This is a genomic window from Streptomyces sp. NPDC029674, from assembly GCF_044903205.1.
GTDB lineage: Bacteria > Actinomycetota > Actinomycetes > Streptomycetales > Streptomycetaceae > Streptomyces.
The window spans coordinates 1-56,608 of sequence record NZ_JBJDPY010000002.1 but is presented as its reverse complement, the minus strand read 5'-3'; the positions used below and the strand labels follow the sequence as shown (position 1 = coordinate 56,608).

Annotated in this window: 49 protein-coding genes, 1 rRNA gene and 1 pseudogene (1 of these 51 cut by a window edge); 30 read left to right on the top strand and 21 right to left on the bottom strand. The window is 71.3% G+C overall.

Translation table 11 applies throughout. From position 1 onward, the window contains the following. The 10 genes from ACI2L3_RS04155 to ACI2L3_RS04110 form a co-directional block, all read left to right on the top strand. A protein-coding gene (locus ACI2L3_RS04155) for a Rossmann-like and DUF2520 domain-containing protein (protein WP_404750761.1) crosses the window boundary here: on the top strand, positions 1 to 691 show its 3' portion. Its footprint begins 248 nt before the window's first position; 691 of the gene's 939 nt are visible here — the last part of the coding sequence; its start codon lies beyond the left edge, outside the window; it ends in the stop codon at positions 689 to 691. Beyond that, positions 688 to 1,704 carry a pantoate--beta-alanine ligase gene (panC, locus tag ACI2L3_RS04150; protein ID WP_404750760.1) on the top strand — a complete coding sequence of 339 codons (1,017 nt, stop codon included), beginning with the start codon at positions 688 to 690 and terminating at the stop codon, positions 1,702 to 1,704. Before ACI2L3_RS04155 ends, panC begins: the two co-directional genes overlap by 4 nt. Continuing rightward, on the top strand, positions 1,701 to 3,416 hold the full coding sequence (locus ACI2L3_RS04145; protein ID WP_404750759.1) for an L-aspartate oxidase: 1,716 nt from the start codon (positions 1,701 to 1,703) through the stop codon (positions 3,414 to 3,416). Before panC ends, ACI2L3_RS04145 begins: the two co-directional genes overlap by 4 nt. Before the next feature lie 2 nt (positions 3,417 to 3,418). Continuing rightward, the gene (gene nadC / locus ACI2L3_RS04140) at positions 3,419 to 4,417 is read left to right on the top strand and encodes a carboxylating nicotinate-nucleotide diphosphorylase (RefSeq protein WP_404750758.1); all 999 of its coding nucleotides are present in this window, start codon (positions 3,419 to 3,421) and stop codon (positions 4,415 to 4,417) included. Further along, positions 4,417 to 5,223, top strand: a complete 807-nt coding sequence (locus tag ACI2L3_RS04135; RefSeq protein ID WP_404750757.1) for a type III pantothenate kinase — start codon at positions 4,417 to 4,419, stop codon at positions 5,221 to 5,223. Before nadC ends, ACI2L3_RS04135 begins: the two co-directional genes overlap by 1 nt. Before the next feature lie 773 nt (positions 5,224 to 5,996). Next, positions 5,997 to 6,659 (top strand): hypothetical protein, encoded by a 663-nt coding sequence (locus ACI2L3_RS04130; RefSeq protein ID WP_404750756.1) that lies wholly within the window; start codon positions 5,997 to 5,999, stop codon positions 6,657 to 6,659. Positions 6,660 to 6,673: 14 nt separating this feature from the next. Next, the gene (locus ACI2L3_RS04125) at positions 6,674 to 6,856 is read left to right on the top strand and encodes a hypothetical protein (protein ID WP_404750755.1); all 183 of its coding nucleotides are present in this window, start codon (positions 6,674 to 6,676) and stop codon (positions 6,854 to 6,856) included. Positions 6,857 to 6,992: 136 nt separating this feature from the next. Next, positions 6,993 to 7,391, top strand: a complete 399-nt coding sequence (locus ACI2L3_RS04120; protein ID WP_404750754.1) for a BlaI/MecI/CopY family transcriptional regulator — start codon at positions 6,993 to 6,995, stop codon at positions 7,389 to 7,391. Between the two features lie 9 nt (positions 7,392 to 7,400). Then, positions 7,401 to 7,970 (top strand): amino-acid N-acetyltransferase, encoded by a 570-nt coding sequence (locus ACI2L3_RS04115; protein WP_404750753.1) that lies wholly within the window; start codon positions 7,401 to 7,403, stop codon positions 7,968 to 7,970. A gap of 233 nt (positions 7,971 to 8,203) precedes the next feature. Next, positions 8,204 to 8,542, top strand: a complete 339-nt coding sequence (locus tag ACI2L3_RS04110; RefSeq protein ID WP_404750752.1) for an Lsr2 family protein — start codon at positions 8,204 to 8,206, stop codon at positions 8,540 to 8,542. On the opposite strand, the gene ACI2L3_RS04105 is transcribed toward ACI2L3_RS04110, so the two are convergent. After that, a complete protein-coding gene (locus ACI2L3_RS04105; RefSeq protein ID WP_404750751.1) occupies positions 8,521 to 9,111 on the bottom strand; it encodes an SCO3374 family protein in 591 nt (196 codons plus the stop codon). The genes ACI2L3_RS04110 and ACI2L3_RS04105 overlap by 22 nt on opposite strands. Before the next feature lie 441 nt (positions 9,112 to 9,552). On the opposite strand from ACI2L3_RS04105, the gene ACI2L3_RS04100 reads away from it, so the two are divergent. Continuing rightward, positions 9,553 to 12,081, top strand: coding sequence for an ATP-dependent Clp protease ATP-binding subunit (locus ACI2L3_RS04100; RefSeq protein WP_404750750.1), 2,529 nt, complete (start codon positions 9,553 to 9,555; stop codon positions 12,079 to 12,081). A gap of 78 nt (positions 12,082 to 12,159) precedes the next feature. Here ACI2L3_RS04100 and ACI2L3_RS04095 read toward each other — a convergent pair whose 3' ends face one another. The 7 genes and pseudogenes from ACI2L3_RS04095 to ACI2L3_RS04065 form a co-directional block, all read right to left on the bottom strand. Next, positions 12,160 to 14,019, bottom strand: a complete 1,860-nt coding sequence (locus ACI2L3_RS04095) for an NACHT domain-containing protein (protein ID WP_404750749.1) — start codon at positions 14,017 to 14,019, stop codon at positions 12,160 to 12,162. A gap of 251 nt (positions 14,020 to 14,270) precedes the next feature. Continuing rightward, positions 14,271 to 14,720, bottom strand: a pseudogene (locus ACI2L3_RS04090) (ATP-binding protein); the annotation flags it as partial. Positions 14,721 to 14,787: 67 nt separating this feature from the next. After that, the gene (locus tag ACI2L3_RS04085) at positions 14,788 to 17,361 is read right to left on the bottom strand and encodes an NACHT domain-containing protein (RefSeq protein WP_404750748.1); all 2,574 of its coding nucleotides are present in this window, start codon (positions 17,359 to 17,361) and stop codon (positions 14,788 to 14,790) included. Positions 17,362 to 17,400: 39 nt separating this feature from the next. Further along, complete coding sequence (locus ACI2L3_RS04080) at positions 17,401 to 18,489, bottom strand: YhcG family protein (RefSeq protein ID WP_404750747.1); 1,089 nt, start codon at positions 18,487 to 18,489, stop codon at positions 17,401 to 17,403. A gap of 46 nt (positions 18,490 to 18,535) precedes the next feature. After that, positions 18,536 to 18,733 carry a DUF397 domain-containing protein gene (locus tag ACI2L3_RS04075; RefSeq protein WP_404750746.1) on the bottom strand — a complete coding sequence of 66 codons (198 nt, stop codon included), beginning with the start codon at positions 18,731 to 18,733 and terminating at the stop codon, positions 18,536 to 18,538. A gap of 14 nt (positions 18,734 to 18,747) precedes the next feature. Then, the gene (locus ACI2L3_RS04070; RefSeq protein WP_404750745.1) at positions 18,748 to 18,951 is read right to left on the bottom strand and encodes a DUF397 domain-containing protein; all 204 of its coding nucleotides are present in this window, start codon (positions 18,949 to 18,951) and stop codon (positions 18,748 to 18,750) included. Beyond that, positions 18,944 to 19,849 carry a helix-turn-helix domain-containing protein gene (locus tag ACI2L3_RS04065; RefSeq protein WP_404750744.1) on the bottom strand — a complete coding sequence of 302 codons (906 nt, stop codon included), beginning with the start codon at positions 19,847 to 19,849 and terminating at the stop codon, positions 18,944 to 18,946. Before ACI2L3_RS04065 ends, ACI2L3_RS04070 begins: the two co-directional genes overlap by 8 nt. Before the next feature lie 323 nt (positions 19,850 to 20,172). Between ACI2L3_RS04065 and ACI2L3_RS04060 the strand changes: the two genes are divergently transcribed. Continuing rightward, a complete protein-coding gene (locus ACI2L3_RS04060) occupies positions 20,173 to 20,601 on the top strand; it encodes an ATP-binding protein (protein ID WP_404750743.1) in 429 nt (142 codons plus the stop codon). Here the strand turns inward: ACI2L3_RS04060 and ACI2L3_RS04055 are convergent. Then, positions 20,591 to 23,686 carry an NACHT domain-containing protein gene (locus ACI2L3_RS04055; protein ID WP_404750742.1) on the bottom strand — a complete coding sequence of 1,032 codons (3,096 nt, stop codon included), beginning with the start codon at positions 23,684 to 23,686 and terminating at the stop codon, positions 20,591 to 20,593. The genes ACI2L3_RS04060 and ACI2L3_RS04055 overlap by 11 nt on opposite strands. Positions 23,687 to 24,214: 528 nt before the next feature. Here ACI2L3_RS04055 and ACI2L3_RS04050 point away from each other — a divergent pair. After that, positions 24,215 to 24,901: a M23 family metallopeptidase gene (locus tag ACI2L3_RS04050; RefSeq protein WP_404750741.1), complete on the top strand. Its 687-nt coding sequence runs from the start codon at positions 24,215 to 24,217 to the stop codon at positions 24,899 to 24,901. 35 nt (positions 24,902 to 24,936) lie between these two features. Here ACI2L3_RS04050 and ACI2L3_RS04045 read toward each other — a convergent pair whose 3' ends face one another. Beyond that, positions 24,937 to 25,542, bottom strand: coding sequence for a TetR/AcrR family transcriptional regulator (locus ACI2L3_RS04045; protein ID WP_404750740.1), 606 nt, complete (start codon positions 25,540 to 25,542; stop codon positions 24,937 to 24,939). Positions 25,543 to 25,689: 147 nt separating this feature from the next. On the opposite strand from ACI2L3_RS04045, the gene ACI2L3_RS04040 reads away from it, so the two are divergent. The 3 genes from ACI2L3_RS04040 (at position 25,690) to ACI2L3_RS04030 (ending at position 29,230) form a co-directional block, all read left to right on the top strand. Next, positions 25,690 to 27,315, top strand: a complete 1,626-nt coding sequence (locus ACI2L3_RS04040; RefSeq protein ID WP_404750739.1) for an MDR family MFS transporter — start codon at positions 25,690 to 25,692, stop codon at positions 27,313 to 27,315. A gap of 117 nt (positions 27,316 to 27,432) precedes the next feature. Then, entirely contained in the window at positions 27,433 to 28,200 is a 768-nt protein-coding gene (locus ACI2L3_RS04035) for a class I SAM-dependent methyltransferase (RefSeq protein ID WP_404750738.1), read from the top strand. 79 nt (positions 28,201 to 28,279) lie between these two features. Next, on the top strand, positions 28,280 to 29,230 hold the full coding sequence (locus tag ACI2L3_RS04030) for an LLM class flavin-dependent oxidoreductase (protein WP_404750737.1): 951 nt from the start codon (positions 28,280 to 28,282) through the stop codon (positions 29,228 to 29,230). Positions 29,231 to 29,245: 15 nt separating this feature from the next. Here the strand turns inward: ACI2L3_RS04030 and cseC are convergent, their stop codons facing one another. From cseC to ACI2L3_RS04005, 5 genes are all read right to left on the bottom strand, one after another. Beyond that, a complete protein-coding gene (cseC, locus tag ACI2L3_RS04025) occupies positions 29,246 to 30,637 on the bottom strand; it encodes a two-component system sensor histidine kinase CseC (RefSeq protein WP_404750736.1) in 1,392 nt (463 codons plus the stop codon). 70 nt (positions 30,638 to 30,707) lie between these two features. Then, entirely contained in the window at positions 30,708 to 31,421 is a 714-nt protein-coding gene (gene cseB, locus ACI2L3_RS04020; RefSeq protein ID WP_404750735.1) for a two-component system response regulator CseB, read from the bottom strand. 64 nt (positions 31,422 to 31,485) lie between these two features. Beyond that, entirely contained in the window at positions 31,486 to 32,094 is a 609-nt protein-coding gene (locus tag ACI2L3_RS04015) for a hypothetical protein (RefSeq protein ID WP_404750734.1), read from the bottom strand. 20 nt (positions 32,095 to 32,114) lie between these two features. Further along, entirely contained in the window at positions 32,115 to 32,663 is a 549-nt protein-coding gene (locus ACI2L3_RS04010; protein ID WP_362997146.1) for a SigE family RNA polymerase sigma factor, read from the bottom strand. 216 nt (positions 32,664 to 32,879) lie between these two features. After that, positions 32,880 to 33,842 (bottom strand): A/G-specific adenine glycosylase, encoded by a 963-nt coding sequence (locus tag ACI2L3_RS04005; RefSeq protein ID WP_404750733.1) that lies wholly within the window; start codon positions 33,840 to 33,842, stop codon positions 32,880 to 32,882. Positions 33,843 to 33,979: 137 nt separating this feature from the next. On the opposite strand from ACI2L3_RS04005, the gene ACI2L3_RS04000 reads away from it, so the two are divergent. Together ACI2L3_RS04000 and ACI2L3_RS03995 are read left to right on the top strand one after the other, a co-directional pair. Then, positions 33,980 to 35,590, top strand: a complete 1,611-nt coding sequence (locus ACI2L3_RS04000) for a histidine kinase (protein WP_404750732.1) — start codon at positions 33,980 to 33,982, stop codon at positions 35,588 to 35,590. Between the two features lie 35 nt (positions 35,591 to 35,625). Beyond that, complete coding sequence (locus ACI2L3_RS03995; protein ID WP_404751317.1) at positions 35,626 to 36,327, top strand: response regulator; 702 nt, start codon at positions 35,626 to 35,628, stop codon at positions 36,325 to 36,327. A gap of 16 nt (positions 36,328 to 36,343) precedes the next feature. Here ACI2L3_RS03995 and ACI2L3_RS03990 read toward each other — a convergent pair whose 3' ends face one another. Then, positions 36,344 to 37,120 (bottom strand): phosphatase PAP2 family protein, encoded by a 777-nt coding sequence (locus tag ACI2L3_RS03990; RefSeq protein WP_404750731.1) that lies wholly within the window; start codon positions 37,118 to 37,120, stop codon positions 36,344 to 36,346. A gap of 172 nt (positions 37,121 to 37,292) precedes the next feature. Here ACI2L3_RS03990 and ACI2L3_RS03985 point away from each other — a divergent pair, with 172 nt between their 5' ends. Then, complete coding sequence (locus ACI2L3_RS03985) at positions 37,293 to 38,129, top strand: hypothetical protein (protein ID WP_404750730.1); 837 nt, start codon at positions 37,293 to 37,295, stop codon at positions 38,127 to 38,129. Positions 38,130 to 38,180: 51 nt separating this feature from the next. Here ACI2L3_RS03985 and disA read toward each other — a convergent pair whose 3' ends face one another. Beyond that, positions 38,181 to 39,305 (bottom strand): DNA integrity scanning diadenylate cyclase DisA, encoded by a 1,125-nt coding sequence (disA, locus tag ACI2L3_RS03980; protein WP_362997138.1) that lies wholly within the window; start codon positions 39,303 to 39,305, stop codon positions 38,181 to 38,183. 124 nt (positions 39,306 to 39,429) lie between these two features. Next, complete coding sequence (gene radA / locus ACI2L3_RS03975) at positions 39,430 to 40,839, bottom strand: DNA repair protein RadA (protein ID WP_404750729.1); 1,410 nt, start codon at positions 40,837 to 40,839, stop codon at positions 39,430 to 39,432. Positions 40,840 to 41,016: 177 nt separating this feature from the next. Here radA and ACI2L3_RS03970 point away from each other — a divergent pair, with 177 nt between their 5' ends. After that, on the top strand, positions 41,017 to 42,792 hold the full coding sequence (locus ACI2L3_RS03970; protein ID WP_404750728.1) for a hypothetical protein: 1,776 nt from the start codon (positions 41,017 to 41,019) through the stop codon (positions 42,790 to 42,792). 3 nt (positions 42,793 to 42,795) lie between these two features. On the opposite strand, the gene ACI2L3_RS03965 is transcribed toward ACI2L3_RS03970, so the two are convergent. Next, positions 42,796 to 43,680, bottom strand: coding sequence for a hypothetical protein (locus ACI2L3_RS03965; RefSeq protein WP_404750727.1), 885 nt, complete (start codon positions 43,678 to 43,680; stop codon positions 42,796 to 42,798). Positions 43,681 to 43,751: 71 nt separating this feature from the next. Between ACI2L3_RS03965 and ACI2L3_RS03960 the strand changes: the two genes are divergently transcribed. From ACI2L3_RS03960 to ACI2L3_RS03940, 5 genes are all read left to right on the top strand, one after another. After that, positions 43,752 to 44,684, top strand: a complete 933-nt coding sequence (locus ACI2L3_RS03960) for a Ppx/GppA family phosphatase (RefSeq protein WP_404750726.1) — start codon at positions 43,752 to 43,754, stop codon at positions 44,682 to 44,684. A 120-nt stretch (positions 44,685 to 44,804) separates the two neighbouring features. Then, the gene (locus ACI2L3_RS03955; protein WP_404750725.1) at positions 44,805 to 45,629 is read left to right on the top strand and encodes a sugar phosphate isomerase/epimerase family protein; all 825 of its coding nucleotides are present in this window, start codon (positions 44,805 to 44,807) and stop codon (positions 45,627 to 45,629) included. Beyond that, the gene (locus tag ACI2L3_RS03950) at positions 45,626 to 46,258 is read left to right on the top strand and encodes a TetR family transcriptional regulator (protein WP_404750724.1); all 633 of its coding nucleotides are present in this window, start codon (positions 45,626 to 45,628) and stop codon (positions 46,256 to 46,258) included. Before ACI2L3_RS03955 ends, ACI2L3_RS03950 begins: the two co-directional genes overlap by 4 nt. Positions 46,259 to 46,413: 155 nt before the next feature. After that, on the top strand, positions 46,414 to 48,267 hold the full coding sequence (gene ilvD / locus ACI2L3_RS03945) for a dihydroxy-acid dehydratase (protein ID WP_404750723.1): 1,854 nt from the start codon (positions 46,414 to 46,416) through the stop codon (positions 48,265 to 48,267). Positions 48,268 to 48,400: 133 nt separating this feature from the next. Further along, positions 48,401 to 48,712, top strand: a complete 312-nt coding sequence (locus tag ACI2L3_RS03940; protein WP_404751316.1) for an SH3 domain-containing protein — start codon at positions 48,401 to 48,403, stop codon at positions 48,710 to 48,712. A gap of 60 nt (positions 48,713 to 48,772) precedes the next feature. On the opposite strand, the gene ACI2L3_RS03935 is transcribed toward ACI2L3_RS03940, so the two are convergent. After that, on the bottom strand, positions 48,773 to 51,064 hold the full coding sequence (locus tag ACI2L3_RS03935) for a protein kinase (protein ID WP_404750722.1): 2,292 nt from the start codon (positions 51,062 to 51,064) through the stop codon (positions 48,773 to 48,775). Positions 51,065 to 51,250: 186 nt separating this feature from the next. Between ACI2L3_RS03935 and ACI2L3_RS03930 the strand changes: the two genes are divergently transcribed. The 4 genes from ACI2L3_RS03930 (at position 51,251) to proC (ending at position 54,540) form a co-directional block, all read left to right on the top strand. Beyond that, the gene (locus ACI2L3_RS03930; protein ID WP_404750721.1) at positions 51,251 to 51,763 is read left to right on the top strand and encodes an EamA/RhaT family transporter; all 513 of its coding nucleotides are present in this window, start codon (positions 51,251 to 51,253) and stop codon (positions 51,761 to 51,763) included. Positions 51,764 to 52,037: 274 nt separating this feature from the next. Further along, positions 52,038 to 52,889: an ABC transporter ATP-binding protein gene (locus ACI2L3_RS03925; protein ID WP_404750720.1), complete on the top strand. Its 852-nt coding sequence runs from the start codon at positions 52,038 to 52,040 to the stop codon at positions 52,887 to 52,889. Beyond that, positions 52,886 to 53,623 carry an ABC transporter permease gene (locus ACI2L3_RS03920; RefSeq protein ID WP_404750719.1) on the top strand — a complete coding sequence of 246 codons (738 nt, stop codon included), beginning with the start codon at positions 52,886 to 52,888 and terminating at the stop codon, positions 53,621 to 53,623. The genes ACI2L3_RS03925 and ACI2L3_RS03920 overlap by 4 nt, the downstream gene beginning before the upstream one ends. Before the next feature lie 92 nt (positions 53,624 to 53,715). Further along, positions 53,716 to 54,540: a pyrroline-5-carboxylate reductase gene (gene proC, locus ACI2L3_RS03915; protein ID WP_404750718.1), complete on the top strand. Its 825-nt coding sequence runs from the start codon at positions 53,716 to 53,718 to the stop codon at positions 54,538 to 54,540. A 93-nt stretch (positions 54,541 to 54,633) separates the two neighbouring features. Here proC and trpS read toward each other — a convergent pair whose 3' ends face one another. Further along, a complete protein-coding gene (trpS, locus tag ACI2L3_RS03910; RefSeq protein WP_404750717.1) occupies positions 54,634 to 55,644 on the bottom strand; it encodes a tryptophan--tRNA ligase in 1,011 nt (336 codons plus the stop codon). An 872-nt stretch (positions 55,645 to 56,516) separates the two neighbouring features. Here trpS and ACI2L3_RS03905 point away from each other — a divergent pair. Then, positions 56,517 to 56,608: ribosomal RNA gene (locus tag ACI2L3_RS03905) — 16S ribosomal RNA — on the top strand; the annotation flags it as partial.

The following is a 56,608-nucleotide window of genomic DNA, read 5'->3' as shown; positions in this document are numbered from 1 at the left end:
CGACGCCCTGCCCGGCCTCGTGGAGGGCCTCGCCGAGACCGGAGCCGTCCGTCCGGGACAGTTGCTCGTGCACACCTCCGGGCGGTACGGCACCAAGGTCCTGGAGCCCGCCCTGCGCGCCGGCGCCCTGCCGCTGGCGCTGCACCCCGCCATGACGTTCACCGGCACCGCCGTCGACGTGCAGCGCCTGGCCGGGTGCTCCTTCGGCGTGACCGCCCCCGACGAGCTGCGGCTCGCCGCGGAGGCCCTGGTCATCGAGATGGGCGGCGAGCCCGAGTGGATCGCCGAGGAGAACCGCCCGCTCTACCACGCGGCCCTCGCCCTGGGCGCGAACCACCTGGTCACGCTGGTCGCCGAGTCCATGGACCTGCTGCGGGACGCGGGCGTCGAGGCCCCCGACCGGATGCTCGGGCCGCTGCTCGGCGCCGCCCTGGACAACGCGTTGCGGTCGGGCGACGCGGCGCTCACCGGCCCCGTCGCGCGCGGGGACGCCGGCACCGTCGCCGCCCACGTCGCCGAGCTCCGCAAGCACGCCCCGCAGACCGTCGCCGGGTATCTCGCGATGGCCCGCGCCACCGCCGACCGCGCCCTCGCCCACGGCCTGCTCAAGCCGGAGCTCGCCGAGGACCTCCTCGGAGTCCTCGCCACCGGCGCGGGCGGCGACACCACGCCCGAAGGGGGGCCCCGATGACCGGCACGAACACCACACTGCTGCACACCGCCGAGTCCCTGCGCACGCGCACGCGTGCGGGCCGCCGCGCCGTCGTCATGACCATGGGCGCCCTGCACGACGGGCACGCCTCGCTGATCCGCGCCGCCCGCCGCGTCGCCGGACCCGAGGGCGAGGTCGTCGTCACGGTCTTCGTGAACCCGCTGCAGTTCGGCGCGGGCGAGGACCTGGACCGCTACCCCCGCACCCTCGACGCCGACGTCAAGATCGCCGCACAGGCCGGCGCCGACATCGTCTTCGCCCCCGACGTGGACGAGGTCTACCCGGGCGGTGAGCCGCAGGTCCGGGTCGGCGCGGGACCCATGGGCACCGTCCTCGAAGGCGCCACCCGCCCCGGCCACTTCGACGGCATGCTCACCGTCGTCGCCAAGCTGCTGCACCTCACCGCGCCCGACGTGGCGCTGTTCGGACAGAAGGACGCGCAGCAGCTCGCCCTGATCCGCCGCATGGTGCGCGACCTCAACTTCCCCGTGGAGATCGCCGGCGTCCCCACCGTCCGCGAGGACGACGGCCTGGCCCTCTCCAGCCGCAACCGCTACCTCGCCCCGGACGAGCGGCGCACCGCCCTCGCCCTCTCCCAGGCCCTCTTCGCCGGCCGCGACCGGCACGCCGCACAGGAGGCGCTCCGCGCACGGGCCGCCAGCGCGCCCGCCTCACGCGCGCGTGCCGACGCCCTGAACGCGATGGGCGAGTCCCGCGCGGCGGCCGACGCGCACGCCGTGGCGGAGTCCACGGATCCCTCCGCGGCAGGCGGCGGCCCCGCCGCCGTCGTCGCGGCGGCCCGCCTCGTCCTCGACGACGCGGCGCGCCTGCGCCCCCCGCTGGAGCTGGACTACGTGGCCCTGGTGGACCCCGCCGACTTCACCCCGGTCCGCCCCGGCCACACCGGCGAGGCCGTCCTCGCCGTCGCCGCCAAGGTCGGCTCGACGCGGCTGATCGACAACATCCCGCTGACTTTCGGAGCCGCCGTATGAGTGCCACCGGAATACGGCTGCACGCCCCCGCCCCCGGCTGGTCCCTCGACGCCGACATCGTGGTCGTCGGCTCCGGAGTGGCCGGACTGACCGCCGCCCTGCGCTGCGCGGCCGCCGGACTGAAGACCGTCGTGGTGACCAAGGCCCGCCTGGACGACGGCTCCACCCGCTGGGCCCAGGGCGGCGTCGCCGCGGCGCTAGGCGAGGGCGACACCCCCGAACAGCACCTGGACGACACGCTCGTGGCCGGCGCGGGACTCTGCGACGCAGAGGCCGTACGCATCCTCGTCACCGAGGGCCCCGACGCCGTACGCCGCCTCATCGAGACCGGCGCCCACTTCGACACCGGCCCCGAAGGCGCCATCGAGCTGACCCGCGAGGGCGGCCACCACCGCCGCCGCATCGCCCACGCCGGCGGCGACGCCACCGGCGCGGAGATCTCCCGCGCCCTCGTCGAAGCCGTCCGCGCGCGCGGCATACCGACGGTGGAGAACGCGCTGGTGCTCGACCTCCTGACGGACGACGACGGCCGCACCGCCGGTGTCTCCCTGCACGTCATGGGAGAGGGCCAGCACGACGGCGTGGGAGCCGTCCACGCCCCCGCGGTGGTCCTCGCGACCGGCGGCATGGGCCAGGTCTTCTCGGCCACCACCAACCCGTCCGTCTCCACGGGCGACGGCGTCGCGCTCGCCCTGCGCGCGGGCGCCGAGGTCTCCGACCTCGAGTTCGTGCAGTTCCACCCCACCGTGCTCTTCCTCGGGGCGGACGCCGAGGGCCAGCAGCCGCTGGTCTCCGAGGCCGTCCGGGGCGAGGGCGCGCACCTCGTGGACGCCGACGGCGTGCGCTTCATGGTCGGCCAGCACGAGCTCGCCGAGCTGGCCCCCCGCGACATCGTCGCCAAGGGCATCACGCGCCGCATGCTGGAGCAGGGCGCCCAGCACATGTACCTGGACGCCCGGCACTTCGGCGCCGACATGTGGGAGAACCGCTTCCCGACGATCCTCGCCGCCTGCCGCGCCCACGGCATCGACCCGGTCACCGAACCCATCCCGGTCGCCCCCGCCGCGCACTACGCCTCCGGAGGCGTCCGCACCGACCGGCACGGCCGCACCACCGTCCCGGGTCTGTACGCGTGCGGGGAGGTGGCCTGCACCGGTGTCCACGGCGCCAACCGCCTGGCCTCCAACTCCCTCCTGGAAGGCCTCGTCTACGCCGAGCGCATCGCCGCCGACATCACGGCCCGGCACGCGGAGAACGCCCTCCACGCGCGCGTGCCCGTACCCGTCGCCCCGACCGAGACGCCGACGCACCCCCTGCTGCCGGCCGAGGCCCGCTTCGCCATCCAGCGCGTCATGACCGAGGGCGCCGGAGTCATCCGTTCCGCCTCGTCCCTGACCGAGGCGGCGGCGCAGCTGGCCCGCATCCACGCCGAGGCCGCCGGGGCCCTCGCCGAGCACGGCAAGACGGCCGAGCCCGGCGTCGACACCTGGGAGACCACCAACCTCCTGTGCGTCGCCCGCGTCCTGGTGGCCGCCGCCCAGCGCCGCGAGGAGACCCGCGGCTGCCACTGGCGCGAGGACCACGCCGACCGCGACGACACGGCCTGGCGCCGCCACATCGTCGTACGCCTGAATCCCGACAGGACCCTGGCGGCGCACACGACACAGACCCCCGACTTCCCTCCGACCCGTCCCAGTCCCCAGGAGCAGTGACCGTGAGCACCCCCGACGACCTCCCCCTCGCCGCCCCCGCAGCCGCCGGCGGTGGCTGCGGCGACGCCTGCGGCTGCGGAGGGGACGACGCGTTCGACCCCCTGGAGTGCGGCCTCGACCCCGCTCTCGCACGGCTCCTCGCCGAGGCGGGCCTCGACCCGCTGCAGATCGAGGACATCGCGCACATGGCCATCGAGGAGGACCTGGCCGGCGGCGTGGACGTCACCACGGCCGCCACCATCCCCGAGGACGCCGTCGCCACCGCCGACTTCGCCGCGCGCGAGGCGGGCACCGTCGCGGGCCTGCGCGTCGCCGAAGCCGTCATGTCGGTGGTGTGCGAAGAGGAGTTCGAGGTCGAACGGCACGTCGAGGACGGCGACCGCGTCGAGGCGGGCGACGTCCTCCTCAGCGTCACCACCCGCACCCGCGACCTGCTCACCGCCGAGCGCAGCGCGCTGAACATCCTGTGCCGCCTCTCCGGCATCGCGACCGCCACGCGCGCGTGGGCGGACGCGCTCGACGGCACGAAGGCGAAGGTCCGCGACACCCGCAAGACGACGCCCGGGTACCGCGCCCTGGAGAAGTACGCGGTCCGCATGGGCGGCGGCGTCAACCACCGCATGTCGCTCTCCGACGCGGCGCTGGTCAAGGACAACCACGTGGTCGCGGCGGGCGGCGTCGCCGAGGCCTTCAAGGCCGTACGCGAACAGTTCCCCGACGTGCCGATCGAGGTCGAGGTCGACACGCTCCACCAGCTGCGCGAGGTCGTCGACGCGGGCGCCGACCTGATCCTCCTGGACAACTTCACGCCGGGCGAGACGGCGGAAGCCGTCGCGATCGTGGCCGGCCGCGCGTTCCTGGAGTCCTCGGGCCGCCTCACCCTGGAGAACGCCCGCGCGTACGCCGAGACGGGCGTCGACTACCTCGCCGTGGGCGCGCTCACGCACTCCTCGCCGATCCTCGACATCGGCCTCGACCTGCGGGAAGCGGTGCGGGACTGATGCTCCTCACCATCGACGTGGGCAATACCCACACCGTCCTCGGCCTCTTCGACGGCGAGGACATCGTCGAGCACTGGCGCATCTCCACCGACGCGCGGCGCACCGCCGACGAACTCGCCGTCCTCCTGCACGGCCTGATGGGCATGCACCCGCTGCTCGGCGACGAGCTCGGCGACGGCATCGACGGCATCGCGATCTGCTCCACGGTCCCCTCCGTCCTGCACGAACTGCGCGAGGTCACCCGCCGCTACTACGGAGACGTCCCCGCCGTCCTCGTCGAACCCGGCATCAAGACCGGCGTCCCGATCCTCATGGACAACCCCAAGGAGGTCGGCGCCGACCGCATCATCAACGCGGTGGCGGCGGTGGATCTCTACGGAGGCCCCGCCATCGTCGTCGACTTCGGCACCGCCACGACGTTCGACGCGGTCTCCGCGCGCGGGGAGTACGCCGGTGGCGTCATCGCCCCGGGCATCGAGATCTCCGTCGAGGCCCTCGGCGTACGCGGCGCGCAGCTCCGCAAGATCGAGCTCGCCCGGCCGCGCAGCGTCATCGGCAAGAACACGGTGGAGGCCATGCAGGCGGGCATCCTGTACGGCTTCGCGGGCCAGGTCGACGGCGTCGTGAACCGCATGGCGCGCGAACTGGCGGGCGCGGGCGGCGACCCCGACGACGTCACGGTCATCGCCACGGGTGGCCTGGCGCCCATGGTCCTCGGTGAGGCCTCGGTCATCGACGAGCACGAACCGTGGCTGACGCTGATCGGACTCCGGCTCGTCTACGAGCGGAACATTTCCCGGGCCTGACCGATAGCCGACGCTTCGTGTGCGGAAGGCGCCGCCTTCTGCGAGAGTCTGCGCTGGGACGGGGACTTGGTCGGGTGTGGGACGGGCTGGGGCGGATGAGGCGCAAGGGACGACTTCGAGCTGCGGTGGTTGCGGCGGCGCTTATGGTGGTGGCCGGTGGTCCGGCGACGACGGCCCGTGCGGACCAGGGTTCTTCCCCGCTGGCCGGGGCCGGGGCGGGGGTTCTTCCCTGGCTTGCCGTGGCGGCGGTCGCGGTGCTCGGCATAGGAGCGGTGGCCTACGCCTTGTCCCGCCGCCCCGACTGACCCCGCGCCGGGTCCCTACCCCCACTGTCCCGCCGCTCCGCGGCGGATACCTCCCACCCACCCGCCCGTGCGCCCTGCGACGCCCTGCGAGGGTAGGAGCACCGAGCCCGCCGCTTCGCGGCGGATGTATCCCACCCACCCGCCCGTTTGCCCCGCGACGCCTTGCGGGAGTAGGGGCGGGTGGGCCGGGGCTCTGCGACGTAGCTGCCAGGTAGGGGCGAGTCGCCCCGCCGGGGCGCAGTCGCACACGCGCCGGAGGGGGTGTGGGGGTATGTGCGAACGGAGCACCGAGCACACTCTGGCGCCTTTGGACTTGAGGCGCGACGCAGGGATAGCGAGTACGCACATACCCCCGCGCCCCCGCCCCACAGACGAAGCAAAGGCGCACACCCGCACCCGCCCAAGGCGCCCCGCCCGCAAAGAGTGGCGTTAAGCCGATTTTGTCCGGTTGGCGCGTATCGTCGGTTCATGCCCACGCCATACGGATCCCGGGGCGGCATGGCCTTCGGTGCGGAGGAGCTGCGTGTGCTCCGTCGCGCCCTGGCGCTCGCCCTGCACCCCAGCCCCGTCCGCGACCGTGACCGCGACAGTGGCCGCGACGAGGACGTCCAGGACCTGCTCCGGCTCGCGGAGTCGGTCGACGAAGCGATGCGCGAGGGCGCCAGGCTGCGCGCCTTCCTGGTGGCCGACCTCGCCCGCTACCGGACCGCCCTCCCCGGCACCGCCTCCGGCTACCTCGCCCTGCTCGACGACGTCCTCGCCACCGGTTACCAGCCGGGCCCCGACGACCTCGCCGCCCTGCGAGCCCTGCGCGGCAACCCCGCCGCGGCCGCCCTGCTCGACCGCTGCCGCGCCCTCGCGGAACAGTCCCTCCGCGCCCGCCTCGCGCGCCGCGCCGTCCCGATCCCGGCCCCCGCCGCGGCGCCGGGCTCCCGCTCCCGCACCCGCCTCCTCGCCCTCCCCGGCGGCCGGGACGGCAAGGCCAGGCCCCCGGAGCCGCCCCGCCCCGTGCCCACTCCGGCGGAGGTCTTCCCGCCGAAGCGCCGGCCCGGGACGCCCGAGACACCTGAGACGCCCGAGAGGCCCGGGCCGACACCCGCGGACCCGCCGCACCAGCTCGTCGCGGGCTAGCTACTCTGGAGGGCATGGACTACGTTTCCGCGCTCGTGCCCCCCGTAGTGATGGCCGTGTTCTTCACGGGCCTCATCGTGACGATCGTGAAGACCCAGGGCGGTGCCAACAAGGCCAAGGAGGACGCGGCCGTGGATGCCGCGATCTCCCGCGCCGAGGCGGTCGGCCAGACCCCGAAGGCCACCGGCGGCGCCTGAGCGGCACCCGCACCACCCCAGGGCGTACGACTCCCGCGTCATTCGAGTCGTACGCCCTTTTTGTTGCAGAAATTAGGGGTACGCCACGTCCCTCACGCATCACGCCAATAGTGACGTCTCCCACTATTGTTCTGCTGTGCCTCGTCCATTGGGAGAACTCGAAGACTCAGTCATGACGCGGGTGTGGAAGTGGAACCGCCCCGTGACCGTTCGAGAAGTCCTGGAAGACCTTCAGCAGGAACGGTCCATCGCCTACACGACCGTGATGACCGTTTTGGACAATCTCCATCAGAAGGGCTGGGTGCGCCGCGAAGCGGAAGGCCGCGCCTATCGATATGAGGCGGTCTCCACTCGCGCCGCCTACGCAGCCGCACTGATGAACGAAGCCTGGTCGCAGAGCGACAACCCGGCCGCCGCACTCGTCGCCTTCTTCGGCATGATGTCGGAGGAACAGCGGGAAGCGCTGAGCGACGCGATGCGTATCGTCCAAGGCCCGGAGAACCCCGGCGCCGCGGAGCGCGGCCCAGAGCGATAGCGTCCGCTCATGCCAGCAGAGGGTCCCGAACGCAGCGCGAGCAGCGCACGCAGTGAACTCAGCGAACTCAGCGCAAAAGCGGTCTCCGTCCGCAGGGCGCGAACCTCCGATGTGCCGACTGTGCGCCGCCTCCTCGACTCCTACGTCCGCGAGCGCATCCTCCTGGACAAAGCGACGGTCACGCTTTACGAGGACATCCAGGAGTTCTGGGTGGCGGAACGCGACGACAACGCCGAGTTGGTCGGCTGCGGCGCTCTGCACGTGATGTGGGAAGACCTCGCGGAAGTACGCACCCTCGCGGTGAACCCCGAGGTCAAGGGTGCCGGAGTGGGTCATCAGCTGTTGGGCAAGTTGCTGCAGACCGCCCGCTGGCTCGGCGTCCGCAAGGTTTTCTGTCTCACCTTCGAAGTCGACTTCTTCGCGAAGCACGGCTTCGTGGAGATCGGCGAGACTCCGGTCGACGGAGATGTCTACAGCGAGCTCCTGCGTTCCTATGACGAGGGCGTCGCGGAGTTCCTGGGCCTCGAACGAGTGAAACCGAACACCTTGGGCAACAGCCGGATGCTTCTGCATCTGTGATCAGCTGATCACTGCGACGGTATTCCGGGCCGCCCCTGCCCGGGTGGGCTATGTCCGAAACGCGCATGTTTCCAGGCTTCTAGGGGTCCCCGGTCTCTCCCAGGGGTTTGTGTTTTTCCAGCAAAAGCGGTTTGCTTTCCGACGTACTGCAGTACTGCATATAACAGGGGCCGGTGAATCGGCGGCGTGCGTCGTGCGGACCGGCCTCACAGTTATCGATGAAAGGAAATCCGGTGGCACAGAAGGTTCAGGTCCTTCTTGTCGATGACCTCGACGGTGGCGAGGCGGACGAGACCGTGACGTTCGCGTTGGACGGCAAGTCGTACGAGATCGACCTCACCACGGCCAACGCGGACAAGCTCCGTGGCGCCCTGGAGGACTTCGTCAAGGCCGGTCGGCGCACGGGTGGCCGTGGTTCCGGCGGCCGCGGCAAGGCGCGTGCCGCCTCGTCGAGCGGTAGCCAGGACACGGCCGCGATCCGCGCCTGGGCGAAGGAGAACGGTTTCGAGGTCAATGACCGCGGCCGCGTTCCCGCCTCCATTCGCGAGGCCTACGAGAAGGCCAACGGCTGACGGCTGCGACGCCTCAGCCGGACCCGGTGGCACTGAGTCGCCGCCGTGTCCACCAGTCGTACGAGACCGGAGCCCACGGCGGGATCGCTGTGGAGCGCAGTCCCGCCTCCCCCCACCCCGGGCAGGGACGGCAGCGCAGGCAGCGTCGGCTCCACCTCACAGCCGGGCTCCGGGGGTCGCAGCCAGACGGCGGCCCCCCGCGAGCCGGACCACCCCGGGGGAGTGGGCGCGTCGATCCGCCCGCCCGCACCGACCGCGGTGAGGCCGAGGGGGATGTGTCCCCACTCCAGCCAGTCGAGCAGCCCCGGCAGCTCCTCCGCGCTGCCCGCGCTCACCAGGAGCCGCATCGTTTCCCCGCGCAGCGCTACCGGAGCCTTCGGCCCGAGGTGACGCAGCACGGCGAAGCCCGCCTCCGCCGGCAGCTCAAGGACGTCGAAGCGCAGCCCCGTCAGGAGCCGCGCCGGGCCGGGCCCGGAGGCGGTCGCCCAGCCGAGCTCGTTCTCGTACCACTGCCGCACCGGGTCGCTCTGCTCGAAAGGCGCTCGGGGCTGAGGAACTGTGGGGGCCATGTCCGGGCAACAGCCGGAAGGGCGCCCGGGTTACGCAGTGTGGTGGCACGGATGCGGTGTGTGCCCGGTAAGGGGGCGTAAGGGCGTGTTCGGCGGCGCAAGAGTGTTCGCCCGTAGCGGAGGGAACCGGGGCGCGCCGCATGGAGTGTCAGTCCTTACGGGTAAGACATCCCTAGTGGGAGGGGGCGACACGCGGTCCAGGGCGTCTCACGTTCGCCATCGGCGTAGTGATGGTGGGGGTAACTGCCTGGCCTGCGGGAACATCGTCTCGCACCATCGGGTTGGAGCAGTTGTCGGCGTTCGGGGTCAGGAGATCCTCCGAGTTGGGGTCCGGGTGTCGGCAGTTGGAATGAGCGGTCCCCGCTTGCGGGACTAAGCTGCGGAAGGACAGGGAGGGGACCGACCCCTTTACTGCCTGACCGCTCTGAGGAGCGATTAACGATGTTCGAGAGGTTCACCGACCGCGCGCGGCGGGTTGTCGTCCTGGCTCAGGAAGAAGCCCGGATGCTCAACCACAACTACATCGGCACCGAGCACATCCTCCTGGGCTTGATCCACGAGGGCGAGGGTGTCGCCGCTAAGGCCCTGGAGAGCCTCGGGATTTCGCTCGAGGCGGTCCGCCAGCAGGTGGAGGAGATCATCGGGCAGGGCCAGCAGGCTCCGTCCGGGCACATTCCCTTCACCCCTCGTGCCAAGAAGGTCCTGGAGCTGTCGCTCCGCGAGGCCCTTCAGCTGGGCCACAACTACATCGGCACGGAGCACATCCTGCTCGGCCTGATCCGTGAGGGCGAGGGCGTCGCCGCCCAGGTCCTGGTCAAGCTGGGCGCCGATCTCAACCGGGTGCGGCAGCAGGTCATCCAGCTGCTCTCCGGCTACCAGGGCAAGGAGACCGCCACCGCCGGCGGTCCTGCCGAGGGCACGCCCTCCACGTCCCTGGTCCTCGACCAGTTCGGCCGGAACCTCACCCAGGCCGCTCGTGAGTCCAAGCTCGACCCGGTCATCGGGCGCGAGAAGGAGATCGAGCGGGTCATGCAGGTGCTGTCCCGCCGTACGAAGAACAACCCGGTCCTGATCGGTGAGCCCGGCGTCGGCAAGACCGCCGTCGTCGAGGGCCTCGCCCAGGCCATCGTCAAGGGCGAGGTGCCCGAGACCCTCAAGGACAAGCACCTCTACACCCTGGACCTCGGCGCGCTGGTCGCGGGATCGCGCTACCGCGGTGACTTCGAGGAGCGCCTGAAGAAGGTCCTCAAGGAGATCCGCACCCGCGGCGACATCATCCTGTTCATCGACGAGCTCCACACCCTGGTGGGTGCGGGCGCCGCCGAGGGCGCGATCGACGCCGCGAGCATCCTCAAGCCGATGCTGGCCCGTGGTGAGCTGCAGACCATCGGCGCGACCACGCTGGACGAGTACCGCAAGCACCTGGAGAAGGACGCCGCGCTTGAGCGCCGCTTCCAGCCCATCCAGGTCGCGGAGCCGTCGCTGCCGCACACCATCGAGATCCTCAAGGGCCTCCGCGACCGGTACGAGGCGCACCACCGCGTCTCCATCACGGACGAGGCCCTCGTGCAGGCGGCCACGCTGGCCGACCGGTACATCTCGGACCGCTTCCTGCCGGACAAGGCGATCGACCTGATCGACGAGGCCGGTTCCCGGATGCGCATCCGCCGGATGACCGCGCCGCCGGACCTCCGCGAGTTCGACGAGAAGATCGCGGGCGTCCGTCGCGACAAGGAGTCGGCGATCGACTCCCAGGACTTCGAGAAGGCGGCCTCTCTCCGCGACAAGGAGAAGCAGCTGCTCGCCGCGAAGGCCAAGCGCGAGAAGGAGTGGAAGGCCGGCGACATGGACGTCGTCGCCGAGGTCGACGGCGAGCTGATCGCCGAGGTCCTGGCCACGGCGACCGGCATCCCGGTCTTCAAGCTGACCGAGGAGGAGTCGAGCCGCCTGCTGCGCATGGAGGACGAGCTCCACAAGCGCGTCATCGGCCAGAAGGACGCCGTCAAGGCGCTCTCCAAGGCGATCCGGCGTACGCGAGCGGGTCTGAAGGACCCGAAGCGTCCCGGTGGCTCGTTCATCTTCGCGGGCCCGTCCGGTGTCGGTAAGACCGAGCTGTCCAAGGCGCTCGCCGAATTCCTCTTCGGCGACGAGGACGCGCTGATCTCCCTCGACATGTCGGAGTTCAGCGAGAAGCACACGGTCTCGCGTCTCTTCGGTTCTCCCCCCGGTTACGTGGGTTACGAAGAGGGCGGCCAGCTGACGGAGAAGGTCCGCCGCAAGCCGTTCTCGGTCGTCCTTTTCGACGAGGTCGAGAAGGCCCACCCGGACATCTTCAACTCGCTCCTGCAGATCCTGGAGGACGGTCGCCTGACCGACTCCCAGGGCCGGGTCGTCGACTTCAAGAACACGGTCATCATCATGACGACCAACCTCGGCACCCGTGACATCTCGAAGGGCTTCAACCTCGGCTTCGCGGCCCAGGGCGACACGAAGTCCAACTACGAGCGGATGAAGAACAAGGTCAGCGACGAGCTGAAGCAGCACTTCCGTCCGGAGTTCCTGAACCGCGTGGACGACGTCGTCGTCTTCCCGCAGCTCAGCCAGGGCGACATCCTGCAGATCGTCGACCTGATGATCACCAAGGTGGACGAGCGGCTGCGCGACCGGGACATGGGCATCGAGCTCTCCCAGTCCGCGAAGGAGCTGCTCGCGAAGAAGGGTTACGACCCGGTGCTCGGCGCGCGTCCGCTGCGGCGCACGATCCAGCGCGAGGTCGAGGACACCCTCTCCGAGAAGATCCTCTTCGGTGAGCTCCGTCCCGGCCACATCGTGGTCGTCGACACGGAGGGCGAGGGCGAGACCGCCACGTTCACCTTCCGTGGCGAGGAGAAGGCGGCGCTGCCCGACGTGCCGCCGATCGAGTCGGCCGCCGGTGGCGGCGCGGGCCCGAACCTGAGCAAGGAGGCGTAGCCCTCGCAGGGCGCGCTCACAGGGGCTGCCCCGGACCGTTTCGTACGGTTCCGGGGCAGCCCCTTCCGCATGTGGGGGTCACGCCGTGATCGTGACGCCCTCCGGTACGTTCCGCACGCGTGGCAGGCGCGGGTTGACGCGCAGGACGCGCAGGGCGGGGAAGCGGGTCAGCCACGACATGTCCGGGTCGGGCAGCTCCGCGTTGAGCCAGAGGTGGGTGAGCCGGTCGGGGACCAGGCCCGCGAGGAGTTCCTCGGTGCGCATGACGCCGGCCACCTGGATGCGGGGCCGCCCGCCGAGATGGCGCAGGGCCGCTAGTTCGGCGGCGTCGGAGACGGGGAAGTACAGGCCCTCGGGGGAGAGGTGGGCGATGATCTCGTGCGCGTACCGCTCGGTCTCGAAGTGGCGCCAGGGGCGGGCCAGCTCGGTGCGGATGGCGAGCGAGGAGCGGGTGCGCAGCCGGGCGAGGTAGTCGATGGCCGCGTCGTCCTGGACGCGGGTCGCGGTGATGGCGAGGAGCAGCGCCTGCTGGTCGCCGGGGACCTGCTCGGGGTCCGGCAGCTGCTCAAGGACGATGGGGCCGACCCAGCCGAGGCTGCGGGCACCCTGCTCGGTGGTGGGGCGCAGGAGGTTCTTCGTGCGCCGGTGGACGAGCTCCTGGATGGCCGGGTCCAGTTCGCTGACGTGTTCGAGGCAGGCGGCGGCCATCAGGCGCCGGTGGTTGACGTGCGGGCGGCGCAGGCCGGGGGCGGCGGCCAGCAGGCGCTCCAGGAAGCGGGCGCATTCGTCGGGGCGGGCGTGGGCGGCGGCCATGCGGATGACCTCCTCCCACTCCGGCTGGTGGGCGTGGTCGACGAGGGTGTCGAGGTCGCCGCGGGCCACGATCTCCTTGGCGGCCAGGTAGTCCTGGAAGGTGCGGTGGATGAAGTCGACGGAGACGCCCGCCTGTTCGCGCAGCAGCCCGGTGCGGTGCAGCAGGTGGCGGAAGATCTTCTCGCCGTCGCCCGCGGCACGGGCCGAGGGGATGGCGGGCAGCGCCTTGTTCAGGACGTCGACGACGCGGCGGCGCGGCAGCTCGGAGAGGCCCTCGTCGAGCATGGCGTGGGCGAGCTTGCGCAGGAGCAGTTCGCGGGCACCCTGCTGGAGCCGTACGTCGTCGGCGTACAGCACGTCCCGTTCGGGGTCGCGGCGCTGCAGGAGCATCTCCAGAGCGGCGTCGTAGAGCTCCTTGCGGCCTTTGGGAAGGGAGCCCGAGCGGTCCCGGTTGAGTGCGCATATCAGGCCGCACATCAGGGGGTTGGTGGCGAGCTGGCGCAGCTCGCGGTAGATCCGTACGGAGTGCAGCAGGCGCTGCTCGTACTCCTTGAGGGATTCGGTGTCCTGTCCCGCGTCGCTCATCGCCGCGGTGTGCCAGTCGCGGATGAAGCGGGTGACCTGGTCGCGGGACATCGGGGCCAGCGACAGCTCGGTGAAGCCCTCCTCGGCGAGGCGTTCCTGGGCGAGCCAGCCGTCCTCCACGGCGGAGGGCCGCGAGGTGACCAGGCAGGCGGTGCCGGAGAAGATGCGCAGGAGGCGGCGGAGCTGGTCGCGCAGGGCGCCGCGGGTCTCCTCCGGGGCCTCGTCGATCCCATCGACGAGGAGCAGGGCGCGGCCCGCGAGGAGGGTGCGGACGACCCAGCCCTCGGGCGCCCGGCCGGCGAGCGGGTGGCGTACGGCGCGCAGGAAGTCGTCCGGCGCGGGAAAGCCCTCGCGGGCGAAGCGGCGTACGGGAAGGACGAACGGCACGCGGGCGCCCTCGCGGGCGGCGGCGACGGCGAGCCACTGCACGAGGGTCGTCTTCCCGGAGCCCGCGACACCGCGCAGCAGCACCCGCTCGTGTCCCTCCAGGGCCCGGTCCGCGAGGAGCACGGTGCGCTGCTGCCCGCCCGCCCCCGCCACCGGCCGCCGCTGTTCTCCTCGGCCTGGAGGCTCAGATAGGTGTCCTCCAGGGGCCAGCGGTCGGGCGCGTGCGCGAAGTCGACGCCGACGATGGTCAGCCAGCCGTGCTGGCGCACGACCTCCTGGGCGTACGCGACCTCGAAGTCGGCGTCCTCGCGGGAGGGTTCGGGCCGGCGGGCGACGGCCGCCTCCGCGTCGTTGAGGTCGACGAGCTGGCGGATGCGGCTGGCCCGCTCGGGCATGTGCCGCTGGATGTACGGGGAGCGGCGCACGAGGTGGTGCAGGACGTGCAGGCAGACGGCGACGAGCAGCTCGTCGTGGAACCACGCGGCGTCCGGGGTGAGGCCGCGGTCGGCGCCCTGGACCGCGCCGCGCAGCCGCCGCGCGTAGTCCTGCGGGCCCAGCCGCACGGCGTCGGCGTCGGTGAGGTCGAGCTCGCCGATGGCGAGCAGGGTGCGCGTGAGTACGTCGGCGACCGCGGGGAGCTCGGCGGTGGGCGTGGAGTGCGTCTCCGCGGCGAGCTGGATGAAGTCGGCGGCGGTGCGGTGCACGTCGTCGGGGTCGGCGGGGGCGTCGGGGCCGCGCCAGGTGGTGAGGGCGGCGATCAGGTCGGGGGTGGTGGGCGGCCGGGCCGGGACGCGGAAGAAACGTTGCACGAGCGGCAGGGCGAGGGCCGAGGGGGTGCGTACTACGGGCTCCATGGGCATCGGGTCCCTGGGTCGGGTCTCGCCGTAAGGCCTCGGGTCCTGCCGTAGCCCCAAGGATAGGTCAAGTGGGCTGCGCCTCAGGCGTGTTGAGACGTACGCCGGAGGGAACCTGCTGGGCCGTGGTAGCGCTGACCGCCACGTCCAGCTCCACGTCGGTGAGGTGAGGGAAGGCAGAGAGCCAGGCGAGGCCCTCGACGGGGTGGGGTGCGTCGAGGGAGAGCCGGGTGAGCCGCTCGGGCACGATGAGTTCCGTCAGGTCCTCGACGCGGTAGGCGCCGACGACCTTGATGACCGGCCAGCCGCCGATGGCGCGGAGGGCCCTGAGGTCGTCGGGGCCGTGCACGGGGACCATGGGCCGCAGGGACAGGTGCGTGAGGACCTCCCGTACGTAGAGCTCACGGTCGAAGACCGGCCAGGACGCGGCCAGGACCAGCTGGACCCTGTGGTCGGTGTGCCGGCGGAAGCGGGTCAGGTAGTGCAGCGCCGACGGGCTGCCGACCTTGGCGGCCACCAGGGGCACCAGGTACGCGAGCTCGCCGAGGGCCTCGTCGGGGCCGGGCAGCAGGTGGAGCACGAGGTCGCCGCCCACCTCGGCCAGGGCGAAGGCCTCGTGCTCCGTCCGTGGCGGGATCAGTGACCGTATGCCCTCCTCGACCAGCTGCCGCACGGCCGGCGCCACCTCCGCCGCGTACGGCAGCGCGGCGGCCGCGAGCAGCTTGCCGCGCGCCGTGCCGTCCGTGCCGGCTGACGGGTCGCTTGTCACGAGCCGCCGCAGCATCTGCTCCGCCTCCTTCGGCCGCGCGTGGGCGACGGCCAGCAGGATGACGTCCTCCCACTCGGTCCGGCCCGCGTTGTTCACGAGCAGGTCGAAGTCCAGCTCCTGCACGGCGAGGCGGGCGCCGAGGTAGTCCTGGAAGGTGCGGTGCAGGAAGTGGACCCGCCCCTCGGCCGGCTCCCGCAGCAGCCCCGACCGCAGGAGCAGCCAGCGGTAGACGTCCTCGCCGCCGCCGTCGAGGTTCATCGCGGGGGCGGCCTCCCCGAGGATCCGCACGGTGTCCGAACGGTCCATCTCCGAACGGCTGTTGCGGATCAGCCACCAGGCGAGCTTCTGGAGGAGCTGGATCTGGATGGCGAACGGGAGCCGTACGGCCATGACGTCCCGCTCGACGTCCCGCCGCTCGAGCAGCATCGTCAGCGCCGCCTCGTACAAGGACTTCCTGTCCTGCGGCAGGAAGCCGCGCCGCTCGCGGTGGAGCGCGCAGAGCATGCCGCACATCAGCGGGTTGGTGGCGAGCCGGTTCAGCTCGGACGCGGCCCGCACGGACTGGAGGAGGGCGGCCCCGACGGATTCGTCGGCGCCCGCCGCGCGGTGCCACCGCCGTACGAACGTGGCGACGTCGTCGCGGGCCATCGGCGAGAGCGTGAGCTCGGCGAAGCCGGTGGGGTCCAGCCACTTGTCGGGGACGGCGGAGGGGCGGGTCGTGACGAGGCACAGGTTGCCAGGGAAGTAACGGGTCAGCTCGCGCAGCCACCGCTTCGCGGCCTCGCGCCGGTCCTCGGAGATCTCGTCCATCCCGTCGATGAGCAGCACGCCGCGCCCCGCCCGCAGGACGCGCTCCACCCAGCCGGGCGGCTGCTCCCCGGCGACGAGGCACCCGACCGCGGTCAGGAACTCGCCGGGCATGGGGAGTTCGGAGCCCGGCCGCACGATCCGCCGCATCGGCAGCACGAACGGCACCCGCCCGATGAGGTGGGTGAGCCCGTGCTCGTACGTCCGGTCGGCCGCGGTGACGGCGAGCCACTGCACGAGGGTCGTCTTGCCGGACCCGGCGACGCCGCGCAGCAGCACGTGGTCGTGCTGGGCGAGCACGCGCTCGGCGGCCACCTGCGTCCCGCCCTCGCCGGGCCGCTCCCGGGTCGCCTCCAGGCTCAGGTACGCCGTGTCGAGGGGCCACTCGCTGGTCCCGGCGTAGACGTCGAGGCCGTAGATGGTGAGCGTGCCGTGCCGCGCGGTGATGTACGAGGCGTAGCGCTCCTCGAAGGCGGCGTCCTCGCGGGTCTGCGACGGCAGCCGTTCCAGGAGTACGTCGACGGCCGCGACGAGCCGCGCGAGCTGCTGACTCTGCGAGGTCTGCTGACGGGCGATGTAAGTGGAGCGCTGCGTGAAGAAGTTCAGGATGTGGAGGGAGGCGGTGTGGAGGAGCTGGTCGTAGAACAGTTCGGCGTCGCGGCTGAGGGCGAAGGTCGTGACGGTCACGGCCGACTCCGAGCGGAGCCTCCGCGCGAACTCCTCGGGGCCGAGGGCGACCGCCTCGTAATCCTCGATGGTGAAGGTGCCGAGGGCGGCGAGGGAGTACGTGAGCGCGCGCCTGACCGCGACGGCTTCGGCGGCGTCCACTGGCCGCTCGCCGGGTCCCGCGGCCTTCAGCGCCCTCCGCACGAGCTCGTCCGCGATCTTCTCGACGTCCTTGGGCGTGATGTCCCGCTTCTCGCCCCGGAACGACACGAGCCCGGATATCCGCACGGGCTTGGTGACGAGTGCCGCGCCCGGCTGGTCCTTGACGAAGAGCTTCTTCACGAGGGGAGCGACTGCGCTGGAGGCGAGGCGGGCGCCTAGGGCTGCGGGGTCGGCCATGGGTTGAGGGTAGGTCAACGGGGCGCCCCATACGCGTAGTTAAGGGCCGCCGAGTCGGCCGACCTCCGCCTGCTCGATACCGTCGATGGCTTCCTGGACGACCCGGGACAGGTCCTCCTCAGTGGGGATCAGCTCACGCTCCGCCGGGGCGAGCGTGGAGTAGGAGGTGACCGCCATGGGGTTGTTGCTGGCGTCGAGGGCGAGCTGGACGGCGGCCCTATTGTGACGCGCTCCGATGAGGAAGCCGATGGTCGCGTCGTCCCGTTCCGGTTCGCGCACCATCTGATCGACCACGCTCACGTAGAAGTTGAGCTTGCCGACGTGCTCGGGGCGCACGTCCTTCGTCTTGAGCTCGAAGACGAAGTAGCGGTGGAGTTTGAGGTGATAGAAGAGGAGGTCGATACGGAACTCGTCGCCCCCGATGAGGACGGGGTACTGGCGCCCCACGAAGGCGAAGCCGACACCGAGCTCCGTAAGAAACCGGATCATCCCGTCGACGATGGCGGTCTCCAGTTCACGCTCGGCGTGATGCTTGTCGAGTCCGAGGAAGTCGAGGCGGTACGGGTCCCGGACGAGCTCCTTGAGCGCGTCGGAGCCGTCCGGCACGGTCGCCGCGAAGTTGTTGGCGGCGGCGCCCTGGGTGAGATGCAGCCCCTGGTGGATGAAGCGGTCCAACAGCGCGCGGGACCAGCCGTTGCGGACGGCCTGGGCGGCGTAGAAGTCCAGCTCCGACGGGGTGTCCAGCTTGGTCATGAGGACGGTGATGTGTCCCCAGGGCAATTGTGCAACGGGCTGTTGCACAATTGGCCCCGGCCACGTGCGGGCCATCTTCTGCATGTACATCAGGTTGCGTCGAGAGAACCCGCGCTGGTTATGGAAGGCCGCCTTCAGATCAGCGGCCAGGCGGGTGACGACCTTTGCGCCCCATCCCTCCTGTGCCTGCCGATCAAGAATGAGATGCCCGATTTCCCAGTACAGCTGGATCAGCTCGGTGTTGACCGCCCGTTGGGCGCGGAGCTGTGCGCCGGATACGGCTCCCTTGATCTCGCTGAGGAGCTCCCCGTACCAGGAGGGCAGGTCGTTCTGCTGGGCAGGGATCTCTGCTCTGGCCTCGGTGTTCTTGCTCATGGCGCCGACGATCGCGCAGAGCACCTTGGCCCGGGGGCGATTGGAGTCACGTCACCCGAACGGTGCGGTCGGACGAGGTGAGGGCGCGTATCAGGGCGGCGAAGGCGACGGAGCTGGTGGTGAGCGTGGTGGTCGGGGCGTCGCTTTCTTGGAGGTGGATCCGGCCGGTGGGGTGGGCGGCCACGTAGACGCAGTTCGCCTGGTCGCCGCTGAAGGAGGACTTCTGCCAGTCGAGAGTGTTCATGCTTGTCCCGGCGGTCAGCGGGTGCCGACTGGCGTGGTCGTGCAGGTGGTGAGGGCGTGCATGAGGTTGGCCAGGGCTTCGGGGGTGGTGGTGAGGATCGTGGCGGGGCTGTCACTCTCGCGGAGGTGGACAGTGCCGTCGGGGGTGGCGGCCAGGTAGACACAGTTGGTGCCTGCCGCTTCGCTGAAGGAGGACTTCTGCCAGTTGAGGTCAGACATTGCTGCTTCCTTGGTACGTGTAGAGAAGGTGCTGGAGAAGAACGCAGGAGTCACGCCCGACATGGGCTTCGGGCGGGTGGTCTGCGACAACAGGGGGCAGCGCGTGCTTGCTCAGGTTGTCGAACGTGTTCGTGTACTGGGTGATGGACGCCTGGTCGCTCAGCATGAGCTGTGCTGAGGGATGCTCGACAGCCACGGTCTCCAGTCCCGGTGTCCCCGGGTGCACGATGGAGAACGATGCGCTGATCCATGGGGCGGCACCGGCATCGAAAGGGCGTACGTGGATGGTCAAGTTCGGCAGTCGGGCCGCCGTCAGCAGGTGACTGAGTTGCTCCCGCATGATGCGGCTACTGCCGACCACCACACGCAGGGCGGCTTCGTGGATGACGACATGCAGATGCGTCGGCTGTGACGAGGTGAGGATGCGCTGGCGGTCCAGGCGGAAGCGGACGAGGGTGTCCACGTCGTCCGGCGTGGCATCTGTGAGGGAATCGCGGAACAGGGCACGCATGTATGCCTCGGTCTGGAGCAGCCCAGGGACGACAAGCGTTTCGTACCCGGCAATGGAGGTGGCGTGGCTCTCCAACTCGGCCAGGTCAAGCGCCCGTTCGTGCAGGGACTTGCGGTAACCGGACCACCAGCCCTTTCCGTTGCTCTCCGACATGCGCACGAGTTCATCCACATACGGGGCACTCGTGTTCCCGTACTTGCAGACGAGATCGCGAAGGCGCTCAGTGGAGATTCCGGTCCTGCCGGCTTCGATGTGGGTCAGCTGGGGGCGCCCCATGCCGATCATTGCCGCCGCTTCAATGAGGTTGAGCCCCGCGTTCTCACGTAGCTTCCGGAGCTCGACGCCGAGGCGTCTCTGGCGCTCGGTGATGTGCAGCCGTAGTGCCAAGGCTGGTCCTCCCGGGGGTTCGGGCTCAGTTTGCCCCCTCAGGGGTGAAGGTTCCACCGATTGAGGCAAGAAGGTTGCACTAGTAGCACCTCGCTCCCTACGTTGAGTGAGGCGACGCTCACGCAACCATGCCGGAAGCCTCGCTGTCGACGCATTCCCCCGCCACACCCGCCCGCCCACAGAAGCGCACCGCCCGATCCAACCTCCCGTGCCGGACGGGGGATTGCTCGCGAGGGGCGGTAGGCCACTGCGGTCGGGCCACGTGGGGCCGGTCATCCACCAGTCGAAGCAGCGATCCGATCCCAACGCCATGGAGGCGTCTCATGGGCGTACCCGCGCATGACCTCACGTCGGACGGGCACGAGCCCGAACCACCTTCACCCCCCGAGACCTACACCCTCTTCACCCCCGGCAACGCCCACTCCGCCAAGATCTGCCGCGACTTCGTACGACGCACCCTGGAAACCCTCGGCCTCGGCCACCTCGGGGACACCGCCGCCCTCTGCACCTCCGAACTGGTGACCAACGTGCACCAGCACACGAAGAGCGACGTCCACCTGAGGGCTGCCGTCGCCGCCACCCACGTACGCATCGCCGTGTACGACGGCGGCGACCGACTGCCCTCGCCCCGCAAGCCCGATGCGGAGGAGGAGGGCGGGCGTGGACTGTTCCTCGTGACCGCGCTGTCGGACGTGTGCGGGGTGACGCCGACGGAGGCGGGGAAGGGCGTGTGGTTTCAGCTCAATCGATGACCGGGGTGTAGGCGTCCACCGTGATGTGCGCTGGGAGGGCGTCGAGGCCCGTGACATGTGGGGCGGGAGCCCGTAGCGACGTCAGGGACGGGAGCAGTCGTGCCAACCGGGCCAGGTCGACCGTCACTTCGTCGGGGTGGACGGTCACCAGGAGGCGTGTGACCCCGGGAAAGATGCGCGCGACGTGGGCCACCGCGGCATCCCAGTCGCCCTGGGGGTTCAGGATTACCTCGCGGACACCGGGCAGGCGCAACACGGGCGACGCGTGGAGGGTGCTGTCGGACGGCAGCGTCAGCTTGGTGAGGCGGGGCAGGCGTGTCAGGGTCTCCCAGAGCGCGGCGGAGTCCGGGGCACAGCTGTTGCCGAAGATGACCCGCTCCAGGCCCGGCCAGCGGTCCAGGCTCTCCATGTCCCGCACGTGGTCTCCGCTGTCCAGGATGCCGAGCGTGTGCAGCGGCGCCTCGGCGGGGAAGTGAGTGAGGCTCCACGGCTCCCTGATGTCCCAGAGGCGCAGATCCTTCACCGCACGCAGAGCGCCGGCCCCCTCGCCGGTGAGTCTGTGAGGGGAGATGCGCAGCACGAGATAGGGCGGAGTGGTGACAGAGAGGAGATGGGACGCGGCTGCGGGGGAGACGGACCGGCGGATGTCGAGGGCGTGCGGGCGAAGGCCCAGGCGCTCCACCTCCGCTGCCTGTTCGTCGTTCCGGACGGTGAAGGTCGTGCGTCCGTCGAGGAGGTGGCTGATGACCTGCTCCGCATAGGGGCGGCATTCGTAGCGCCCCCACCCCCACATGAGTTGGCTGCGGACGCCCAACGACGGGTGGCGTGCCAAGCGCGCGAGGAAGGGAACCGCGGTGTCCGAAGCAATGTGTGTCGCGGTGATGGCGACGCGTCTGGCGGTCTCGTCGTCCAGGCCGTCAGGGCCGGGCAGCAGGCCCAGAACCATGGGCCCGACCGCCGCGAGGTCACGGGCCTCCTGCGCGCTGCGCGGCGGAATCAGCGCCGCCGTCCGCCGCTCCACCTCCTCCCGCACCGCCGGCGCCAGCTCCGCCGCGTGTTCCAGGCAGGCCGCGGCCAGGAGATGGACACGCGTCCGGGCCCCTTCTTCCGGGAGCCCGTCCCCGTACGACAGCAAGTCACCCAGCAGTTCGGCCCGTTCGCGCGGCCGCGCCTGCGCCACCGCCATCCGGATGACGTCCTCCCACTGGTCGTCGACGGCACGCTGAGCGAGCACTCCGAAGTCCCCCTCGTCGACCGCCGCCCGCGCCCCCAGGAAGTCCTGGAAGGTGCGGTGGGCGAACTCGACCGTGTCGGGGCCCGGCTCGCGGAGCAGGCCGCTGCGGTGCAGGAAGTGGGTGTAGACGGTGTGGGCGTCGCCGAGCGGGGCCAGCTCCGGAACCGCCGGCAGCGCGTCCGCGATGATGGACTCCGCGCGCGAACGGTCCATGACCGTACGGCCGTTGCGGATCAGCCAGTACGCGAGCCGTTGCAGGAGTTGCAGCTGCGGCTCCTCCCGCAACTCCGGGACCGCCATGTGGCGTTCGCGGTCCCGGCGTACCAGCAGCATGGAGAGCGCTGCCGTGTACAGATCCTTGCGGCCCAGGGGCAGGAAGCCCCGCCTGTCCCTGTGCAGGGCGCAGATCAGCCCGCACATGAGTGGGTTCGTGGCCAGCCGGCCCAGGTCCGGTTTCGACCGGACCGCTTCCAGGAGCTGGCTCTCGTACGCGGCGAGCGCGGCGTCCTCCTCGGGCGCACCCGTGGACGCGGCCGCGTGCCACCGCTCGATGAACGCCGCCACCTCCGCCTTCCGCATCGCGGAGAGCGTCAGTTCCGTGAAGCCCTCCCCGGTGAGCCAGTCCTCTCGTACGGCGGAGGGCCGCGACGTCACCAGCCAGCGGTTGCCGGGGAACGCGTCGATGAGGTCGCTCAGCCAGGCCCGAGTCCGGGCGCGTTCCGCCTCCGGAACCTCGTCGATGCCGTCGATCAGAACCAGGGCACGGCCCGCCGTCAGGACACGCGCCTCCCACCCCTTCGGCTGCGTGCCCGCGAGCGGACAGCCCACCGAGGCGAGGAAGTCGGCGGGCGCGGGCAGGCGCTCGCCGTGGCGGGTGAGGGTGCGCAGGGGGAGGACGTAGGGGACGCGGTCGTCCAGGTACGCCATGGTGTCCGAGGCGGAAGCCACGTCGCCGCGCGTCGCGCTCACCGCCAGCCACTGCACCAGCGTCGTCTTGCCCGAACCCGCCTCACCCCGGAGGAGGACCCGGTCGTGGGCGGCGAGTGCCTGGTCCGCGGGGAGCGGAGGCGTGCGCTCGACGATCTCCACCTCTTCCGCGTGGTACTCCGCTCCCGACTGGTAGTGGGCCGTCGCCACGCGCCCGGGCGGCTCCGCCTCCAGCGACATGTACGCCGCGTCGAGCGGCCACTTCCCCGGGGAGCCCGCCAGGTCGATGCCGTAGATCGTCAGCTTGCCGTGCTTCTTCGCGACGTACGCGAGATAGCGCCGCTCGAAGGCGACGTCCTCCGAACCGCTGGCGATGGGGTTGCGGGCGATCAGCTCGTCGACCTTCGCGATCAACTCGTCCTGCGCCCGGCTCTGCGCGACCAGCGTCGCCGCCACGAACGTGGAGCGCTGCGTGAAGAACTGCAGGATGTGCAGGCACGCCCACTCGGTGACCGTGTCGAGGTAGCGGGAGGCGTCCGCGGAGAGCCGGGGGTCCGGTGCCGAGCGGACGAGCTTGCGGGCCAGCTTCTCGTGGCCCAGGCGGACCGCCTGCACGTCGTCCATGTCGAGCTCGCCGAGGGAGAGAAGTGTTCGGGTCAGGGCCTGCGCGACCGCTCCGGTCTCGTCCCCCGGGAAGGGGCGTTCGCCCGGCGAGGACAGCGACGCCGCCACGAGCCGCTCCGCGAGCCGCCCCACGTCCCGCCGGGACAGCGTGCGCTTCTCGCCCTTGAACGACACCAGCGAGGACAGCCGTACGGGCTTGTCGACCAGGCCCGCGCCCGGGCCCTCCTGCACGAAGAGCTTCTTGATCAGGGGGGTTACGGCGCTCGATGCCAGGCGGGTGCCTATGACCGCGGGATCCATGGGCGTGAGCGTAGTGGGGGTCACATTCGCGGCGGGGTGGATCCGGCGGGCCGGTGACATGACGCACAGGCGTTTTGCCCGGTACTACGCGGAATAGTGGTGGCGGCCGGGCCGGAGCTCGGGACCTTCGGCCCGCAACCTCCGGGACGTATGCCGCATCGGCGGCCGTCGGGCCGGGAGCCGGACGGGGTAAGGCCCGGCTGCCCGTCTCGTGTGCGGTTAAACCCGTCCGGGGGGAGAAATTCTCACCGCCTAGCAGTGGGGGAAATGTCCGGATTTCGGGGTGTCAAGAGGGCTAAATACCGGCGTCCAGCTACGGCATTACGTAGTAGATGGGGTGTTTGAGCCCTGACCGGGGTGGGGGTTACCAAGGGATGGCCGACCCGGCGAAGCGCGGCTTGTGGGTGACTCACCCGCTCCCCGCCTGCCGGGTCTCCTCATGCCCCCCTCAGTCGGCACCACTCAGTCGGCACTGCTCAGCCAGAACCGCTCAGTCGGCACCGCCGACGCACTCCGGAGGACATCCACATGCTCAAGCGCACCAAGTCCCACCGCCCCGCCCCGTCGATGTTCCGTACGCGTGCGGCAGTCATCGCCGTCGGCATCGGAGCCTCGGCGGCCCTCGGGGCCGGGGTCTCGGTCGCCGCCGGGGACGCCAAGGGCGGCGCGCTGCCCGGCGTCGCCGTGAACTCCGTCCAGAAGCAGGCCACCGCCCAGGCCAAGGCCGCCGAGAAGGCGAAGCAGGCGCAGGCGAAGAAGGCCGCCGACGCCAAGAAGGCCGCGGCCGCGAAGGCCGCCGCCTGGGTCGACCCGGTCAACAACTACACGCTCTCCGCCAGCTTCGGCCTCGGCGGCAACATGTGGTCCCAGAAGCACTCCGGCCAGGACTTCGCCGTGCCGGTCGGCACCGCGGTCGAGTCCGTGCACGGCGGCACCGTCGTCAAGGCGGGCCCGAACGGCGCCGGTGACGGCCCCGCGTACGGCAACGCCATTGTGATCAAGCACAGCAACGGCACGTACTCCCAGTACGCGCACCTCTCGCAGGTCGACGTCCGGGTGGGCCAGACCGTCGGCACCGGCCAGCGCATCGCCCTCTCCGGCAACACCGGCAACTCCAGCGGTCCGCACCTGCACTTCGAGATCCGTACGACCCCGAACTACGGCTCGGCCGTCGACCCGGTCCGCTTCCTCGGCTCGGTGGGCGTGAAGGTCTGACCCGACCGCCGGGCACGCGCGGGCGCGGCTACGGGCTACGCGCCCGTGTGCGCCCGCGTCACCAGATCGATGGCGACCTCGAGGATGGCCCTGCGCTTCTCCTCGGGGTCGCCTTCGACGTCCTTGAGCACGAACATCCCGCCGTGCATGGTGAACAGTGCGCTGAAGCACCGCACCTGGTCCGTCATCGGCGCCTGCGGGTCCTTGAGGATCTCGTAGAGCGCCAGCATGCGGTCCTTGAAGCTCTCGCCCGTCTTCAGGTCGCGCATCGTCGCCTGGTTCTCCTGCATGAAGCGGAAGAGCGGCGCCGCGTCGACGAGGATGTCGCTGTAGCGGCGCAGGGTCGTCTGCTTGGTCTCCAGGGAGGCCGGCCGCGGCTGCTCGTGGCCCCAGGCGATCAGTTCGTCGATGGGCCTCGTGAGGTCATCGAAGATGCTGGTCAGGATGTCTTCCTTGGTCTTGAAGTGGTAGTACAGCGCCGCCTTCGTGACCTCCAGACGCTCCGCGATCTCGCGGAGTGACGTCTTCTCGTAACCCTGCTCGGCGAAGAGTTCGAGGGCCACGTCCTGGATGCGCTGGCGGGTGTTCCCGCGGCGCGGCTGCTTGCCCGTGCCAGTGCCTGTACCCGTACCCGTGCTCATCGGGGTGCTCCTCGACCTCATGCAACGTGTGAAACGTGTGCCACAAAACTTACTTGACGACCGGCTAGTGAGGGGTCTACCTTCCCTCAGTGTAGTCAACTAGCCGGGCGGCAAGTAAGTGGGCCGACCGTGTGGGGAGTGGGGAACATGGCGGAGAAGACCATCGAAAAATCCGGGCCGGTGGCCGGTCCGGAGACGGAGCAGGTGGCCCCGCCGCCCGCCGGGACCGGGACCGCCGGGGCGAGGACCGCCAAGGCCGAACCGCAGCCGCGCAGCGTACGCGTCGTGCTGTTCGCCCTGATGATCACGATGCTGCTCGCCATGCTCGACAACATGATCGTCGGCCCCGCGATGCCGACCATCGTCGGCGACCTCGGCGGCATGGAGCACCTGTCGTGGGTCGTCACCTCCTACACCCTGGCCACCGCCGCCTCCACCCCCATCTGGGGCAAGCTCGGCGACATGTACGGGCGCAAGGGCGCCTTCCTCACCGCCATAGTCATCTTCCTCGCCGGCTCCGTGCTGAGCGGCATGGCGCAGAGCATGGGACAGCTCATCGGCTTCCGTGCGATCCAGGGGCTCGGCGCGGGCGGTCTGATGGTCGGCGTCATGGCGATCATCGGTGACCTCGTGCCGCCGCGGGACCGCGGCAAGTACATGGGCATGATGACCGGCGTCATGGCGGTCGCGATGATCGGCGGCCCGCTGGTCGGCGGCTCCATCACCGACAACTTCGGCTGGCGCTGGGCCTTCTACATCAACCTGCCGCTCGGCGCCGTCGCCCTCGCCATGGTCACCAGCGTCCTGCACCTGCCCAAGAAGAAGGCGGAGGGCCGCATCGACTACCTCGGCGCGGCGCTGCTCACCGTCGGCATCAGCGCGCTCGTGCTCGTCACCACCTGGGGCGGTACGGAGTACGCCTGGGACTCGGCCGTGATCATGGAGCTCATCGGCATCGGCGTCGCCTCGCTGATCGGCTTCCTCTTCGTACAGAAGAAGGCCGCCGAACCGGTCATGCCGCTGCACATCTTCGCCAACCGCAACTTCTCGCTGATGGCCGTGATCGGCTTCATCACCGGCTTCGTGATGTTCGGCGCGATGCTGTTCCTGCCGCTCTTCCAGCAGTCGGTGCAGGGCGCGTCGGCGACCAACTCCGGTCTGCTGCTGCTCCCGATGCTGCTCTCGATGATGGCCGTCTCGATGGTCGCGGGCCGGGTCACCACCGCCACCGGCAAGTACCGGATCTTCCCGATCGCCGGCACCGTCCTGATGCTCACCGGCTTCTACCTGCTCGCACAGATGGACACCGGCACCTCGCGCCTCACCTCCGGCCTCTACATGGCCGTGCTCGGCGCCGGCATGGGCTTCCTGATGCAGATCACCATGCTGGTCGCGCAGAACAGCGTCGAGATGAAGGACATGGGCGTCGCCTCGTCCTCGGCCACGCTCTTCCGCACGCTCGGCTCGTCCTTCGGCGTCGCCATCATGGGCGCGATCTTCAACAACCGGGTCCAGGACGTGATGGACGACCGCGCCGGAGCGCTGGGCGGCAAGGTCACCGAGACGTCGGCCCAGCTGGACGCGGCGAGCCTCGCCAAGCTGCCGGAGGCCGTGCAGGACGCCTACCAGCACGCGGTGTCGTCCGGTACGCACTCGGCGTTCCTGCTGGGCGCCGCCATCAGCGTCGTGGCGCTGGTCGCGTCGTTCTTCGTGAAGGAGATCCCGCTGCGGGGCTCGGGCCCCGAGGACAGGCCGGCCGTGATCGCGGAGTAGCCCGAGCAGGTCCGCGTTCCGATCGCGCAGAGCGGCCCCCGGCAGCGATACGTTGCCGGGGGCAATGCCGCGAAAGGAACAAGGATGACATCACAGGGCAAAGGCGCCGCGGGAGATGTGCGAACGGACGAAGACGCCTACAGCGCCGCCTTCGACCTGTTCCTCGCCGGAACGGACCAGAAGACCCGTACCCAGGAGTACCTCGCCCAAGTGGCCGGTCGACTGGCCACGCGTCGGGTGTTCCTGGACGTGGGCCCGGCCGAAGGCACCATCACCCGGCACATCGGCCGCCTCTTCGAACGTACGGTGTGCATCGAGCCGAGCCGCCCCATGCGCGACGCACTCGCCCATACGTTCCCCGAAGCCCGCGTACTGGCCGAACCGCTGCTCGAGGCGGACCCCGGCGTCACCGTCGACCTGGCCCTGCTCTCCCACGTGCTGTACTACGTCCCCCGCCCGCAGTGGACCGCCGCCGTGCTGCGCGTCATGGGCTGGATCGCCCCGGGCGGCCTGCTCCTGGTGCTCATGGAGAAGTCGGACAGCAGCTGCATGCGCATGGTGCGGCACTTCACCGGCAGCTCTTTCGACCTCCGCGAGCTCGCGGACGAACTCGCCACCGCTCCGCCCGACCTGGTCGGCGACGTCCGGCTGGACACCGTCCCCGCCCGGTACCGCACCCAGGACCTGAACGAGGCCGTCACCGTCGCCGACTTCCACCTCGGCGTCCCCTCGACCGGGCCCGGCGGAGGCACACCACCGAGCCGCGAGGCGCTGGAGGAATACGTACGGGCTCACTTCCACGACCCCGACGGCGGCTACACCATCAGCAACGACCAGCACGCGCTGCGGGTCGAACGCCCGCGGGAGGGCCGGGACGGCGCCTGAGCGGGCCCGGCGGGCGCACACCGCCGATCGGGTGACGCGGCGCGGGCGGAGACCGGGCACGGGTCCTACGGTGAAGGACATGGGACCTGAACTGTGGGCGACCGTGCAGGCGATGCCCGGTGTGCACGAGGCCCCGGAGCTGGAGGCGGCCGGCTGGGACGGGCTCACCTTCGGGGACTCCCAGTGCCTGATGGGAGATCCCTACGTCGCCCTGACCGCGGCGGCCCTGAAGACCAGCCGCATCCGTCTGGGAGTCGGTGTCACCAATCCCTGGACGCGGCACCCCGCCGTGACCGCCGCCGCCGTGATGTCCGCGCACATGGAGTCCGGGCGGCGCGTGGCCCTCGGCATCGGCCGGGGAGACAGCTCCCTCAGCCGGCTGGGCCTGGCCCCCGTCCCTCTCCCGCAGCTCATCTCGTACACCACGGCCGTGCGGACCTACCTCCGAGGCGGCCCGGTGTCCGTGACCACGGCACGCCGTGGGGCGCCCCAGGTCTTCCAGGACCGGCTGGTGCCGCTCCCGGACGACAGCCGTCTCACGTGGCTCGCCCGCGCCCCCGAGGGCGCGGCGCCGGAGGTGTTCCTCGCCGCCTCAGGCCCGCGGACCATCCGGGCCGCGGCCTCGACGGCCGACGTGACGGCCCTGTCCGTGGGGGCCGACCGCGACCGGCTGCGGGAGGCGGCCGACACCGCCCGCGAGACGCGGGCCGACGTGCGGCTGGCCGCTTTCGTCCATGTCGTCGTCGACGACGACATCGACAGGGCCCGCGCCATGGCGACCGACGGCATCGCCCATTTCGCCCGGTTCTCGCACCGCGGCTCGCCGGAACCGAATCAGCGGTTCCTCGACTCCTTCGCCGTCCTGGGACCGGCCGACTACTGCCGGGACCGGCTCCTCGAACTCGCCGACGTCGGGCTCGAACGCTTCCACATCGTCACCGGCTGCTCCGGGGAGTACCGGAAACGCTCGTACCGGGCGTTCATCCGGCAGGTCGCCCCCGCCCTGCGGGAGCACCGCCGCGTCCGGTGATCCGGTGGGACGGGCTCAGAGGTTGTCCGGCAGCTTGAGTACCGGATAGCTCCCCGTGTTCGTCGGCGCGTGCTCCGGCAGCCACAGCACGGCGACCGCGCCCTCGGCCGGCACCTCGGGCGCCGCGCCCGCGGGGCGTACGTTGCGGAAGGTGAGCCGCGCGCCGAGCACCCGCGCCTGGCCCGCAGCGATCGTCAGGCCGAGACCGTGCCCGTGGCCCGCCCGGTCGGCGCTGCCCGTGCGGAAGCGGCTCGGCCCCTCGTCCAGGAGCGCCTCGGGGAAGCCGGGCCCGTGGTCGCGCACGCGGACGACGCGGCCCTCGACGCTGACCTCGATGGGCGGCTTGCCGTGCTTGGTGGCGTTGGCGACGAGGTTGCCGAGGATGCGCTCCAGGCGGCGCGGGTCGGTGGTGACCTCCGACTCGTGCACCACCGTCACCGTCACGTCGGTGGTCAGGACCGCCATGCGCCGGGTCACGAACTGGCCGAGGGTGATGTCCTGGAGCTCGGCCCGCTCGGCGGCGGAGTCCAGGCGCGCCACTTCGAGGACGTCCTCGACGAGCGTACGCATCGCCTGCGCGCGGTCCCTGACCAGCTCGCTCGGCCGGCCCGGCGGCAGCAGCTCGGCGGCCGTGAGCAGCCCGGTCACCGGCGTGCGCAGCTCGTGCGCGATGTCGGCGGTCACCCGGCGCTCGGCCTCCAGGCGCTGCTTGAGCGCGTCGGCCATGGCGTCCACGGCGCTCGCCACGTCGTCGGTCTCGTCCTTCACGACACCGCCGATCGCCTCCCGGACGCTCACGTCCGAGTGCCCCTGCGCGACCTCGCTCGCCGCCGTCGCCGCCTTGCGCAGCCGCCGCGACAGCTGCCCGCCGATCAGCACGCCGAGCGCGCAGCCGCCGAAGACGACCGCGATGGAGCCGATGACGAGGGCCTGGTCGAGGTCCTTCATGACGGTGGCGCTGCGGTCGGTGAAGCGGGAGTGCAGGGAGAGTACGTGCCCGTCGGCGAGCGGCACGGCGGCCCAGATGTCGGGCACGCCGTCGGTCTTCTCCTCGACGAAGGTGGCGCGGCGGCCCTTGAGGACCTTCTGCCGCAGCTCCTCGGGCAGCTCCGGGTCGTCGACCTTGGTGCCGAACTGGAGCGTCTGCCGCTGGGACGCGGAGGAATAGAGGCGCAGGGCGAACTGGATGCGCTCGTCCTGCACGTCGCGCGCGTTGTCGAGCATCGAGACGCGCGCGGCGTTGTGCACGACCAGGCTGAGGGCGATCGCGACGAGCGCGCCGACCAGCGCGATGGCCGCGGCGATCTTCCAGCGGACGCCCGTACGGAACTGCACCCCCGGCCGGAACCGCAGCCCCGACCGGAACCTCTCGCGGACACGCCCGACGGCCCTGCGCCCCCCGTTCATATGCGTCGTCCCCTGAGTGCCGTGAATACCGCGGTGAATACCGAACGTGCCGTGCGTCCGCTGATCGTCGTCACGCCTTGAGCTTGTAACCGAAGCCGCGGACCGTCTCGATGCGGTCCTGGCCGACCTTCGTGCGCAGCCGCTGTACGTGGACGTCGACGACGCGGGTGTCGCCGCCCCAGCCGTAGTCCCACACCCGCTCCAGGAGCTTGTCGCGGGAGAGGACCGTGCCGGGCGCGGACGAGAACTCCAGGAGCAGCCGCATCTCGGTCGGCGTCAGGCCCACGGGCGCGCCGCCCCTGCGTACCTCCATGCCGACCGTGTCGATCTCCAGATCGCCGAAGTTCAGCACCCCGCCGTCCGTCCCGGACCCCTCGTCCTGGCCGGAGGAGGCCGAGCCGTGCCCGCCGGCGTGCCCGAAGCGGCGCAGGACGGCGCGGATGCGGGCGACCAGGACGGCGCCGTCGAACGGCTTGGTCACGTAGTCGTCGGCGCCCGCCTCCAGGCCCAGCACGACGTCGATGGAGTCGGCGCGCGCCGACAGCATGATCACCGGGACCGTGGACTCGTCGCGGATGCGGCGGCACAGCGAGACGCCGTCCAGGCCGGGCACCATCACGTCGAGCAGCGCGATGTCCGGCTGGTCGGCGCGGAACGCCTCCAGGCCCGCGAGCCCGTCCGGCATGGCGGTCACCGCGAAGCCGTCGCGCTCCAGGGCGAGCTGGGTGGCCTCACGGATGACGTCGTCGTCCTCGACGAACAGGACGTGGGTCTGCTCTGCCATCGGATGCTCTCAGTCCTTTTCGCTGCGTCGGTGTGCCGGTGCGTCGGGCGTCGGCCGGTGCGTGTCAGTCCGTGGACGGCGTGGGTTCGCCGTCCACCGCGTTGCCGAAGTCGTTGCGGGTGCGCCCCGACTCCGTGAAGCGATTCGCGGACCAGCGGTACGTGATCACTTCCTCGCCGGAGGGATAGGCCACCGAGTCGCCCGACTCGTACAGCTGCTTCGTCACGACCAGGTCGCCGCGGTCGATCTCCGCGTAGACGGAGGCCGGCTCCTCAGCCTTGAAGACATTCTCGTACCGACCGCCCTCGGCGCGATACACGTAACTGCCGATGCCGACCGCGTCACCGCACGTCAGCACGTTCACGACAACATCGGAGGCGGTTCCTCCGGTCAGGTTCCCGTACGACACGTCGACCGGGTAGGCCTTCCCCACGCACGGCTTCAGATCGCGCTTGATCGCCGGGCTGACCTTCGGGTCCTCCTTGACGAGCCGGACCGCGTCGATCTTCTTCGTCGGCACGGACGCGGAGGCCGATGGGGACGGCGCCGTGGACACCACGGGCTCGCTGCGGGCCGGGCCCTCGTCGCGCGCGCCGGATCCGCCCGTCGAACAGGCGGAGAGCAAAAGGCCGAGGGCGGCGACCGCGGCCGCCGCCGCGCTCACCGCCTGCACGTTTCTTCCGACCCGAGGGCCTAGGCCGCGCAACTCTCCCGCTCCTCACGTTCGAGCGCGCTGGCGACCAGCTCCTCGCGGTCCCGGCTCTCCAGCTCCTGCCGGAGCCGGGCGAGGGCCCGGTGCAGCGTGCTCTTGACCGTTCCGGCCGACATACCGAGGGCGGCGGCCGTCTCCTCTGTGGACATCTGCTCCCAGTGTCGCAGCACGACCACGCTGCGCTGCTTGGGTGCGAGGACCTTCATGATGTCCATCAGCAGCGCGCGGTCCGCGTGCTGCTCGGTGGAGTCTTCCACGCTCGCGTCGGGCAGCTGCTCGGTGGGCACTTCCTCGAGCTTGCGCGCCCGCCACCACTCCGTACGGGTGTTGATCATGACGCGGCGCAGATAGGCGTCCGCGAGCCGCTTGTCGGCTATGCCGTCCCAGCGGCCGTACGTCCGCACGAGCGCGGTCTGCAGCAGGTCCTGGGCGTCCACGGGGTCCGGAACCAGGCGCCGGGCACTGCGCAGCAGGGCATCCTGCCGAGTGCGGACGTACTCTTCGAACTCGAGCACCTCGCCGTGCGCCATACCAAACCGCCTCCGTTCCATCCCCATTGCCGACCGCTGTCCCTGCTCTGCGGTACGGCTATGAAGTTACGGAGGCGTTGTCACGGGGTTGTGCGGAGCAGCCAGCGGCGGACGCACGGCTGTACGTCGGTTGTGTAACAGACGTAAGCCCGGGGTAAATACCTACGTTTCGTAGGGGCCCGGGTGCTCTCCGCCATCGAGTCGTCAGGTCAGTCGTCAGGTCAGCGGAAGCCGGTACCGGCCGCCGGGGAGCGGCTCGACGAGACCGTCCGCGACCAGCCCGTCAAGGGCACGGGCCCGCTGCACGGGCTCGTCCCACACCCGGTCGAGCGCCGACTGAGGCACGGGCGTCACGGCCTCGCGGAGCACGGCGAGCAGCTTGCCCCGCACCTGACGGTCCGTCCCCGCGTACGTCTGACCGCGGCGGGCGGGACCCTCGTGCGCGGGCTTCCCCGCCACGCGCCAGGCGCACTGCGCGGCGATCGGGCACGCCCCGCAGTTCTCGTTCTTCGCCGTGCAGACCAGGGCGCCCAGCTCCATGGAGGCGGCCGCCCAGCGGGACGCGGTGCGCTCGTCCTCGGGCAGCAGGGCGCGGGCGAGCTTGCGCTCGGCGGCGGTCGTCGCGTTCGGCGGGTACTGCACGCCGGTCACGGCCCGTGCGAAGACCCGGCGCACGTTCGTGTCGAGCACGGCATGCCGCTGCCCGTACGCGAACGAGGCGACGGCGGCCGCGGTGTACTCCCCGATGCCGGGCAGCGCGAGCAGCTGCGCGTGCTGCGTGGGTACGTCGCCGTTGTGCCGCTCCGTTATGGCGAGGGCCGCGCCGTGCAGCCGCAGGGCGCGCCGCGGATAGCCGAGCCGCCCCCAGGCGCGCACGGCCTCACCCGGCGGCTCCTTGGCGAGGTCGGCGGGCCGGGGCCAGCGGGCCAGCCACTGCTCGTACACGGGCAGGACGCGGCTGACGGGCGTCTGCTGGAGCATGAACTCGCTGACCATCACGCCCCACGGCCCGGCGTCCGCACGACGCCACGGCAGATCGCGGGCGTGCGTGTCGAACCAGGCGATGACGGGGCTGTGCAGGGCCTCACCCGCGGGCTCGGAAAGACCCGCGGACGCGGCCGCGGACCCGCTGAGGGCACTGTCGGAACTGTTCGGCATGGGCTTCGTGGGCGCAGTCATGGCACACCGATCCTGCCACGCCCACACCGGCCGACGGGACAACCGGGCGGGGGGCAGCGGGAGATTTGTGGGGGTGGACGGCGCACCTGACGATCGGCAGGGGCGCCGGGCCGGGGACGGTCGGTAGCGTCGGGGGAGTGGAGAGACGTACCGGGGACGCGCTGCTGTGGGTGGCGATGGTCATACCCGTCGTGTCGGTCGACCGGCTGGGGCTCAACGAACCCCGGTCCGCCGCGCAGCAGCTCACCGGCCTGGCCGTGCTCGCCGGCGCCGTCGCCGTCTCGCGGGCCCGGCCCCTGCCCGCCTTCCTCCTCTCCGCCGCCCTCGGTCTGCTCACCGCCCCGTCCCTCTTCACCCTCTCCTTCGGCCCGGCCCTCGCCGTCTTCGCCCTGCTCCTCGGCCGCCGCGCCGACCACGCCCGCCCGGCCCTGCTCGCCTTCGCGGCCATCGTCCTCGTCGGCACGGCCAAGATCGCCGCACGTGATGTCGACCCGGTCGTCGAGTGGCTCGTGCTCACGGCGACGGTGCTCTTCGGTGCGGTCTTCCCCTGGCTCGCGGGCCGCTACTGGCGTCAGGGCCGCGAGCTCGCCGCCGCCGGCTGGGCCCGCGCCGACCAGCTGGAGCGCGAGCAGCGCATCGTCGCCGACCGCGCCCGGCTGCGCGAACGGGCCCGCATCGCCCAGGACATGCACGACTCCCTGGGCCACGAGCTGAGCCTGATCGCCGTACGAGCGGGCGCCCTCCAGGTCGCCCCCGACCTGCCCGACCCGCACCGCGCGGCCGCCGCCGACCTCCGCGCGGCCGCCTCGCAGGCCACGGACCGGCTGCACGCCATCATCGGCCTGCTCCGTGAGGAGGGCGACGAACAGGCGCCGCTGGCCCCGGCGGGCGAGAGCGTCGCGGCACTCGTCGCGCGCGCCACGGAGTCGGGCCTGAACATCACCTACGTAGACGACACTTACGCAGGCGACGACTACGTAGACGACGAAAACCGTGACGCCGCGCCGGTGCGCCGCAGCATGACCGACGGCACCGTCCACCGCGTCGTCCAGGAGGCCCTCACCAACGCGGCCAAGCACGCGCCGGGCGCCCCCGTCACCGTCACCGTGGCGCGCGACAGCTCCGCCACGACGACGGTCACCGTCACGAACGGCCGCCCGCCCGAAGGGGGTTCAGCAGCCCCGGGCGATCTCTCCGGAGGCGGCTCCGGCCTCCGCGCCCTCCACGCCCGCGTCACGGACCTGGGCGGCACGCTCGACGCGGGCCCGCACGGCCCCGGCTTCCGAGTCACCGCCCGCCTGCCGGCCGGGAAAGGCGCCCCCGCGCCGCTACCCCCCGCAGGCGGCCGCCTCGCCCACGCCCGGCACCGCACCGCCCTGGCCTTCGGCACCGCCGTCACCACGGGCGTACTGCTCGTCGGCGGCACCTTCGCCTGGTACGCGTACTCCCGCACGCACTCCGTCCTCGACCCCGCCGACTACGCGCGCCTGCGCATCGGCGAGACCCGGGCCGAGGCCGACCGCGTACTGCCGGACCGGACGGTCACCGACCCCCCGCTGGAGCGCGCGCCGACCCCACCGCCCGCGGGCGCCGACTGCGCGTACTACCGGGGGAGCGGCGAACTCTTCACCGCCGTGCCGCACTTCAGGATCTGCTTCGCCGAGAACAACCGCATCGTGGACAAGACCGTCATCCCCACGGCGAGCGAGGCGGACGACAACGAGGAACAGAGGGAGCAGCCGCGGTGAACGAAGAGCGATCGGTGGACCGGACGCAAGACGACATGACACCCGACACCGCCCCTGCGCGGGCCACCTCCACAACCATCCGCGTCCTGCTCGCCGACGACGAGGCCATGATCCGCGCCGGCGTGGGCGCCATCCTCGCCGCCGGCCCGCACATCGAGGTCGTCGCGGAGGCCGGCGACGGGCGCGAGGCCGTCTCCCTCGCGCAGGCCCACCGCCCCGACGTGGCGCTGCTCGACATCCGGATGCCCCGCCTGGACGGCCTCGCCGCGGCCGAGGAGATCGTCCGGACGGTGCCCGGCACCGCGGTGGCGATGCTGACGACGTTCTCCGAGGACGCGTACATCGCCCGCGCCCTGAGCGGCGGTGCCACCGGCTTCCTCCTGAAGTCCGGCGATCCGCACGAACTCATCGCGGGCGTACGGGCGGTGGCGGGCGGCGCCGCGTTCCTCTCGCCCAAGGTGGCCCGGCACGTCATCGACGGCTTCGGCGTCCGGCGCATGGGCCGCGGCGCCACCGCCCGCGCCCGCGTCGGGACCCTCACCCCGCGCGAGCGCGAAGTGCTCGGCCTGGTCGGCGCGGGCCTCTCCAACCCGGAGATCGCGGCCCGCCTGCACCTCGTGGAGGGCACGGTCAAGGCGTACGTGAGCGCGGTCCTCGACCGGCTCGCGGTCAAGAACCGCGTTCAGGCGGCGATCGTCGCGTACGAGGCGGGGCTCGTCCCGGAGCAGACGGACTGAACCCCGCCCGGCGGCGTCAGCGCTGCTGCGTGTCGTCCCGCCGGAACGTCATGGTCGGAGAGTCGTACGCCGCCGGATCGTAAGCCGCCTGTTCCTGAACCGGAGCCGGGGCAGGGGCGGGAACGAAGGCACGGTCGGCCGGATGGCCGGACGGGCGGTCGGAGGCGTACGCATGGCGGCCGGCCCGCGCCGGACCCGGCCCCGCGAACCACTTCACGATCCCCGTGGACGACCCCCGCATCGCGAGAGTGACCCGCGCCACCGGCCGCGTGGTGACCCGTACGAGCACGAACACGATCACCGCGCCGAAGACCAGCCCGACGGCCACGTCGTGCGGATAGTGCACGCCCACGAACACCCGCGAGAACGCCATGAGTACGGCCATCGGCACGGTCAGCGCCGCGATGCGCGGCCAGGCGAGCGCGAGGCCGATGGCGGCGGCGCCCGCGATCGTCGAGTGGTTGCTGGGGAAGGACCAGTCGCCGTGCGGCGGGCACTCGACGAGGGGCTTCAGCGCGCCGGACACCGCCCGGCAGGGCCGCTCCTCGTCGATCACGGACTTGAGCAACTCGCTGCACACGTACGCCACCGCCGTGGCGAGCGGAGCGAGCACCGCGACCGCCAGCGCGCGGGGGTCACCGCGCCTGGCCCGCCACCAGGCGACTATGAAGAGCACCCCGAAGAGCAGCAGCCCGAGCTCCGTCCACACCTCCGCGAGGTGCTGGAACCACGACGGCGTGTCGTGGGCGAAGTCGGTGATGTCGCGGTAGAGATCGTCGGTCATGGTGTCCATGATTACGGACGGTACGGGTGAGGCCGAATCGTCACATCCGGCGATCGTCCCGTCACACCCCTGTCGATGGTCAGGGGTCCCGGGACGGCTCCGGGATGATGATCCGGAAACTTTGTCGTCCAAGGCGGCGGGTGGGGCGGGAGAAGCACCGGATCTCTCGTAAGGTTTGGGCGTGGGATCTCTGCGCAATCCGGTCGGGCCGCTTCCCTCCACCATCTACTGGCGTCGGAGGGCCGTCCTGCTGTCCGTACTCGGCCTTCTGCTGCTGCTCGTCGTGTGGGTCATCACCTCCGGTGGTGGCGGCGACAACAACAACGCGGACGGGCCGGGCGGCAACGGCCCCGCCACGTCGATCACCCCGGGCCCCACCGGTTCCGGGCCCGCGATCAGTGAACACCCGGGCGGGCGGGACGAGTCGGGCGACGGCTCCGGCTCCGGTTCGGGCGGCTCGGGCGGATCTGGCGGCTCCGGTGGTTCGGATGACGGCTCCGGGTCGGCCGGTTCGGGCGGCTCCGGCGGCTCGGAGGGCTCCGGTGGCGGCGGCTCCGACGGCGACGCCAAGGGCGGCGGCGGCTCGGGCGACCGACTCCCGGCCGGTACGCGGCTTCCCAACTGCACCAGTGGCGACGTCAAGTTGAAGGTGCGCAGCGTCCAGAACACGTACGCGATCGACGAGAAGCCGAAGTTCGAGCTGATCGCCGAGAACAGCGGCGGCAAGGCCTGCAAGGTCGATCTCGGCGGCAAGGGAACGGTGCTGACGATCACTCAGGCCGAGGGCGACGACGAGTTCTGGTCCTCGGCCGACTGTCCCGCGGGCAGCGGAAGCCTGCTGCTGCGCGTGCCGGCGGACGGCCGGATCACGCACCCGGTCCAGTGGGACCGCCGCCCCAGCGCCCCGCACTGCGCGACACCTTCGCCGGGCTCGGCGAAGCCGGGCACGTACTTGGTCGAGGCGAAGGCCCCGGGCCTGGGCACGGCCCGCGCTTCGTTCGTCCTGGAGAAGGACTGACCTTCGGCTTCGTGGGGCCGGGCCGGGGAGGGCCTGTCCGGTGGACAGGCCCTAGACGTAACGCTCCAGGATCGACGACTCCGCGAGCCGCGACAGCCCCTCCCGCACGCTGCGCGCCCGCGCCTCGCCGACGCCGTCCACCGTCTGGAGATCGTCCACGCTGGCGGCGAGCAGCTTCTGCAGACCGCCGAAGTGCTCGACGAGCCGGTCGATGATCGCTCCGGGAAGCCGGGGGACCTTGGCGAGGAGCCGGAAGCCGCGCGGGGACACCGCGGAGTCCAGGGCCTCGGGGGAGCCGGTGTACCCCAGGGCGCGGGCCACGGTGGGCAGTTCGAGGAGCTCCGCGTGCGTGAGGGAGTCCAGCTCCGCGAGGGCCTCGTCGACCGTGCGGGAGCGCTTGGCGGTGGGCTCGGGGACGTAGTCCCGGACGACCAGCTCGCGCTCGGGCTCGACACCCGCGATCAACTCGTCGAGCTGGAGGGCGAGGAGGCGCCCGTCCGTGCCGAGCTCGACCACGTACTCGGCGATCTCCGTGGCGATGCGGCGCACCATTTCGAGACGCTGGGCGACGGCGGTGACGTCCCGGACCGTCACCAGGTCCTCGATCTCCAGGGCGGAGAGCGTGCCCGCGACCTCGTCGAGGCGGAGCTTGTACCGCTCCAGGGTGGCGAGCGCCTGGTTCGCGCGGGAGAGGATCGCGGCCGAGTCCTCCAGGACGCGGCGCTGCCCGTCCACGTAGAGCGCGATCAGCCGCATCGACTGGGACACCGACACGACGGGGAAGCCGACCTGCTTGCTCACCCGGTCCGCCGTGCGGTGCCGCGTGCCCGTCTCCTCCGTGGGGATCGTCGGGTCCGGCACCAGCTGCACGCCCGCGCGCAGGATTTTGGTGATGTCCTTGTCGAGGACGATGCCGCCGTCGAGCTTGCACAGCTCGCGCAGCCGCGTCGCGGTGAACTCGACGTCAAGGATGAAGCCGCCCGTGCACATCGACTCGACGGTCTTGTCCCAGCCGAGGACGATCAGGCCGCCGGTGTTGCCCCGGAGGATGCGCTCCAGGCCGTCGCGCAGCGCCTGGCCGGGTGCGACGGCGCTCAGGGAGGCGCGCATCAGCCCATCGGCAGCGGAGCTGCCGCCGGACTTGCCGGGGTTCGCTGCCCGGTCGTTGGCTGCCACTGCACTCCCTCGGTCGCAGGTTGTCCTGGCCTCTGCCGCGCGCTTGCTCTGTACGGAGCGCACGCCTTGCTCCGTACGGAGCGCACGTCGTGCTTCGTACGGATGGGCGAGACCAGGGCAAAGTCTACCGGCGCTCTTCCTCCTCCCGTGGGGCCTCTCGGCGACGGGATCTCGGAAGGACACGGAGAGCGTCCCCCATGTCGGCGACTTCGATGACCTTCATACCGGCGGGGATCCTGCCGGGGTCGGACGGCACGAGGGCGTGGGTGAAGCCGAGCCGGTGCGCCTCGGCCAGTCTGCGCTGGACGCCCGTGACCCTTCTGACCTCGCCCGCCAGGCCCACCTCGCCGATCGCGACCAGGTTCTTCGGCAGCGGGGTGTCGCTGGCGGCGCTGGCCAGGGCGAGGGCGACGGCGAGGTCCGCGGCGGGCTCGGAGAGCTTCACGCCGCCGACCGTCGCGCTGTAGATGTCCCGCTTGCCGAGGGCCGTGATGCGGCCGCGCTGCTCCAGGACGGCGAGCATCATCGAGACGCGGGAGGTCTCCAGGCCGGAGGTGGTGCGCCGGGGGCTGGGGATCTGCGAGTCGACCGTGAGCGCCTGGACCTCGGCGACCAGGGGGCGGCGGCCTTCGAGGGTGACGGTGAGGCAGGTGCCGGGGACGGGCTCGGCGCGGCGGGTGAGGAAGAGGCCGCTGGGGTCGGCGAGGCCGGTGATGCCCTCGTCGTGCAGCTCGAAGCAGCCGACCTCGTCCGTCGTCCCGTACCGGTTCTTGACGCCGCGGACGAGGCGCAGGCGCGCGTGCCGGTCGCCCTCGAACTGCAGGACCACGTCGACGAGATGCTCCAGGAGGCGGGGTCCCGCGATCGCGCCGTCCTTGGTGACGTGGCCGACCAGGAGCGTGGACATGCCGCGCTCCTTGGAGGCGCGGATCAGCGCGCCGGCGACCTCGCGGACCTGCGCCATGCCGCCGGGCGCCCCGTCGATCTCGGGCGAGGCGACGGTCTGGACCGAGTCGAGGACCAGGAGGGAGGGCTTGACCGCGTCCAAGTGCCCGAGGACGGCGGACAGATCGGTCTCCGCCGCCAGATACAGGTGGTCGTCGATCGCGCCGATGCGGTCGGCGCGCAGCCGGACCTGGCTCGCGGACTCCTCACCGGTCACATAGAGCGTGCGGTGCTCCTCGCTGGCCGCCTTCGCGGACACGTCCAGGAGCAGCGTGGACTTGCCGACTCCCGGCTCGCCCGCGAGCAGCACCACGGCGCCGGGGACGAGGCCGCCGCCGAGCACGCGGTCCAGCTCGGGCACGCCGGTGGAGCGGGCGGTGGCCTGGCGGCCGTCGACCTCACCGATCGGTACGGCGGAGGAGGTGACCCGGCCGGGGGCGGTGGTGCGGACCGCGGGCGCGCCGTACTCCTCGACCGTCCCCCAGGCCTGGCACTCCGGGCAGCGGCCGAGCCACTTGGCCGTCTGCCAGCCGCACTCGGTGCAGCGGTAGGACGGCCGGTCCTTGGTGGATTTCGTACGGGCAGCCATGCTCGGAACCGTAGCCGAGGCCACTGACATCGCCGCCCCGGCCGAAGACTCGGGCGGCCCCCGGCCATGGAATGCGGCGTTCCTGTCCCCTTTTGAGGGATCTGTTCACCCGTAAGGGTTAAATGTGGCCTAGAGGGAAGAAGGGACCTGCATCATCCGCCTAACTTCGCACGGGTGATGAGCAGCAGGACGGAAACTCCCACGCACGCAACCGGCGCACACCGGGCGCACCGTGACGCGCGCAAGCGCGTGGTGCCGCGCCCGGCGCCCCGGACCACTCCGCCCGCGCGCTACGAACCGTGTCTGGACGGCCTGTTCACGTACTGCCTGTCCGTGCTCTGCGATCACGACGCGGCGACCGCGGCGCTGGGGGACGTGCTCCACCACGCCGAGCGCCGGGGCACCCGCGGCCCCGAGTCGGACGGCGACCTCAAGCCCTGGCTCTACGCACTCGCGCGCTGGGTCTGCCTGCGCCGACTGGCCGAGGCCAAGCGCAGCCGGGAGGGCCGCCACGCACACGCCGCGGGGCAACCCCCGAAGAAGCCGGCGCAGCCGGCGAACAAGCCGGAGCAGCCCGCGACGAATCCGACGCAGCCCGCGACGAAGCCCACGCACCCGCAGGACACCGAGCAGCAGTCGGAGGAGACCGCCCGGCAGCACCGCCGGGAGCTGGCCCAGCTCGCCTGGCCGGAGGCCGCCGGCACCACCCCCGAGCAGCGCGAGGCCCTCGAACTGGCCGTGCGCCACCAGCTCGCCCCCGCCGAGGTCGCCGCCGTCCTCGGCATGGACCTCACCAAGACCCGCGGCCTGCTCGCCTCCGCCGCCTGCGAGGTGGAGCGCACCCGCGCCGCCCTCGCCGTCGTGGAGACCGGCAGCTGCCCCATCGTGGCCCGCATCACCGGTGACAACCAGCTGCTGCTCGGCACCGCCCTGCGCCGCGAGCTCGTCCGGCACGTCGACGACTGCCCGCGCTGCCGCCGCACCGCGGAGCGCGCCGGGGCCAGTGCCTGGCCGGGCACGGCGGTCAGCCCGGCCGCGCTCCCCGTCGTCGAGGCGCCCCGGGCCGCCCTCCACACGGCGATGGCGCACGTTCCACGCGCGCGTGGCGGCGGCCCGCGCTACGACAGGCGCGGTTTCCCGATGGACCCCAAGGACCACGCCGCCCGCCGCGACCGCCTGCGCGCCCGTGCCGTCACGACGACCGTCGTCGCCACCGTGGTGGCCGCCCCGGTGCTGGCGCTCTGGGCCGCCTACCGGGGAGCGCCGCTCACCGGCGAGGGCGCCGACGGCCGTTCGGTCAGCGCGAGCGAGGGCGGCGGCCCCGGCCACGCACGCGACGACTACGAGAACGCGGGCAACGCGCGCAAGGGCCCCGAACCCCGCTTCACCGCGGGCAGCCGCTCACCCGACGTCTCCGTAGAGGTCATCAGCGGCGGATCCGGGTCCCGCTCGTCGACCGGCCCTGGCCGCCTCACCGTCGAGGCCCAGCCGAGCGGCGACACGACCCTCATCACGCTCACGGCGACCGGAGGTTCACCGGTCCACTGGTCGGCGAGCGAGAGCGCGTCCTGGCTCTACCTGAGCCGTTCGTCCGGGACGCTCGCGCCGGGGGAGTCGGTCACGCTCCAGGTGTACGTCGATCACTCCCGCGAGCCGTCGGGACACTGGAGCGCGCGGGTCTCCATCGCGCCCTCGGGCGCGGTCATCTCGATCGACGGGTACGGGGACGGGCGTCCGCCGACGCGTCCCGGCCCGCGGCCCACGCACCCCCGCCCCTCCGACCCGGGACCGTCCTACCCGGGCCCGTCGGACCCCGGCCCCAGCGACCCGGGCCCGTCCGACCCCGGCCCCACCCCGGTACCGACGGACCCGACACCCACCCCGTCCGACCCCGGCCCGGGCGACTCGTCCCCGCCGCCGGACGACGGCAGCGGCGAACCGGACCCGAGCTGACGCCTAGGGCGTGGGGTCCGCCGGATGGGGTGCAAGGAGCGGCAGTTGCGAGGCCAGCCGCTCCTCGCACAGCTCCACGAGCCGGTCGTACCCCTCCTTGCCCATCAGCTCGATCAGCTCAGGGCGGTAGGAGACGTACACCGGGTCGCCCGCGCCGTGCGCCGACGTCGCCGACGTGCACCACCAGTGCAGATCGTGGCCGCCGGGGCCCCAGCCCCGCCGGTCGTACTCACCGATCGACACCTGGAGGACGCGCGTGTCGTCGGGCCGGTCGATCCACTCGTACGTCCTGCGCACCGGCAGCTGCCAGCAGACGTCCGGCTTCGTCTCCAGCGGCTCGCGGCCCTCCCGCAGCGCCAGGATGTGCAGCGAGCAGCCGGCGCCGCCCGCGAAGCCGGGACGGTTCTGGAAGATGCACGAGCCGTTGTACGGACGGGTCTGGCGGTCGCCGTCCTCGTCCGTGGCGACCCAGCCGGTCTCCCGGCCCACGTCGTGGTGCTGCCAGATGTCGGGCGTGAGCCGGTCGACGTACCCGGCGACCCGCTTCTCGTCGTCATCGTCGGAGAAGTGGGCACCCAGCGTGCAGCAGCCGTCGTCGGCGCGGCCCGCCTGGATGCCCTGACAGCCGCTGCCGAAGATGCAGTTCCAGCGAGAGGTCAGCCATGTCAGATCGCAGCGGAAGAGCTGCTCGTCGTCCGCGGGATCAGGGAACTCCACCCAGGCACGGGCGAAGTCAAGACCCTTCTCGTCCGGCACAGCCTTATCGGACTTCTTGGTCTTCGCCGGCTTCCCGGACTTTCCCACCTTCTCGTTCTTCTCCGGCCTGCCCACCTTCTCGGCCTTCGCCGACTTCGATTTGTCGGCCTTCGTCTTTTTCGTCTTTGGCACGTCTCCAGGGTATGCGGGTGGCCGACCGCCCGAGGCCAGACGATCACCCCGCGCGGCGTAGCGTTCCCTATATGAGACTCGGTGTCCTCGACGTGGGGTCGAACACGGTGCATCTGCTCGTGGTCGACGCCCATCCCGGTGCGCGCCCGCTGCCCGCACACTCGCACAAGGCCGATCTGCGCCTCGCCCAACTCCTCGACCCCGCGGGGGCCATCGGGGCGGACGGCGTCGACCGGCTGGTCGCCGTCGTCCGTGAGGCGATGGAGGCCGCGGAGGACAAGGGCGTGGAGGAAGTGCTGCCGTTCGCCACCTCCGCGGTGCGCGAGGCGAGCAACGCCGACGCGGTCCTCGCCCGGGTCAAGGACGAGACCGACGTCGACCTCCAGGTCCTGTCCGGCGAGGAGGAGGCCAGACTGACCTTCCTGGCCGCCCGGCGCTGGTTCGGCTGGTCCGCGGGCAAGCTGCTCGTCCTCGACATCGGCGGCGGCTCCCTGGAGATCGCGTACGGCATGGACGAGGAGCCGGACGTCGCGACGAGCCTGCCGCTCGGCGCCGGCCGGCTCACCGCCGCCTGGCTGCCGGCCGACCCGCCGGACCCCTCCGACGTGAAGGCGCTGCGGCGCCATGTGCGGGCACAGATCGCCCGCACGGTGGGGGAGTTCACCCGCTTCGGAACGCCCGACCACATCGTGGCGACGTCGAAGACGTTCAAGCAGCTCGCCCGGCTGACGGGGGCCGCACGCTCGGCGGAGGGCCTCTACGTACAGCGGGAGCTGAAGCGGAAGTCCCTGGAGGACTGGGTGCCGCAGCTCGCCGCGATGACCACGCGCGAGCGCGCGGAGCTGCCCGGCGTCTCCGAGGGGCGGGCCGGGCAGCTGCTGGCGGGGGCGCTCGTCGCGGAGGGCGCGATGGACCTCTTCGGGGTCGAGGCGCTGGAGATCTGCCCGTGGGCGCTGCGCGAGGGCGTGATCCTGCGCAGGCTCGACCACCTGCCGCCGTCGTGAGCGGCCGCTGTGGTCCCCGAAGCGGTCGGTATGCCCCCCGAAGCAGTCGGTGTGCCCTCTGACCACGGCGGTACCGGGCCACCTCCCGCCCGCCCGGACGCGGCCCGTACGCTGTCTCTCGTGGCAGAACCAGTGGTGCGCATCCCGGATGCGAAGGTCGCCCTGTCGACGGCCTCGGTCTATCCGGAGTCGACGGCGACGGCCTTCGAGATCGCCGCGCGCCTGGGCTACGACGGCGTCGAGGTCATGGTCTGGACCGACCCGGTCAGCCAGGACATCGAGGCGCTGCGCAGGCTGAGCGACTACCACCAGATCCCCATCCTGGCCGTCCACGCGCCCTGTCTCCTCATCACGCAGCGCGTCTGGTCCACCGACCCCTGGGTCAAGCTGCGGCGCGCGCAGGCCGCCGCCGAGAAGCTGGACGCCTCGACCGTCGTCGTGCACCCGCCCTTCCGCTGGCAGCGGCAGTACGCCCGCGACTTCGTCGACGGAATCTGGCGGATGGCCGACGAGACGGACGTGCGGTTCGCCGTCGAGAACATGTACCCCTGGCGCTACCGCGACCGCGAGATGCTCGCGTACGCCCCCGAATGGGACGTCACCAAGGACGACTACCGCCACTTCACCGTCGACCTCTCGCACACCGCGACCGCCCGCACGGACGCGATGGAGATGGTCGACCGCATGGGCGACCGGCTCGGCCACGTCCACCTCGCCGACGGCAGGGGCTCGGCCAAGGACGAGCACCTCGTCCCCGGCCGCGGCACGCAGCCCTGCGCCGAGCTCCTGGAGCGGCTTGCGGTCAGCGGCTTCGACGGGCACGTGGTCATCGAGGTCAACACGCGGCGCGCGATGTCCAGCGCCGAGCGCGAGGCCGACCTCGCCGAGGCCCTCGCCTTCACCCGGCTGCACCTGGCCTCGGCGGTGAAGGTGCCCCGCTCATGACCCCCGGCGCGCCGTCGGAGGCCACCGCCCCGCGCCGCCGGGGACGCCCGTCCCGTACGCAGTCGGAGAACGGCCCCGCGACCCGCGACCAGATCCTGCGGGCGGCCCGCGAGGAATTCTCCGCGCGCGGGTACGAGAAGACGTCCGTGCGCGGCATCGCCAAGGCCGCCGGGGTCGACCCGGCGCTCGTACACCACTACTTCGGTACGAAGGAGCAGGTTTTCGAGGCCGCCGTCACCGTCGCCTTCGCACCCGCCCTGGAGGCGCCCGCCACGATCGAGGAGGGCCCGCTCGACGGCGTCGGCGAGCGCCTCACCCGCTTCGTCCTCGGCGTCTGGGAGAACCCCGCGACGCGCGCCCCGCTGCTCGCCATCGTGCGCTCCGCGGTGAACAACGAAACGGCCGCCGCGGTCTTCCGCCGCCTCATCGCCACCCAGCTCCTCGAACGCATCGCGCGCCGTCTCGAGCTGCCCGACGCGGAGCTGCGGGCCGAGCTCGCCGCTGCCCAGCTGGTGGGCGTCGCCATGTTGCGGTACGTGATCCAGATCGAGCCGATGGCCTCGGCGGACCTGGAGCGGCTCGTGGCGAGGGTGGCACCGGTGGTGCAGGGACATCTCACGGGGCCGTGAGCGGCCCTTGTGCCTCACGGGGCCGTGAGACGGCCGTCCCGCCATCCGGACACTCTGTCCGGATCCTGGAGCCGCGGCGTACGCTCGAAGGCAGTCTTGACCCTCGTACATCACCATCGCCGAACCCCTGCCATTCCCTGAAGGAGCGAGCGACCATGCCCGAGCTCAGGTCCCGCACAGTCACCCACGGCCGCAACATGGCGGGCGCCCGCGCCCTTATGCGCGCCTCCGGTGTACCCGGGGCCGACATCGGGCGTAAGCCGATCATCGCGGTGGCCAACTCCTTCACGGAGTTCGTGCCCGGCCACACCCACCTGCAGCCGGTCGGCCGCATCGTCTCCGACGCGATCCGCGAGGCCGGCGGCATCCCCCGTGAGTTCAACACCATCGCCGTCGACGACGGCATCGCGATGGGCCACGGCGGAATGCTGTACTCCCTGCCGTCCCGCGACCTGATCGCGGACTCCGTGGAGTACATGGTGGAGGCCCACTGCGCCGACGCCCTGATCTGCATCTCCAACTGCGACAAGATCACCCCCGGCATGCTGATGGCCGCCCTGCGCCTCAACATCCCGACGGTCTTCGTCTCCGGCGGCCCGATGGAGGCCGGCAAGGCCACCCTCGTCGACGGGACGGTCCGCAAGCTGGACCTGGTCAACGCGATCAGCGACGCGGTCGACGAGAGCATCTCGGACGAGGACATCCTCCGTATCGAGGAGAACGCCTGTCCGACCTGCGGCTCCTGTTCCGGCATGTTCACCGCCAACTCGATGAACTGCCTGACCGAGGCCATCGGCCTCTCCCTGCCGGGCAACGGCTCGGTCCTCGCCACGCACACCGCCCGCAAGGCGCTGTACGAGCGGGCAGGCCGGACGGTCGTCGACATCACCAAGCGCTACTACGACGGCGACGACGCCTCCGTCCTGCCGCGCGCCATCGCCACGCACGCCGCCTTCGAGAACGCCATGGCCCTCGACATCGCCATGGGCGGCTCGACGAACACGATCCTGCACCTCCTTGCCGCCGCCCAGGAGGCCGGCGCCGACTACGACCTGTCCGACATCGACGCCGTCTCGCGCCGCGTCCCGTGCCTGGCCAAGGTCGCCCCGAACGTCGCGGGCAGCACGACGTACTACATGGAGGACGTGCACCGCGCCGGCGGCATCCCCGCGCTCCTCGGCGAGCTGTACCGCGGCGGCCTCCTCAACGAGGACGTCCACACCGTCCACTCGCCCTCCATCAAGGAGTGGCTGGACGCCTGGGACATCCGCTCCGGCTCCGCCTCCGAAGAGGCGCGCGAGCTGTGGCACGCGGCGCCCGGCTGCAAGCGCTCCGCCGAGGCCTTCTCGCAGTCCGAGCGCTGGGACACCCTCGACACGGACGCCGCGGGCGGCTGCATCCGCGACGTCGCCCACGCCTACTCCAAGGACGGCGGCCTCGGCGTCCTCAAGGGCAACATCGCCGTCGACGGCTGCGTCGTGAAGACCGCCGGTGTCGACGAGTCGATCTGGACCTTCGAGGGCCCCGCGGTCGTCTGCGACTCGCAGGAAGAGGCCGTCGAGAAGATCCTCAACAAGGCCGTCAAGCCGGGCGACGTGGTCGTCATCCGCTACGAGGGCCCCAAGGGCGGCCCCGGCATGCAGGAGATGCTCTACCCCACCTCCTTCCTGAAGGGTCGCGGCCTCGGCAAGGTCTGCGCCCTGGTCACCGACGGCCGCTTCTCCGGCGGTACGTCGGGTCTGTCGATCGGCCACGCGTCGCCGGAGGCGGCGGCCGGCGGCACGATCGCGCTCGTCGAGGACGGCGACCGCATCCGTATCGACATCCCCGGCCGCTCGATCGAGCTCCTCGTCCCCGAGGAGGAGCTCGCCGCCCGCCGCGAGGCCCTGGGCGGCGTGTACGCGCCCAAGAACCGCGAGCGCAAGGTGTCCGCCGCCCTGCGCGCGTACGCGGCGATGGCGACGAGCGCCGACAAGGGCGCGGTCCGGGACGTGTCGAAGCTCGGCTGATTCCCGGCGGCCGACCCATACGGCCGGATCCCGGAAACCTTTTGCGGCGCGGGCGCGTCCTTGGTGTGGACAACACGCCAGGGGCGGCCCGCGCCGCCGTTTACGGGGGGAGAGCACAGTGAGCGAGAACGTGATGGTGCCGGAAGTGGCCGCCGAGCCGGCCGAGGCCGCCGTCGAGCCGGAAGCGGCCGTCGAGGCCACCGCCGCGAGGACCTACGCGATCGCCGCGGACGTCAACGTCCGGTCCGGCCCCGGCACTTCGTACGGCAAGGTCGGCCGCCTCCGCGCGGGCGCCCGCGTGACCATCGCCTGCCAGAAGCCGGGTGAGACGGTCACGGGTCCGACCGGCACGTCGAACCTGTGGGACCGGATCGGCAGCGGCCGGTACGTCTCGGACACGTACGTCCGCACGGGCAGCGACGGGTACGTGGCGCCGCGCTGCTGAGCCTCGTACGGACCACCGTGAAGCCGCCGGAGTACGGCCGAGGCCCCGGAGCCCGGGAGCTCAGCCGGACTTCGGCGGCTTCGTCGCGTCAAAGGCGAACACCGTGTTCTTCGCGGCCGCCACGACCACCACGCTTCCGGTGACGGTCACGCGCGGGCTGGCGTTCACCTCGCCCGCAAGACCGTCGGCCCGCGGATCCGTCGTCCACAGCGGCTCGCCCCCGCGCGACGACAGCGCGGCGACCCGGCCGCTGGCCGAGCTGAAGTACAGCGCCCCGTCGCCGTCCCCGGCCACCGGCCCGGACAGGCCCTCCACGCTCGTCTGCCGGGACCACTTCTTCTTGCCGGTCGCCGGGTCGAGCGCCGTGACGAGCCCGGTCTGCCCGCTCACGAAGACGGTTCCGTCCGCCATGCCGGGCGTCCCGTCGTACGTCTTCGGGAAGCGGGCGTACGTCACGTCGTGCGAGTCCGGGTCCAGCCGCGACACCCCGTCGTACCCCACCGGCTCGGGCCCTTCCTGACGCGGATGCAGGAGTACGAGGCTGCCGTCCGCGGTACCCAACGGCACGGCGGGCCCCTTGACGGCGACGGCCTTGCCGAGGCTCCCCGAGGCGAGGTCGACGAGGCGCAGGTCGGGGTGGCGCACCTCGCCGGCCGACAGCTCCGCGCGCGGGGCGCACATCGCGTACAGCCGCGCGCCCGCCGGAACCGGCGCGCACTGCGTGCCCGAGGGGAACGGTTCCTGCCAGGCGACCTTCCCGCTGTGCGCCCGCCGTGCCTCGAAGCGCGAGTTGGACGCGTCGACCGTGACGACGGTCGAGCCAACCACCACGGCGTCCCGCGTACGTCCCGTCACGGCCGTCGACTGGGCGCCGGACGGCACCGACCAGAGCTCCCTGCCCTTGTCCGCGTCGACGGCGACCACCTCGGTCTGCGGGCTGCTCGCATCGCCCTCGGCGGCGAAGCGGTAGCCGAGCACCGTGTCGTCGGTGACGCCCACCAGATGCATGCCCTGCGTGGGGACGCCGGGGCTTTTCTCCGTCCACACACGGGAACCGTCGGAGAGCCTGAGCCGGGTCGCGACGACGCCACCGCCCCCGCAGAACAGCGCGTCACCGCGCGCCTCGCAGCGCAACTCGTCCGGAATGTCCGCGCGGCCGCCCGGCACGGCCTTGCGCCACGGCTCGAAGCCGCCCGGCAGCCGCGCCCCGGCAGCCGCGATGTCGCTCCCTCTGGCGCCCCCGCCGCCAGGACCGTCCGAACCGCCCGCCTGCACCACCGCGACCCCGCCGCCGATGGCGGCCACGGCCACGACCGCGGCCAGCACGGGCCGCCAACGACGGCGCAGCCCACGCCCGACGACGGCCCCCGTCTCCTGCCCGGCACCGGACTCGCGGGTCTCGGCGGGCCGGGGAGGTGCGGCGACCGAAGCCGGGGCCGAAGCCGGGACCGGGGCCGGGGTGTCGTCGTCCGTTGGCAGATGGTGCTGCGTGTCCGTCTCGCGCATGCTGCGCGGCCCGTCCGCCGGTCCAGTCGCAGGGCCCAGATCGGACGGCAGATCCCGCAGCCGTACGAGGAGTTCGTCCGCCGAGGGCCGGTCCTCGGGGTCCTTCGCCAGGCACGGCTCGACCACCCGCCGCAGCGCGTCCGGCACCGCGCCGAGCGCCGGCGCCTCATGGACCACCTGGTAGGCCGTCATATAGGGGCTGTCGGCGTCGAAGGGCCCTTGCCCCGTCGCCGCGTAGACGAGCAGCGTGGCCAGCGAGAAGACGTCCGACCGCGGCCCGACCCCGCGCGGCGTCTGCAACTGCTCCGGCGACATGAACGGCGGCGTACCGATCACCCGCCCCGTCATCGTCAGCGTCTGCTGGTCCGCGGCGCGCGAGATGCCGAAGTCGATGACCCGGGGGCCTTCGGGGGAGAGGACCACGTTCGACGGCTTGAGGTCCCGGTGCACGACGCCCGCGCGGTGGATGTCGCGCAGTGCCTCCGTGAGCCCGATGGCCAGCCTGCGCAGCTCGACGCCGCCGATGGGACCCTTCTTGGCGATGTGCTGAGCGAGCGTGTGGCCCTCGATGAACGTGGTGGCCATCCACGGGTGCTCGGCCTCGGGATCGGCGTCGATCACGGCCGCGGTGAAGGCGCCGCTGACCCGGCGGGCCGCCGCCACCTCCTGCCGGAAGCGGATCCGGAACTCCTCGTCGCCCGCGAACTGCTGGTGGATCAGCTTGATCGCGACGGGCCGCCCCGAAGCCGTACGCGCCAGAAAGACGGTCCCCATGCCGCCCGAACCGAGGCGCGCCTCGAGCGGGTACCCGCCGATCTCCTCCGGATCCCCTCCACGGAGCGACATACCCACCGACCTCCCCGTGTTCCGGCTGCGCCCTACGCCACGCACATCACTTACGCTCGCCCAAACTAACCGCCGGGCAGTGCGCCCTGGCAAGGCAGGGGACGAATAGGGCGCGCCTGCACAAGAAAGCCCTCCCCATCGCACTCACACAGAACCCCGGCGAGCCCAACGGTAGATAATCAAACGGTGAGCGAAGCCCCCGGCACCCAAGACCCCTCCAACACAACCGGCACCGAACCGGGCCCCCAGCCCGAGCCGATCCGATTCTTCGGGACGACCTGGGTGGACCACGACGGCGGCTACGGCGCCCGCCGAGCCGGAGTCGCCATCGGCTCACTGGCCGCGGCGGCCGCCGGCTGCTTCGTGCTGCGCTTCGCCTACGAGGGCCTGACCATCGCCAACGTCGGCCAGTTCGTGAACCTCCTCGTCGTCCTCATGTTCGCGATCTGCAGCGCCGTCGCCTTCCGCCGCACCTGGGAGGGGTTCACCCGCCGCCACGACCCGGCATCCCAGGCCTCCGCCCGCGGCCTGATGGCCATCGGCTTCGTCGGCACCCTCCTCGCCCACTTCCTCCGCTCCCTCTCCGAAGCCCCCGGCGAAAAGCTCCACCGCGAGGAATACGAAGCAGCCCGCACCCAGTACGAAAAACGCACCTCCCGCCGCACAGGCAACCCCTCCCGCAAAAACCGCAAGCGCTGATCCCACGGGGGTCGTTACCGACTCCCTGGAGCCGCCACGTCCCGCTCGACACCCACCTCGCCAACCTCGCCACACACTCCGCCTTCCTCGTCCTCCCCGAGAAACGCACCGCCGCCTTCCTCGCGCAGGAGCGCACAGAGCTGCTCAAGCTCTTCCCGGACGCGATCGTCCCTGAGGCCTACGTCGTAGACCTCCTGGTCGCCACCCGCCCCACGCCCGGGCACACCCCCACCTCGCCTTGACGGAGCCGGTCACCGGGAGGAGTATTCATCACATGATGAATAAAAGAAGCCCGGCACCCACACCCCACCCCGAGGCCCCGGGGCCCCACCCGGACAAACACCACCCGCCCCCGGAGAACCCGGCCGTCCTGGCTCAAGCGCTGACCGTCGTCCGAGGCCCCCGCACCGTCCTGCGCGGCCTCGACTTCACCGTGCCCCGAGGCCAGATCACCGGCCTCCTCGGCCCCTCCGGCTGCGGCAAGTCCACGCTCATGCGCGCCGTCGTCGGCACCCAGGCCAGGGTCACCGGCACTCTGGAGGTCCTCGGCCGTCCCGCGGGCGCCCCCGCCCTCCGTTCCCGCGTCGGCTACGTCACCCAGCACCCCTCCGTCTACGACGACCTGACCGTCCGCCAGAACCTCGCCTATTTCGCGGCCGTTCTCGACCCCGGCCGCGGCACCGCCGCCGAACGCCGCCGCGACCACGTCACCCGCGTCCTCGACGACGTCGCCCTCGCCTCACACGCCGACTCCCTGGCAGGCAACCTCTCCGGAGGCCAGCGCAGCCGCGTCTCCCTCGCGGTCGCCCTCCTCGGCGCCCCCGAACTCCTCGTGCTCGACGAGCCGACCGTCGGCCTCGACCCCGTACTCCGCCGCGACCTCTGGAACCTCTTCCACGCCATCGCCGCCGACCGCGGCGCCACACTCCTCGTCTCCTCCCACGTCATGGACGAGGCCGAACGCTGTCACCGCCTCCTCCTCATGCGCGAGGGCGAACTCCTCGCCGACGACACCCCCGACGCCCTGCGCGACCGCACCCACTCCGAGACGGTCGAACAGGCCTTCCTCCACCTGGTCGACGCGGCAGACGCCGACCGCCCGGTCCCGTCCAGGAGCCCCCGATGAGCACCTACCGCACCCTCGCCTCCGCCGCCCGAGTCCTGCGCCAGCTCCGCCACGACCCGCGGTCCATCGCGCTGATGATCCTGGTCCCCTGCCTGATGCTGCTCCTGCTGCGCTACGTGTTCGACGGCAGCCCGCAGACCTTCGACTCCATCGGTGCCTCCCTCCTCGGGATCTTCCCCCTCATCACGATGTTCCTGGTCACCTCCATCGCCACCCTCCGCGAACGCACCTCCGGCACCCTCGAACGTCTCCTCGCCATGCCCCTCGGCAAAGGCGACCTCATCGCCGGTTACGCCCTCGCCTTCGGCGCCCTGGCCGTCGTCCAGTCGACCCTCGCCACCGGCCTCGCCCTGTGGGTGCTCGGCCTGGACGTCACAGGCTCCGCCTGGCTGCTGCTCCTGATCGCCCTGCTCGACGCCCTCCTCGGCACCGCGCTGGGCCTCTTCGTCTCGGCCTTCGCCGCCTCCGAGTTCCAGGCCGTCCAGTTCATGCCGGCGGTGATCTTCCCCCAGCTCCTGCTCTGCGGCCTGTTCGCCCCGCGCGCCAGCATGCAGCCGGTCCTTGAGTGGATCTCCAACGTCCTCCCCATGTCGTATGCCGTCGACGGCATGAACGAAGTCCTCCGCCACCCCGACATCACCGGCGACTTCGTACGCGACGTCGTCATCGTCGCCGGTTGCGCACTCCTCGTCCTCACCCTGGGCGCGGCCACCCTGCGCCGCCGCACCGCCTGACCCCGGTGTTCCGCCCACCGGACACCACCGCTGCTCCCGGCATCCCAATGCGAGGATGGTCGCCGGACGACGCAACCCGGAGGCCACCGTTCATGAGCAGCAACACGAGCCAGAAAGTCGCAGTCCTCGGCACCGGAAAGATCGGTGAAGCCCTGCTCAGCGGCATGATCCGCGGCGGCTGGGCACCGGCCGACCTTCTCGTCACCACCCGCCGCCAGGAACGCGCCGACGAGCTCCGCACCCGCTACGGCGTCACCCCCGTCAGCAACGCCGACGCCGCCAAGCAGGCCGACACCCTGATCCTCGCCTGCAAGCCCCAGGACATGGCCAAGCTGCTCGACGAACTCGCCCCGCACGTCACACCCGACCGCCTGATCATCAGCGCCGCCGCCGGTATCACCACCGCCTTCATCGAAGAACGCCTCGCCGAGTCCACCCCGGTCGTCCGCGTCATGCCCAACACCCCCGTCCTCGTCGACGAAGGCATGTCCGTCATCTCAGCCGGCAGCCACGCCTCCCCCGCGGCCCTCGCCCACGCGGAGGCCGTCTTCGGCGCCGTCGGCAAGACCCTCCGTGTCCCCGAGGCACAGCAGGACGCCTGCACGGCCCTGTCCGGCTCCGGCCCCGCGTACTTCTACTTCCTCGTCGAGGCCATGACCGACGCGGGCATCCTCCTCGGCCTCCCCCGCGACAAAGCCCACGACCTGATCGTCCAGGCGGCGATCGGCGCGTCCGTCATGCTCCGCGACAGCGGCGAACACCCGGTCAAACTCCGCGAAAACGTCACCTCCCCCGCAGGCACGACGATCAACGCCATCCGTGAACTCGAGAACCACGGCGTACGCGCGGCCCTCATCGCGGCCCTCGAAGCGGCCCGCGACCGCAGCCGCGAACTCGCCACCGGCAACAACAGCTGACCCGACGACGCCGGCGCCGCCGCGCGGGCCCCGGCGGCGAGGTGATGACGCGCGGCGCCACGCATCATCACGACTCACCTCCGGCCCACGCGCCTACCGCGCGTCGTTCACCGGCGGCAGCAGCCCGATCGCCCGATAGGCGCCGTCCACCGTCGGCTTGGCCATGCCCCGCGCCCGCTCAGCTCCCCGCCGCAACACCTCCTCCACGTACATCGGATCCGCCACCAGCTCCTTGTGCCGCTCCTGTACGGGCCTGAGCAGCTCCACCACGGCCTCGGCGGTGTCCGCTTTCAGTGCGCCGTACGACTCATATACACCGCTCAAGGCTTCTGGGTTCCCACCCCGGCAAGCCGCGAGGATCTCCAGCAGATTCGAGACCCCCGGCTTGGCAGCGCGGTCGAACGCGACCTCGCTGCCGCTGTCCGTGACGGCCCGCATGATCTTCTTGCGCACCACGTCCGGCTCGTCGAGCAGATAGACGATCCCGGCCCCCGTGTCGTGGGACTTGCCCATCTTCGACGTCGGGTCCTGCAGGTCCATCACCCGCGCCGCCACCTTGGGCGGCGTGGCCCGCGGCACCACGAACGTCTGGCCGTAGCGCTGGTTGAACCGCACCGCCAGGTCCCGAGTCAGCTCGACGTGCTGCGTCTGGTCCTCGCCGACCGGCACCTCGTCGGCGTCGTACGCCAGGATGTCCGCCGCCATCAACACGGGATAGGTGAGCAGCGACAGCCGCACGCTCCCGCCCCGCGCCTGCTCAAGGACCGACTTCTCCTTGTACTGGATCATCCGCCGCATCTCGCCGTCGGACGCGACGCACTCCAATAGATAGGAGAGCCGGGCGTGCTCGTCCACGTGGCTCTGGACGAAGACGGTGGCCCGCTCGGGATCGATCCCCGACGCGAGCAACAGAGACGCCGCCTGCCGACTCAGCCTCCGCACCCGCCCTGGATCGTGCTCCACGGTCAGCGCGTGCAGGTCGACGATGCTGAAAAGGGATTCCGCCCGGTACTGATCGACCTCAGCCCACCGCCGGATGGCTCCCAGGTAGTTGCCCAGGGTCAGGTGCCCCGTCGGCTTGATCCCGCTGAAGATCCTCGTCATCTCTCCGCCTCCTGGTCAGGACCGCCGGCCCGGCGACCGGGCTCCGGGTCCTCCAGGGGGAGAAACGAGAACGGCCGCCGAAGCGGCGGCCGTCGAGTACATGCGTATGTACGGCCGCCGTCAGGCGGCCCACCACAGTTGGGCGTACGCACGTGTAGTCACGTCCGCCAGAGTAGCCCTCCCGAGGCCCGTCGTCCGGAGTTGACACCCCCGGAGCCGCTACGTAGTGTTCTCCGAGTTGCCCGACGTGAGCGTCGACCACATGGTCGGTCCCCGGGCAGCTATTCCGCAAGAACCATTCAAGCGATCGACGTCGTGCGCCCTTCGGGGACTCGCCTTCGGCTCGTTTTCATGCGTATTTGCGAAATGAGGAATCGGCGTTCGAAAGGACGCCCCCGATTAGGTCGGGAGCCGAGATTCCGCTAAAGTCTCACTCGTCGGAACGGCCCAACAGCCGCGAAGGCAACTCCCGCTGACTGGGAGTCAGGCCCGAAAGGATCTGATAGAGTCGGAACCGCCGGAAAGGGAAACGCGAAAGCCGAAAGGCCGGAGCGGGAACCGGAAAGGCACCGAGGAAATCGGACACGAAAGAGTCTGATAGAGTCGGAAACGCAAGAACGAAGAACAAAAAGAAGCACCGAAGGGAAGCGCCCGGAGGAAAGCCCGAGAGGGTGAGTACAAAGGAAGCGTCCGTTCCTTGAGAACTCAACAGCGTGCCAAAAGTCAACGCCAGATATGTTGATAACCCCGTCTCCAGCATCAGCTGGGACGCGGTTCCTTTGAAAAAACACAGCGAGGACGCTGTGAACGGACGGGATTATTCCTCCCGACCGTTCCGCTCTCGTGGTGTAGCACCGGATTACCGGTACACATTCACGGAGAGTTTGATCCTGGCTCAGGACGAACGCTGGCGGCGTGCTTAACACATGCAAGTCGAACGATGAACCACTTCGGTGGGGATTAG

What these genes read in the sequence shown, in the direction of transcription:
- ACI2L3_RS03940 (WP_404751316.1), top strand. Translation starts at nt 48,401, where the DNA reads ATGGTGCCGGAAGTGGCCGCCGAGCCGGCCGAGGCCGCCGTCGAGCCG.
- ACI2L3_RS03990 (WP_404750731.1), bottom strand. Translation starts at nt 37,120, where the DNA reads ATGGACACCATGACCGACGATCTCTACCGCGACATCACCGACTTCGCC.
- ACI2L3_RS03970 (WP_404750728.1), top strand. Translation starts at nt 41,017, where the DNA reads ATGAGCAGCAGGACGGAAACTCCCACGCACGCAACCGGCGCACACCGG.
- ilvD (WP_404750723.1), top strand. Translation starts at nt 46,414, where the DNA reads ATGCCCGAGCTCAGGTCCCGCACAGTCACCCACGGCCGCAACATGGCG.
- ACI2L3_RS03920 (WP_404750719.1), top strand. Translation starts at nt 52,886, where the DNA reads ATGAGCACCTACCGCACCCTCGCCTCCGCCGCCCGAGTCCTGCGCCAG.
- ACI2L3_RS04075 (WP_404750746.1), bottom strand. Translation starts at nt 18,733, where the DNA reads ATGAACACTCTCGACTGGCAGAAGTCCTCCTTCAGCGGCGACCAGGCG.
- trpS (WP_404750717.1), bottom strand. Translation starts at nt 55,644, where the DNA reads ATGACGAGGATCTTCAGCGGGATCAAGCCGACGGGGCACCTGACCCTG.
- ACI2L3_RS04040 (WP_404750739.1), top strand. Translation starts at nt 25,690, where the DNA reads ATGGCGGAGAAGACCATCGAAAAATCCGGGCCGGTGGCCGGTCCGGAG.
- ACI2L3_RS03950 (WP_404750724.1), top strand. Translation starts at nt 45,626, where the DNA reads ATGACCCCCGGCGCGCCGTCGGAGGCCACCGCCCCGCGCCGCCGGGGA.
- ACI2L3_RS03960 (WP_404750726.1), top strand. Translation starts at nt 43,752, where the DNA reads ATGAGACTCGGTGTCCTCGACGTGGGGTCGAACACGGTGCATCTGCTC.
- radA (WP_404750729.1), bottom strand. Translation starts at nt 40,839, where the DNA reads ATGGCTGCCCGTACGAAATCCACCAAGGACCGGCCGTCCTACCGCTGC.
- cseC (WP_404750736.1), bottom strand. Translation starts at nt 30,637, where the DNA reads ATGAACGGGGGGCGCAGGGCCGTCGGGCGTGTCCGCGAGAGGTTCCGG.
- ACI2L3_RS03995 (WP_404751317.1), top strand. Translation starts at nt 35,626, where the DNA reads ATGACACCCGACACCGCCCCTGCGCGGGCCACCTCCACAACCATCCGC.
- ACI2L3_RS04130 (WP_404750756.1), top strand. Translation starts at nt 5,997, where the DNA reads ATGCCCACGCCATACGGATCCCGGGGCGGCATGGCCTTCGGTGCGGAG.
- ACI2L3_RS04085 (WP_404750748.1), bottom strand. Translation starts at nt 17,361, where the DNA reads ATGGCCGACCCCGCAGCCCTAGGCGCCCGCCTCGCCTCCAGCGCAGTC.
- ACI2L3_RS04100 (WP_404750750.1), top strand. Translation starts at nt 9,553, where the DNA reads ATGTTCGAGAGGTTCACCGACCGCGCGCGGCGGGTTGTCGTCCTGGCT.
- ACI2L3_RS04060 (WP_404750743.1), top strand. Translation starts at nt 20,173, where the DNA reads ATGGGCGTACCCGCGCATGACCTCACGTCGGACGGGCACGAGCCCGAA.
- ACI2L3_RS04125 (WP_404750755.1), top strand. Translation starts at nt 6,674, where the DNA reads ATGGACTACGTTTCCGCGCTCGTGCCCCCCGTAGTGATGGCCGTGTTC.
- ACI2L3_RS04080 (WP_404750747.1), bottom strand. Translation starts at nt 18,489, where the DNA reads ATGAGCAAGAACACCGAGGCCAGAGCAGAGATCCCTGCCCAGCAGAAC.
- ACI2L3_RS04115 (WP_404750753.1), top strand. Translation starts at nt 7,401, where the DNA reads ATGCCAGCAGAGGGTCCCGAACGCAGCGCGAGCAGCGCACGCAGTGAA.
- ACI2L3_RS04135 (WP_404750757.1), top strand. Translation starts at nt 4,417, where the DNA reads ATGCTCCTCACCATCGACGTGGGCAATACCCACACCGTCCTCGGCCTC.
- proC (WP_404750718.1), top strand. Translation starts at nt 53,716, where the DNA reads ATGAGCAGCAACACGAGCCAGAAAGTCGCAGTCCTCGGCACCGGAAAG.
- ACI2L3_RS04030 (WP_404750737.1), top strand. Translation starts at nt 28,280, where the DNA reads ATGGGACCTGAACTGTGGGCGACCGTGCAGGCGATGCCCGGTGTGCAC.
- ACI2L3_RS04005 (WP_404750733.1), bottom strand. Translation starts at nt 33,842, where the DNA reads ATGACTGCGCCCACGAAGCCCATGCCGAACAGTTCCGACAGTGCCCTC.
- ACI2L3_RS04050 (WP_404750741.1), top strand. Translation starts at nt 24,215, where the DNA reads ATGCTCAAGCGCACCAAGTCCCACCGCCCCGCCCCGTCGATGTTCCGT.
- ACI2L3_RS04045 (WP_404750740.1), bottom strand. Translation starts at nt 25,542, where the DNA reads ATGAGCACGGGTACGGGTACAGGCACTGGCACGGGCAAGCAGCCGCGC.
- ACI2L3_RS04070 (WP_404750745.1), bottom strand. Translation starts at nt 18,951, where the DNA reads ATGTCTGACCTCAACTGGCAGAAGTCCTCCTTCAGCGAAGCGGCAGGC.
- ACI2L3_RS04055 (WP_404750742.1), bottom strand. Translation starts at nt 23,686, where the DNA reads ATGGATCCCGCGGTCATAGGCACCCGCCTGGCATCGAGCGCCGTAACC.
- ACI2L3_RS04105 (WP_404750751.1), bottom strand. Translation starts at nt 9,111, where the DNA reads ATGGCCCCCACAGTTCCTCAGCCCCGAGCGCCTTTCGAGCAGAGCGAC.
- cseB (WP_404750735.1), bottom strand. Translation starts at nt 31,421, where the DNA reads ATGGCAGAGCAGACCCACGTCCTGTTCGTCGAGGACGACGACGTCATC.
- panC (WP_404750760.1), top strand. Translation starts at nt 688, where the DNA reads ATGACCGGCACGAACACCACACTGCTGCACACCGCCGAGTCCCTGCGC.
- ACI2L3_RS04145 (WP_404750759.1), top strand. Translation starts at nt 1,701, where the DNA reads ATGAGTGCCACCGGAATACGGCTGCACGCCCCCGCCCCCGGCTGGTCC.
- ACI2L3_RS03935 (WP_404750722.1), bottom strand. Translation starts at nt 51,064, where the DNA reads ATGTCGCTCCGTGGAGGGGATCCGGAGGAGATCGGCGGGTACCCGCTC.
- ACI2L3_RS03925 (WP_404750720.1), top strand. Translation starts at nt 52,038, where the DNA reads ATGATGAATAAAAGAAGCCCGGCACCCACACCCCACCCCGAGGCCCCG.
- ACI2L3_RS04010 (WP_362997146.1), bottom strand. Translation starts at nt 32,663, where the DNA reads ATGGCGCACGGCGAGGTGCTCGAGTTCGAAGAGTACGTCCGCACTCGG.